Source organism: Acetobacterium paludosum (assembly GCF_008086595.1).
Classification (GTDB): domain Bacteria; phylum Bacillota; class Clostridia; order Eubacteriales; family Eubacteriaceae; genus Acetobacterium; species Acetobacterium paludosum.
On sequence record NZ_RXYA01000008.1, the window covers coordinates 115343 to 173013 of the forward strand.

Annotated in this window: 57 protein-coding genes and 1 riboswitch (2 of these 58 running past the window's edge); of the genes, 11 read left to right on the forward strand and 46 right to left on the reverse strand. The window is 39.6% G+C overall.

Features of this window, described 5'->3' with window-relative positions; all coding sequences use genetic code 11:
• Positions 1–1346, forward strand: the 3' portion of a protein-coding gene (locus FZC41_RS09830; RefSeq protein WP_148567240.1) for an FAD-dependent oxidoreductase. The gene continues 1465 nt to the left of window position 1, outside the view; 1346 of the gene's 2811 nt are visible here — the last part of the coding sequence; the start codon falls outside the window, past its left edge; its stop codon occupies positions 1344–1346.
• 68 nt (positions 1347–1414) lie between these two features.
• Entirely contained in the window at positions 1415–2170 is a 756-nt protein-coding gene (locus tag FZC41_RS09835) for an SDR family NAD(P)-dependent oxidoreductase (protein ID WP_148567241.1), read from the forward strand.
• A gap of 290 nt (positions 2171–2460) precedes the next feature.
• On the opposite strand, the gene FZC41_RS09840 is transcribed toward FZC41_RS09835, so the two are convergent.
• The 16 genes from FZC41_RS09840 to FZC41_RS09920 form a co-directional block, all read right to left on the reverse strand.
• Complete coding sequence (locus tag FZC41_RS09840) at positions 2461–3651, reverse strand: MFS transporter (protein ID WP_243136689.1); 1191 nt, start codon at positions 3649–3651, stop codon at positions 2461–2463.
• Positions 3652–3655: 4 nt separating this feature from the next.
• Positions 3656–4189, reverse strand: a complete 534-nt coding sequence (locus tag FZC41_RS09845) for a GNAT family N-acetyltransferase (protein WP_148567242.1) — start codon at positions 4187–4189, stop codon at positions 3656–3658.
• A gap of 96 nt (positions 4190–4285) precedes the next feature.
• Positions 4286–5122 (reverse strand): prenyltransferase/squalene oxidase repeat-containing protein, encoded by an 837-nt coding sequence (locus tag FZC41_RS09850; protein WP_148567243.1) that lies wholly within the window; start codon positions 5120–5122, stop codon positions 4286–4288.
• 139 nt (positions 5123–5261) lie between these two features.
• A complete protein-coding gene (locus FZC41_RS09855; protein ID WP_148567244.1) occupies positions 5262–5921 on the reverse strand; it encodes an epoxyqueuosine reductase in 660 nt (219 codons plus the stop codon).
• 216 nt (positions 5922–6137) lie between these two features.
• The gene (locus tag FZC41_RS09860) at positions 6138–6764 is read right to left on the reverse strand and encodes a CatB-related O-acetyltransferase (protein WP_148567297.1); all 627 of its coding nucleotides are present in this window, start codon (positions 6762–6764) and stop codon (positions 6138–6140) included.
• A gap of 235 nt (positions 6765–6999) precedes the next feature.
• Positions 7000–7212, reverse strand: coding sequence for a hypothetical protein (locus FZC41_RS09865; protein ID WP_186855171.1), 213 nt, complete (start codon positions 7210–7212; stop codon positions 7000–7002).
• Entirely contained in the window at positions 7191–7787 is a 597-nt protein-coding gene (locus tag FZC41_RS09870) for a GrpB family protein (protein ID WP_148567245.1), read from the reverse strand. The genes FZC41_RS09865 and FZC41_RS09870 overlap by 22 nt, the downstream gene beginning before the upstream one ends.
• The gene (locus tag FZC41_RS09875; RefSeq protein ID WP_148567246.1) at positions 7780–8496 is read right to left on the reverse strand and encodes a nucleotidyltransferase domain-containing protein; all 717 of its coding nucleotides are present in this window, start codon (positions 8494–8496) and stop codon (positions 7780–7782) included. Before FZC41_RS09875 ends, FZC41_RS09870 begins: the two co-directional genes overlap by 8 nt.
• Positions 8497–8869: 373 nt before the next feature.
• Complete coding sequence (locus FZC41_RS09885) at positions 8870–9418, reverse strand: ClbS/DfsB family four-helix bundle protein (RefSeq protein WP_148567247.1); 549 nt, start codon at positions 9416–9418, stop codon at positions 8870–8872.
• Positions 9419–9659: 241 nt separating this feature from the next.
• Positions 9660–10073, reverse strand: a complete 414-nt coding sequence (locus FZC41_RS09890) for a DUF1810 domain-containing protein (protein ID WP_148567248.1) — start codon at positions 10071–10073, stop codon at positions 9660–9662.
• 57 nt (positions 10074–10130) lie between these two features.
• Positions 10131–10892, reverse strand: coding sequence for an REP-associated tyrosine transposase (locus FZC41_RS09895; protein ID WP_148567249.1), 762 nt, complete (start codon positions 10890–10892; stop codon positions 10131–10133).
• Positions 10893–11078: 186 nt separating this feature from the next.
• The gene (gene rlmD, locus FZC41_RS09900) at positions 11079–12455 is read right to left on the reverse strand and encodes a 23S rRNA (uracil(1939)-C(5))-methyltransferase RlmD (protein WP_148567250.1); all 1377 of its coding nucleotides are present in this window, start codon (positions 12453–12455) and stop codon (positions 11079–11081) included.
• Between the two features lie 146 nt (positions 12456–12601).
• Complete coding sequence (locus tag FZC41_RS09905; RefSeq protein ID WP_148567251.1) at positions 12602–12994, reverse strand: metal-dependent transcriptional regulator; 393 nt, start codon at positions 12992–12994, stop codon at positions 12602–12604.
• Complete coding sequence (locus FZC41_RS09910; protein ID WP_148567252.1) at positions 12966–14918, reverse strand: YgiQ family radical SAM protein; 1953 nt, start codon at positions 14916–14918, stop codon at positions 12966–12968. The genes FZC41_RS09905 and FZC41_RS09910 overlap by 29 nt, the downstream gene beginning before the upstream one ends.
• Before the next feature lie 46 nt (positions 14919–14964).
• On the reverse strand, positions 14965–15738 hold the full coding sequence (cobS, locus tag FZC41_RS09915; protein WP_148567253.1) for an adenosylcobinamide-GDP ribazoletransferase: 774 nt from the start codon (positions 15736–15738) through the stop codon (positions 14965–14967).
• A gap of 212 nt (positions 15739–15950) precedes the next feature.
• Positions 15951–16226 (reverse strand): HPr family phosphocarrier protein, encoded by a 276-nt coding sequence (locus FZC41_RS09920; protein ID WP_148567254.1) that lies wholly within the window; start codon positions 16224–16226, stop codon positions 15951–15953.
• Between the two features lie 170 nt (positions 16227–16396).
• Between FZC41_RS09920 and FZC41_RS09925 the strand changes: the two genes are divergently transcribed.
• The 5 genes from FZC41_RS09925 to FZC41_RS09945 all read left to right on the forward strand — a co-directional run bounded on the left by FZC41_RS09925 (position 16397) and on the right by FZC41_RS09945 (position 20962).
• On the forward strand, positions 16397–16615 hold the full coding sequence (locus tag FZC41_RS09925) for a DUF1858 domain-containing protein (RefSeq protein WP_186843850.1): 219 nt from the start codon (positions 16397–16399) through the stop codon (positions 16613–16615).
• Positions 16616–16770: 155 nt separating this feature from the next.
• Positions 16771–16943, forward strand: a riboswitch (Lysine riboswitch).
• A gap of 91 nt (positions 16944–17034) precedes the next feature.
• Positions 17035–18033 (forward strand): aspartate-semialdehyde dehydrogenase, encoded by a 999-nt coding sequence (locus FZC41_RS09930; protein WP_148567255.1) that lies wholly within the window; start codon positions 17035–17037, stop codon positions 18031–18033.
• A gap of 44 nt (positions 18034–18077) precedes the next feature.
• Positions 18078–18956, forward strand: coding sequence for a 4-hydroxy-tetrahydrodipicolinate synthase (gene dapA / locus FZC41_RS09935; RefSeq protein ID WP_148567256.1), 879 nt, complete (start codon positions 18078–18080; stop codon positions 18954–18956).
• Positions 18957–18968: 12 nt separating this feature from the next.
• Positions 18969–19724 (forward strand): 4-hydroxy-tetrahydrodipicolinate reductase, encoded by a 756-nt coding sequence (gene dapB, locus FZC41_RS09940; protein WP_148567257.1) that lies wholly within the window; start codon positions 18969–18971, stop codon positions 19722–19724.
• 32 nt (positions 19725–19756) lie between these two features.
• Positions 19757–20962 carry an aspartate kinase gene (locus FZC41_RS09945; RefSeq protein ID WP_148567258.1) on the forward strand — a complete coding sequence of 402 codons (1206 nt, stop codon included), beginning with the start codon at positions 19757–19759 and terminating at the stop codon, positions 20960–20962.
• Positions 20963–21014: 52 nt separating this feature from the next.
• Here FZC41_RS09945 and phoU (FZC41_RS09950) read toward each other — a convergent pair whose 3' ends face one another.
• The 12 genes from phoU (FZC41_RS09950) to FZC41_RS10005 all read right to left on the reverse strand — a co-directional run bounded on the left by phoU (FZC41_RS09950) (position 21015) and on the right by FZC41_RS10005 (position 32293).
• Positions 21015–21719 (reverse strand): phosphate signaling complex protein PhoU, encoded by a 705-nt coding sequence (gene phoU, locus FZC41_RS09950; protein WP_148567259.1) that lies wholly within the window; start codon positions 21717–21719, stop codon positions 21015–21017.
• Between the two features lie 16 nt (positions 21720–21735).
• On the reverse strand, positions 21736–22491 hold the full coding sequence (gene pstB, locus FZC41_RS09955; protein WP_148567260.1) for a phosphate ABC transporter ATP-binding protein PstB: 756 nt from the start codon (positions 22489–22491) through the stop codon (positions 21736–21738).
• 56 nt (positions 22492–22547) lie between these two features.
• Positions 22548–23426, reverse strand: coding sequence for a phosphate ABC transporter permease PstA (pstA, locus tag FZC41_RS09960; protein ID WP_148567261.1), 879 nt, complete (start codon positions 23424–23426; stop codon positions 22548–22550).
• Positions 23423–24325 (reverse strand): phosphate ABC transporter permease subunit PstC, encoded by a 903-nt coding sequence (pstC, locus tag FZC41_RS09965; RefSeq protein WP_186855172.1) that lies wholly within the window; start codon positions 24323–24325, stop codon positions 23423–23425. The genes pstA (FZC41_RS09960) and pstC (FZC41_RS09965) overlap by 4 nt, the downstream gene beginning before the upstream one ends.
• Positions 24326–24427: 102 nt before the next feature.
• On the reverse strand, positions 24428–25309 hold the full coding sequence (locus FZC41_RS09970) for a phosphate ABC transporter substrate-binding protein (RefSeq protein ID WP_148567263.1): 882 nt from the start codon (positions 25307–25309) through the stop codon (positions 24428–24430).
• A 207-nt stretch (positions 25310–25516) separates the two neighbouring features.
• On the reverse strand, positions 25517–26215 hold the full coding sequence (gene phoU / locus FZC41_RS09975; protein ID WP_148567264.1) for a phosphate signaling complex protein PhoU: 699 nt from the start codon (positions 26213–26215) through the stop codon (positions 25517–25519).
• Between the two features lie 15 nt (positions 26216–26230).
• Complete coding sequence (gene pstB / locus FZC41_RS09980) at positions 26231–26989, reverse strand: phosphate ABC transporter ATP-binding protein PstB (RefSeq protein ID WP_148567265.1); 759 nt, start codon at positions 26987–26989, stop codon at positions 26231–26233.
• 8 nt (positions 26990–26997) lie between these two features.
• Positions 26998–28203 carry a phosphate ABC transporter permease PstA gene (gene pstA, locus FZC41_RS17800; RefSeq protein WP_148567266.1) on the reverse strand — a complete coding sequence of 402 codons (1206 nt, stop codon included), beginning with the start codon at positions 28201–28203 and terminating at the stop codon, positions 26998–27000.
• A gap of 1 nt (position 28204) precedes the next feature.
• Complete coding sequence (gene pstC / locus FZC41_RS09990) at positions 28205–29104, reverse strand: phosphate ABC transporter permease subunit PstC (RefSeq protein WP_170253941.1); 900 nt, start codon at positions 29102–29104, stop codon at positions 28205–28207.
• A 534-nt stretch (positions 29105–29638) separates the two neighbouring features.
• On the reverse strand, positions 29639–30181 hold the full coding sequence (locus FZC41_RS09995; RefSeq protein ID WP_148567268.1) for an HD domain-containing protein: 543 nt from the start codon (positions 30179–30181) through the stop codon (positions 29639–29641).
• On the reverse strand, positions 30159–30767 hold the full coding sequence (locus tag FZC41_RS10000) for an NUDIX hydrolase (RefSeq protein ID WP_148567269.1): 609 nt from the start codon (positions 30765–30767) through the stop codon (positions 30159–30161). Before FZC41_RS10000 ends, FZC41_RS09995 begins: the two co-directional genes overlap by 23 nt.
• A gap of 35 nt (positions 30768–30802) precedes the next feature.
• Complete coding sequence (locus FZC41_RS10005) at positions 30803–32293, reverse strand: DEAD/DEAH box helicase (protein ID WP_148567270.1); 1491 nt, start codon at positions 32291–32293, stop codon at positions 30803–30805.
• Positions 32294–32879: 586 nt separating this feature from the next.
• Here FZC41_RS10005 and FZC41_RS10010 point away from each other — a divergent pair.
• Positions 32880–34118, forward strand: coding sequence for a glycosyltransferase family 2 protein (locus tag FZC41_RS10010; protein WP_148567271.1), 1239 nt, complete (start codon positions 32880–32882; stop codon positions 34116–34118).
• Positions 34119–34238: 120 nt separating this feature from the next.
• Here FZC41_RS10010 and glmS read toward each other — a convergent pair whose 3' ends face one another.
• The 8 genes from glmS to FZC41_RS10050 form a co-directional block, all read right to left on the reverse strand.
• Positions 34239–36062 carry a glutamine--fructose-6-phosphate transaminase (isomerizing) gene (gene glmS / locus FZC41_RS10015; protein WP_148567272.1) on the reverse strand — a complete coding sequence of 608 codons (1824 nt, stop codon included), beginning with the start codon at positions 36060–36062 and terminating at the stop codon, positions 34239–34241.
• Positions 36063–36367: 305 nt separating this feature from the next.
• A complete protein-coding gene (gene glmM, locus FZC41_RS10020) occupies positions 36368–37705 on the reverse strand; it encodes a phosphoglucosamine mutase (RefSeq protein WP_148567273.1) in 1338 nt (445 codons plus the stop codon).
• A gap of 134 nt (positions 37706–37839) precedes the next feature.
• Positions 37840–38922, reverse strand: a complete 1083-nt coding sequence (gene mnmA, locus FZC41_RS10025; protein ID WP_279235176.1) for a tRNA 2-thiouridine(34) synthase MnmA — start codon at positions 38920–38922, stop codon at positions 37840–37842.
• Positions 38912–39676, reverse strand: coding sequence for a type 1 glutamine amidotransferase (locus FZC41_RS10030; RefSeq protein WP_148567275.1), 765 nt, complete (start codon positions 39674–39676; stop codon positions 38912–38914). The genes mnmA and FZC41_RS10030 overlap by 11 nt, the downstream gene beginning before the upstream one ends.
• The gene (locus FZC41_RS10035) at positions 39676–41028 is read right to left on the reverse strand and encodes a MurT ligase domain-containing protein (protein WP_148567276.1); all 1353 of its coding nucleotides are present in this window, start codon (positions 41026–41028) and stop codon (positions 39676–39678) included. The genes FZC41_RS10030 and FZC41_RS10035 overlap by 1 nt, the downstream gene beginning before the upstream one ends.
• An 18-nt stretch (positions 41029–41046) precedes the next feature.
• A complete protein-coding gene (locus tag FZC41_RS10040) occupies positions 41047–42078 on the reverse strand; it encodes a potassium channel family protein (RefSeq protein WP_148567277.1) in 1032 nt (343 codons plus the stop codon).
• Positions 42078–42350 carry a GIY-YIG nuclease family protein gene (locus tag FZC41_RS10045; RefSeq protein ID WP_186855173.1) on the reverse strand — a complete coding sequence of 91 codons (273 nt, stop codon included), beginning with the start codon at positions 42348–42350 and terminating at the stop codon, positions 42078–42080. Before FZC41_RS10045 ends, FZC41_RS10040 begins: the two co-directional genes overlap by 1 nt.
• A 137-nt stretch (positions 42351–42487) precedes the next feature.
• Positions 42488–42655 carry a zinc-ribbon domain-containing protein gene (locus tag FZC41_RS10050; protein ID WP_041668887.1) on the reverse strand — a complete coding sequence of 56 codons (168 nt, stop codon included), beginning with the start codon at positions 42653–42655 and terminating at the stop codon, positions 42488–42490.
• A gap of 232 nt (positions 42656–42887) precedes the next feature.
• Between FZC41_RS10050 and FZC41_RS10055 the strand changes: the two genes are divergently transcribed.
• Positions 42888–43994, forward strand: a complete 1107-nt coding sequence (locus FZC41_RS10055; RefSeq protein WP_148567278.1) for an aminopeptidase — start codon at positions 42888–42890, stop codon at positions 43992–43994.
• Positions 43995–44080: 86 nt separating this feature from the next.
• Positions 44081–45754: a glutamine--tRNA ligase/YqeY domain fusion protein gene (locus FZC41_RS10060; protein ID WP_170253942.1), complete on the forward strand. Its 1674-nt coding sequence runs from the start codon at positions 44081–44083 to the stop codon at positions 45752–45754.
• Positions 45755–45812: 58 nt separating this feature from the next.
• Here FZC41_RS10060 and FZC41_RS10065 read toward each other — a convergent pair whose 3' ends face one another.
• The 9 genes from FZC41_RS10065 to FZC41_RS10105 are packed head-to-tail and all read right to left on the reverse strand — an operon-like array spanning position 45813 to position 54433.
• Positions 45813–46427 (reverse strand): V-type ATP synthase subunit D, encoded by a 615-nt coding sequence (locus FZC41_RS10065; protein WP_148567280.1) that lies wholly within the window; start codon positions 46425–46427, stop codon positions 45813–45815.
• A gap of 11 nt (positions 46428–46438) precedes the next feature.
• The gene (locus FZC41_RS10070; RefSeq protein WP_148567281.1) at positions 46439–47821 is read right to left on the reverse strand and encodes a V-type ATP synthase subunit B; all 1383 of its coding nucleotides are present in this window, start codon (positions 47819–47821) and stop codon (positions 46439–46441) included.
• A gap of 10 nt (positions 47822–47831) precedes the next feature.
• The gene (locus tag FZC41_RS10075; RefSeq protein ID WP_148567282.1) at positions 47832–49619 is read right to left on the reverse strand and encodes a V-type ATP synthase subunit A; all 1788 of its coding nucleotides are present in this window, start codon (positions 49617–49619) and stop codon (positions 47832–47834) included.
• Positions 49620–50237, reverse strand: coding sequence for a V-type ATP synthase subunit E (locus FZC41_RS10080; protein ID WP_148567283.1), 618 nt, complete (start codon positions 50235–50237; stop codon positions 49620–49622).
• A 13-nt stretch (positions 50238–50250) separates the two neighbouring features.
• Positions 50251–50553, reverse strand: coding sequence for a V-type ATP synthase subunit F (locus FZC41_RS10085; RefSeq protein ID WP_148567284.1), 303 nt, complete (start codon positions 50551–50553; stop codon positions 50251–50253).
• A gap of 1 nt (position 50554) precedes the next feature.
• Entirely contained in the window at positions 50555–50995 is a 441-nt protein-coding gene (locus FZC41_RS10090) for an ATP synthase subunit C (protein WP_148567285.1), read from the reverse strand.
• 11 nt (positions 50996–51006) lie between these two features.
• Positions 51007–52977 (reverse strand): V-type ATP synthase subunit I, encoded by a 1971-nt coding sequence (locus tag FZC41_RS10095; protein WP_148567286.1) that lies wholly within the window; start codon positions 52975–52977, stop codon positions 51007–51009.
• Positions 52978–52997: 20 nt separating this feature from the next.
• Positions 52998–54044: a V-type ATPase subunit gene (locus FZC41_RS10100; protein WP_243136690.1), complete on the reverse strand. Its 1047-nt coding sequence runs from the start codon at positions 54042–54044 to the stop codon at positions 52998–53000.
• Positions 54045–54082: 38 nt separating this feature from the next.
• Complete coding sequence (locus FZC41_RS10105; protein WP_148567287.1) at positions 54083–54433, reverse strand: hypothetical protein; 351 nt, start codon at positions 54431–54433, stop codon at positions 54083–54085.
• Positions 54434–54591: 158 nt separating this feature from the next.
• On the opposite strand from FZC41_RS10105, the gene FZC41_RS10110 reads away from it, so the two are divergent.
• The gene (locus FZC41_RS10110; protein WP_148567288.1) at positions 54592–57168 is read left to right on the forward strand and encodes a heavy metal translocating P-type ATPase; all 2577 of its coding nucleotides are present in this window, start codon (positions 54592–54594) and stop codon (positions 57166–57168) included.
• A 142-nt stretch (positions 57169–57310) separates the two neighbouring features.
• Here FZC41_RS10110 and FZC41_RS10115 read toward each other — a convergent pair whose 3' ends face one another.
• A protein-coding gene (locus tag FZC41_RS10115; protein ID WP_170253943.1) for a sensor histidine kinase crosses the window boundary here: on the reverse strand, positions 57311–57671 show its 3' portion. Its footprint extends 1007 nt past the window's final position; only the last 361 of its 1368 coding nucleotides appear in the window; the start codon falls outside the window, past its right edge — the gene reads right to left on this strand; its stop codon occupies positions 57311–57313.

Consider the following 57671-nt stretch of genomic DNA (forward strand, 5'->3'; position numbering starts at 1 on the left):
CCGAACGAGTACCAGGTGTTCACGGCAAAAATGTCGTAGGAATTGACCATGTCCTTTCCGGCGCCGCCGGATTGAAAGATAAAAAGGTCGTATTGATCGGCGCCGGGATGAGTGGTATTGAAACCGCCGAGTATTTGTGTGCTGCCGGAAATTCAGTAACAATTGTCGAAATGCTGGACAAGGTCGCTCCGGACGGAAATGGCACGAATGTTTTGGATGTCACCGGACGGCTGGCAAAATATGGCGTAACTTACATGCTATCCCATGCGTTAAAAGAAATCAAACCGGATGGCGTTGTTCTTGAAAAACTGGAAGATCACTCAGCAGTCTCCATCCCGGCTGATGCGGTTGTTTTATCTCTGGGTTATTGCTCAAATCGTTCTCTTTTAGACGATCTGAAAACAAGATTTGAGCAAGTGATAATTATCGGCGATGCCCTTAAAGTTGGCCGTATTGAACCGGCTGTCCGGGCCGGCTTTGAAGCGGGCCGCAGTCTGTTTGTCGAGAAGCCAAAATCCACCAGTTTTCTGACCTCTCAAGAAGAACTGCCAAACTTTGGGAAGCTTTCGCTGATGGACAATCAGGAAGGCCTGTATCTTTGCTTTCTCACGGATCCTGCTGTCATCGCTCGGCTGTTGCCGCCACCACTTAAACCTTTCTCCATGCCGGTGGTGACCCTGTCCATCGCACATGTTCATAATCCTTCTTTTGCCGATGATTATTATGAAGCCATTCTGGGCGTATACGCGATGAATGGAAAAGACCTGGGACTTTATCCTCTCAGCCTGGTGCTGGGCGGACCCGGAGCCGAAATGGCCGTGCAACTTGGCCGTGACAATGGCAGTATTCCCAAAAAACTGGGCGCCGAATTTGTGATCCGCCAAACTGGAAATACGATTACTGCCAGTGTCAGCCGCCGCGGTGTTCAGCTAATTGAGGCCAAACTGGAACTCGGCGAAACTAACAGTCCTCTGACTGGTGCCTTGTATCAATTCCCGGCACCGGGAAAACAGACCTATGGCGGGGGATTCTATTATCATTTTGACCGTGAACCAGACCAAGAAGGCGTATCCCATTTTATGAATGGAGCCTTGCTGCAGAATCTCTGTGAGTACAATTACAAATCCTGGAAACCGGGCTTTGCCAGCCTGAAGCTTCGTTCCAGCATTGACGACCCATGGGGTGAATTGCCGATAAACACAATGGTCGGCGGAGCTTATTCGGTAAACAGTCTCCTTGTTCATAAGCTGAATCTGGTAAAAAAGATGAACGCGGAAGAAATAGTCCCCTATTTAATGGCTGGCCGCTACGACCGAACCGCATTTATGGAAACCGGACGCAAATAGGACAAAAATACCATAGGTTATCAAAATTTCTAAATAATAATTGAAAAAAATATAGGAGGAGATTTATCATGAAACTTGAAAATAAAGTTGCTATTATTACCGGCTCAACCAAGGGAATCGGAAAAGCGACGGCTATGATTTTTATCGAAGAAGGGGCAAAAGTAGTCGTTGTCGGCACCAATGAAGAAAGAGGCAATGCCACTGTCCATGAAATTCTGGATGCCGGGGGTGAAGCTTTCTTTCAGAAAACAAACGTCACCGATGAGACAAGTCTGGATGCTTTAGTAAAGGCAACGATGGATAAATACGGCCGGATCGATATCCTGGTGAACAATGCCGGAGTCAGCGGAACCACCGCAAATATGAATGATATTACCGGTGATGAGTGGAATACCGTGCTGTCCACCAATTTAACCGCTCCATTCATGCTTTGTAAAAAAATCATCCCGATTATGGAAAAGCAGGGTGCCGGTGCCATTGTCAACGTCGCTTCGATGGCCTCTACCGGGGCTGGCAGAGGTGGCCTTGCCTATACCTCTGCCAAACACGGACTTCTGGGGCTGACCCGGCAAATGTCTTTAGACCACGGCCGTAATGGTGTCCGCATTAATGCCGTCCTTCCGGGACCGATTGCTACCGAGATGATTGCCCGTGTCCTGGCAATACCCCAACATCCGGTTTGCATGAAGATTAAAATGAGCCCGGCTGCCAGAGCTGGCGAGCCGGAGGAAGTTGGAAAGGCGATTCTCTTCCTGGCAAGTGAAGATGCCTCATTTATTCACGGTGCCAGTCTGGCCGTTGATGGCGGCTATACCATTTTTTAAATCAGGCATCTTAAAACATAGGGAAAAAAATGAAGTAACCCTGACTAAAGATCAGTAAAACACACGTCATTTTAAGCATTGATAAAAAATCCGATTAGAAATTATCTTTCTAGTCGGATCTTTTAATATCTGTTATGGCTGATTTTCTTTCAATATTCCGTTAACTATGATTTTTAGTGCCTCATCCATTGCTTATCGGGTATTAAACCGGTTTTCAATTAAAAAATCATAGTCGGTAAACAAATCGCTGAATCAAGCGTGCCGCAGTATCTAATATTTTCTCTTTCATGCTAATTTTTCTCCTCTTGAATAACTTCTTGAGAAGAACTGTTTAATGCAATAATCAAAAATCCTGCAATTCCAATTCCGATTGTAACAAACCACGTTAACTGTTCCGAAATTCCCCATAGCGCACCCGTTACGACAGCCCCCACAAAATTACCAACGTATTGAAACGAATTAAAAATACCATTGGCGGTACCGCGATAACTATCCTTTACTACATTATTTACATTGGTTGCCACGATGGTTCCAATGGAAATATAACCGCACATAAATAAGGTGGTTCCAAACAGTAAAAATAAATAGGATGACTTTTCAAAATATAAAAAAAGACTCAAGGCCGAAATTAAAAAGGATATCATCAAGACCTGTTTATTAAACCCTTTTTGCGTCCAGCGAACAGCCTGTTTCATCGCTAGGATGGCAATGAAAATTGCCGGAACAAATACCTTCCACATTCCCGTTTCACTGGTAACCTTGGTCAAGTAAATTGGGACAGCATAAAAAACAGAAATCATCATGTAATTGTTTATAAAAGCAGACAAATTCATTACTATGAAATTTTTATTTTTTAAAAGAATTTTAATATGCTTACTGTCAGGAATACCCTGTTCCTGCTTATCTCCGCTTTTATGATCTTTTATAAAAAGCAGAATATATAATTCGTTGAGAAAAAGTAAAATCGCACAGAACAGGAACATCAAATTAACTGACATAATTTTTCGAAGTAATGGCCCTACGGCAAATGCAAGAGCTGCCGCCGCAGAAATAAACGCACCCAATATGCTCATGGCGCGAATTCTCTCTTTTTCACCTGCCATACCGGCGGCCCACGAATAGCCAACGCCGATTACGGCACCACTTCCCTGTAAAGCTCTTGCGAAAATCAACAAACCAATATTGTTTGTTAAGTAAGCGAGGACAAGACCTACGACCACTTGAGTGAGTCCAATCAACATCATTCGCTTGTTCCCATACCGGTCGCTGAGCATTCCAAAAGGAATCTGAAAAATCGCCTGGGTAAGTCCAAAAATTCCTACAGCAAGGCCGGCAAACACGGATGTATATCCGATTAACGACTTGCAATAGGTAGAAATAAACGGCATTACAATCGTCATCGACATCTGCCGAAATGCCAGCGCAAGGCTAATCATGATTACTGCTGGGATAACACTTTTAGCTGATTTATTTTCTGTCAAAATACTAACCTCTTGTTTTTTTTAATAAGCAAGTAATATGCTCTGTTCTAATATCGCCCATTAACGGCCAAGCAATATTCTCATTCGTATGATGGTATACAAATCCAGATTTTTCCTGTGCTCGCTTTGACTTTGTATTGCCATCAAAATAACCGCACCATAATTTCTTAAGGTGTAAATCCTCAAAACTGTAACGAATTAGTTCATTCAATGCTTCTGGTATCAGGCCTTGTCCCCAGAAAGGCACGCCGATCCAGTATCCGATTTCGCCTTCCGTCTCGGGCAGACCAATATTACTGGCATCGCCAATCATTAAACCAATGCTTCCGACAGCATAACCTTCGCTTTTAAGTACTACTGCATAGGTTTCCGGTTTTGATAATACCCCTTTTATTGTTTCAAGGCTGTTCTCTACACTGGTATGTACTGGCCAGCCTGCTATCGGTCCAACTTGCGGATTACTTGCATATCTATATAAATCTTCTGCATCCGACTCTTGCCAAGGGCGCAGTATTAAACGTTCTGTTTTTAATATCATAATTGCAGATCTCCTTCCAAGCTGATGCGTTATTTCTTTTTCTTTGCAGTTTCCTTTGACTTATGTTCTTCAAATATACGGAGCAAAGAAAGCCGTTCATTTTTCGCCAAGGTTTTTTAAAATTTCATGATAGCGTATTGTTGCCAATGCACTTGGTTCCCCTTTTTTACAGAAAGAAAACTTGGCCAACTTCGGAACAACACGCTCAACTACAATCTGTCCATCCGCCATCTTGGACTCTAGCGCTTCAAAGGCTTCCAAAAACCGCTTATCCGCCTTTGCCCTGTTATAAAAAGATAAAACATAAACATAAACAAAAAGATTATAGTTTCGAAAGGGATATTCGACCTGCATAAACAGTGTGCCCATTCCATAGTGGCATGGGCCAATCGGTTTCCGGATTATCCAATGCTCAAGCAAGAAATCCACAGCCCTGTCAAGTGCTGGTTCTTTGTTGAGATAGTCACTAAAGCGGAATGCGTTCAGGACAGTAAGTGTTGGGAAGGGGTTCGAATACTCAGTTTCTGGACCTCGTCCAAAACTAAACTTATTGCAACGCCAGCCGCCATCGGTATATTGTGTATTCAAAAGATATGGGTAGGTTTTTTGCACTCTGGCATCAAAGGCATAACCCATATGGCAAAGCACATTAACCGCATTGGCGGTATGGCATGGGTAAATTGAACCTTGTGGGTACAGCTTAAAACTTCCGTTTTCCCTCCATGCACTGAATATTATGTTGGCGCATTCTTTAAGTAAAGGCTCGGTGGGTTCCATACCTAATTCCAACAGATATGATATGCTATCCAGCATGGAGAAAGGTGATCCTTTTATTAGTCGTTTGTCCGGTGTCGTCCAATAGTCGGCGCCATTATCATACCGATGCGACAATATAGCTTCAATATCTGATATATATTTCTTCTCTATAGCCATTCCTTTCACCTCATTATATCTTTATTATTTAGGCCATGTTTAATAACAGTATTGATAATATGATGATTTTTAAGGGAAATCATTTTAAGCTTCCTTAATTCACATTTTAAGAAAATTGCGAATCAAACTTAATATATTTTTATAATCCAATAGGACATGATACCATACATAATCCACATGAATTTTTTCTATTATGTGTTCTTAAATAAAGGCTTCTTTTTTGGTTGCATAATTTACAATTAATTAATTCTTCACGTTTTGAGCATATATTCCAAATATAGCCAGTCAAAGCATTATAAGGACAAGTATTAACACATATATTACACTCTGGTGGACATTTACTTTTTGTAATAGGATTTCCTATTGGCAAATCATAATTGATTAGTATTGTAGATAACCTTACTCTTGGTCCATACTTCTCTGTAATTAAAACACCATTTTTACCTATCCACCCTAAACCTGCATTAACACCTGCAAATTTAAAAGATAATGGTGCAATGAGTGTTTCTTCACTTGATTGTGCAACAGGCGGTATATAATATTGAATTTTATATTTTTTTAATATGGTAGTAATTTCTTCTAATAATAAATTAATATAATCACGTGCCTCACATATTATATTTTCAAATCTATCCTCTTTATAATCATTTATACCCAATAATTCCTTATGTGGAACAGCAATAACTAATGCACATTTGTAATCTACCTTATATTCACTAAAGTCTATATTAGAAATACCAAATAGAATATCAGAATTTTTCTTAAAAATATCTAAAATATCATTATAAAAATCAATCATATATTATTCCTTATTACTTATTACTTATAAAATACTTTTCTTTACTTCGCTATATTTTACTATTGTGACTGTATTTAATTATACAACAGAATAGTGTAATTATTCAAATATTTATCATCGTTATATATAAATTGCAAACAACAAAAACAAGGCACCAAGATTTTTCTATCTCAGTGCCCCTGGGTTTTCTTGTTTTGCGTTTAATAAAATAAATCCTTACAATTTATCAATATTTCCGCCCATAATATCATTTATTTTTTCGCACACTTTTTCTTTATCCCAGTTCCACCAACAAATAGATTGTAATTTTTCAATTGTTTTATCATTGAATCGCTTTTTAATCGGCTTTGCCGGCACCCCACCGACTATTGTATAGGGCTCAACATCTTTTGTTACAACTGCTCTTGTTCCAACAATTGCTCCATTGCCAATATGAATGCCGGACATAATAACCGCTTCATACCCAATCCAGACATCATTTCCAATAATGATATCGCCCTTGTTATCCCAAGCCTGTGTTACATCCTTCTGCGCAAGCTTGTATTCTTCCCAAAAAAGCGGAAACGGATAAGTTGAGAGAGATTTCAAGGTATGGTTGGCACTGGTAAAAATAAACTTAGCGCCGCAAGCAATGGAACAGAACTTACCAATAATCAATTTATCATGATTGATTGGATAATGATATAAAACATTATTTTTTTCAAAATCAATCGGATCATTGACAAAGTCATTATACATTGTATAATCACCAATCTTAATATTGGGATTGGTGATAGCCGCATTTAAATAAATAGTTTGTGAATCACCAGTCCGTGGATATATTTTTTCTTCCGGAATAGACATTACAAATCCTCCTAATATTTTAATTTTTTTTAAATCTATTCCGGCAATTGCAATGCAACGCTTCATTTTTTCACCACCTAAAATATTCTTTTCTGTTTTTAATGGTATGATTATATTTATTAATTTGTCGCCATTAAAATCAACCTATGTCATCTATCTTTTCGTTTATACCACAACGTGACATCAATATTACCGTCTCTATGACTATGACGAGGGGACGTTTCATTTGTCATGTTCATCGTTTTAATGCCTGTTCTACCATCATCTTACCCAGCCCTAGCACCCGGCTCAATTGGCGGATACTGCCGCCGGTTTCTCTGGCTTTATTCAGCTTTTCCATAAAAAATGAGCGATCCGCATCATCCAGAAAAATATTACGCCCATCAAGCCCTTTCAGTATCACATGGTATATGCCGGTTGCGCTTTTTACCCGGGCTTGTCTTGCCATGCCGTTTTTACTTCCTGATATTTTTCCTTTCCGTACTGTTCGATTGCTTTTTGCGTGTGCTTTAGAACAAATTCAGATTTCCTCTCTGTGTATCCGTCGCGGTCATTCTCAAACGGTTTCCAAAGAGACAGCTTTAATTGCTCATATGCCTTGGCAATCGCGAAATTTTCGTTTAGATAATCCCTGAAATAAAGCTCATCATTATCACTGAATTCTCTAAGATGCAGGTGGAATACCCGTTCAGCAAAGCCGTCCTGCGTATATCCTTTATTAAAATCAATACGATTTTTATTCTGCGCCATACATCCATAGCAATTTTGAATAAGCAGATTCTTGATTGTTTTATGCTTCTTGATATCAGCTTCCACTAAAATGTCAACAATTGGTTTTGCCCAGATTCCTTTGATGGCTGTGCTTCCAATGTGATAAATTCGAACGTTCTTCGGCAGAAAGGAAAACAAAAGCTCTTGTTCTTCCTGATACCAGTCCCTCCAGTATTCCTTGTGCTCCGTCAGTTGAATCGGAAATAGTTCCCACAATTCCTCAAGTGTCATTTCCGACAACAGTTTACGCATCAGAACACCCGCTTTCTATCTGAATTCTGATTTCATCCGGCTGATATTCTGTAATCAAATGCGACGCCCACCGAAAAATCTGTCCGGAAAACCGGTCAAAATTAGCCTGCGTTAAATCCGTCTGCTGTTTGAGGATTATCGCAGTTTCCAGTATCTCACGCTCTGGTGGTCGCAGAACTGGAAGTAGTTCCGTTTTTCTCTTTCGGTAGGTCCCTGTCAAGAGATAGGAAATTGCTTGGACAGTAAAAGTTGCCGATTTATACAGAACTCTTAGCAACTCGCCGTCCCTTTCATGTACCATGTTATGCCCGCACATATGGTAGAGATTACAAGCGCCTATTCGGATCGCTCTGCGGACATCCTCCTCACAAATCAACTCTTTTATAAAATCGATATTTCCGTAAATCGGCGTAGTATCGTAATAAAACTGGAACAAATCGGAGCGTTCCCAGTTCTTCAACTCTTGAAGGCCAGAGATAAATCCGCATATTTTTTCCCGATTTGGAAGCGAATCCAGCATAGTGCCATGCGCTTTTAAATCCTCTGGGTCTGCATGGTCGAGTATCACGACGACATCAATATCACTGTCGTCTATCTCTTCTCCGCGTCCGTAACTGCCCTGTAACCCAACGAATACCAGCCTAAAGCCAAACAGGTCTTTAAGCTTGCTTAGGCATTGTTGAATCCATGTATCAATATCAATTCGCATGTTTTCTCCTTGTATAATGAAAACCATAGTAAATACTAAGTTTTCATTTGATTTTTTATTTACTATAATCTATCTAGACGCTGTGGATTAGTGAGTTCTCCTTATGATTTTATAGTAAGTCATCCGCCACTCATCCGTCACCTGGTAGAAAGGTTACCATCTATGAGAATAAATTCACATAAGAATTGAAGTCCGGCAGAAAGTTCTTGTGGGATCGCATAACATGAACTAAATAGTGTTCATTGCACCCCGGTATATATAAATTCCTTTTGTTTCACTCAGGGCACAAAACGACCTGTATGACGAGGAGACGTTTCAGATTGATCGACGTCCAGCCCATATCAATAGGCACAAGCCATCTAAACCTCTCTGCTTAGTTTTTGATACCTTTACAATTTTTAATATGTGCTTTGATTTTTTTCATCGCCCAATCATAATGACTTGCTGTCGCACTCACAAAATATGAACCCAATGTGCTTCCGCCAACCCATTTATAGGTCCCTTTTGTAAACAGTTCTTCATTTGTAAAAGTGTCCGCCAACTTTAGAACATCCTGATGTGATTTTTCAAACATTTCTTTGGATTGATCAAGTGAAGTGTTCTGGTGCTTTTCAAAAAAAGTCACATTCATCGCTCCATATGTTTTCCAGTTGTACGGAGCCGGCAAAAAAGGTCTATCTTCACCTTTCATATTGGAATCCACCCAATTCAAAACAAGCTGATGCCATTCATATAAATGCACCAGAACGTCTCGAAGATTCTTATCTCTTCCCCAATGGGCCTCTTTTTTTCGATCATCATCTGAAAAATCAAATGCTGTCGACAACTCTTTTTCGGTCATTGAATCAATCAGTTGATTCAGTTTTTGATAATTACTATCTGCTTCTGCCATCAAGCTGGGCTTAGTTGTTGGTCTGGCCATCTTCATTTCTCCCTTACCTACAATTTTTAATTAATTCTAACATCTTAAATATGACAGTATAGCGTCATATTATAAATAATATTTTTTAATGAACTTACTCAGGTTTCTAAAACCTCTTTTCATGAAGACCAGTTTATCTAATCCATCTGGTTTGATTATTTAGAAATCGAAATTATCGACGATGGTAAAAAGAAATCATAACTATGTGACGCGGAGACTTTTCATCGTAAGCGTTCATTTCTCACTTGTCTAATTGATCAGCCGTAACATCATCAATCTCGCCACCAAAATACTTATCCAGGACTGCCTTAAAAGTCGGATTACCATCGACCAGATAAAACAAAGTCATTGATGATTTCAGCTTCAAATCATCGGGTCGGCCAAATACCGCATTGGCATCACTCGACTCAAGCTTCAACAGTTCCCCGGAAATCTCCAGTAAGCGCGAACCCAGTACCGGATGCGCCATGTACGCCTTTGCTTCTTGCCGATTCTCTATTCCATAATACCTGGCCGTTTCACTCCTGCCCAACCCTTTCAGCTGGGGAAAAACATACCACATCCAATGGCTGCGCTTGCGGCCATTTTTTATTTCCGTTAGTGCCTGCCCATAGCTTTCTCCCTGAGCTTTGACAAAACGCTCAACTGTGTTCATCTGTTGTTCCTCTCCTTCGTTTTATGACAAGGGTATGACAAGGGGACGTTTTGTTCGTCATGCTCTTCGCTTCAATGCCAGCTCCACCATCATTTTTCCCAGCCCCAACACCCGGCTCAATTGGCGGATACTGCCGCCGGTTTCCTGCTGAATCTGACGGATCAGCTGATTTCGCTTGTCTACCGACAGTTCCCCCAGATTCCGGTATTCGGGATTTTTACTCAGCAGGACAGTAAGCTGTTCATCACTACACCTGGTTTTCAGGTTTATTTCCAGACATTCATCCTGGTTTTCTTCCTCAGAAAATCGAATAAAATCTGCGGCGGTCGGAAAATAGTCTTTGATGATCCCCATATCGATGATCGATGAGTTTCCCTGATAAGCCTGAATAATTTGTTGATAACTACTCCATGAATATTCCTTCAGTCGAGAAACCATACCGGCTTTTAAGGGATTGCGGTGAATATACCGAATCACCGTCATCAGATATTGGTCATCTTCGACTGCTTCACTGTTAAAACGATTCTGAAAAAGATGGCCGGTTCGACCGTATTTGTTGTTGTGCAATTGCACATAGCCAACCGTCATCCGTTTGATGCTGGTGCCCAGTTCTTCCCCTTCTTTGATCAGCAAATGAACGTGGTTATCCATCAGACAATAGGCATACAACTGAAAGCCGCCGGTTTCTCTGGCCTTATTCAGCTTTTCCATAAAAATTGAGCGATCCGTATCATCCAGAAAAATATTACGCCCATCCAGACCTTTCAGCATCACATGGTAAATGCCAGTAGTGCTTTTTTTTCGCGCTTGTCTTGCCATTTCTGATTTCACCTCCCGTTTTTTTAAGTATATCACAGATTAAAAGGCATGACAAACGAAACGTCCCCTCGTCATACCCTCGTCATATGCTTTTTCCTAAAAATCAGGGCAAAAATCGGGCCTTTTTTAGCCTGATTTTTGCCCGTTTTTCATTTCAAGACAAAAACATCTTATGTTTGTAGCGTCTTATTTGTCGTTTTTATCTTTACGTGACATCAATACTACCGTCTCAACGTGCCCAGTTCCGGGGAAAAGATCGACCGGCTGTACTTTTTTAACCTCATAACCAAATTCACTCAGGATTTTTATATCTCTGGCTAAGGTTGAGGGATTACAGGAGACATAAATAACCCGCGGTGTTTTTAAATCACCAATCGCATTTAAGAGGGTTTCTTCACAGCCTTTTCGAGGGGGATCGAGAATGATCAAATCGGGTTTGATCTTTTCAACTTTGGTAATGCGCAGCATTTCCTCTTCGGCTCGGCCCTGATAGAAAGTTACATTTTCAAAGTGGTTCAATCCGGCATTTTCTCGGGCATCGAGAATCGCATCTCCGACACTTTCGATACCGATGACTTGTTTGGCTTCTTTGGCTAAATAAAGGCCGATGGTTCCCGTTCCGCAATAGAGATCAAAAACCGTTTCGGTTCCTTTTAATGAAGCCATTTCTTTTATTTGATCATAGAGCTTCACGGTTTGTTTAGAATTCACCTGGAAGAAAGAATTCGGTGATATGGAAAAACTCAGATCTCCGATTTCTTCAACAATTCTAGCCACGCCATGAACACAGAGGCTTTTCTTGCCTAGAATTACATTGCTTTTTTCCCGGTTAATATTAACATAAACACTCTTCACATTTGGAACTCCGGCGAGAATGGCATTTACAATCGCTTCTCTTTGGCTCAAATCTTTGCCGTTGACAATGATTGTGATCATGTTTTCACCCTTGAGATTCGTTCGCTGCAGAACACCTCGAACATATCCCTTGCGGGTTTTTTCGTCATAAATACTAAGATTTAAATCTTTGATAACGGCATTCATGGTCTTGATAACGTCGGCTGCACTTTCCGGCTGATTCAAACAATCATCGATATGAACAAGGTTATGGGTTCTTTTGGCGTAAAAGCCCATTCCCTTTTGATCCACTTTAAATTGCGCCTTATTTCGATAGCGGCTGGGTTCTGCCATGCCAATGATGGGTTCGATAGCGAGATCTTTCAGTCCGCCGATCCGTTCGAGCGCATCCTTAACCAGTTTCGATTTTATTCGCAACTGACCTTCATAGCTCATATGCAATAGCTGACAACCGCCGCATTCATTAAAGTATTGACATTCCGGTACAACGCGTTCTGGTGAATTTTCTTTAATTGTTAGAAGTTTCCCTTGCGCATAGGTTTTCTTCACCGTTTTGATTTCAACTTCCACCACATCACCAGGAAGCGCACCTTCAACAAAGACAATCATATTTTCCAATCGTCCCAGGCCTTCGCCACTATGGGTGATATCCACTATCTCCATGGTATATTTTTCTCCAACTGCTATCGATTTGATATTTTCGTTCATTATTTCATCCTTTTTATTTCTTTATTTTTTATATTTCATAAGGTCTTTATACCCCGAACAACCAATCATTCTCATGTTTAAAAAAGGGGCTATGGCAAAAAAATGAAATTAAATCAGAGTTTTGCAACAACCTCTTTACGTCTTTTTCAGTCTTCATTGTTTTTTGTGTTTTTTAAAAATAGTTTTATTTTTTGAAAGGTTTCATCGCTGATAATATGCTCAATACCGCAGGCATCTTTTTGAGCATTTTCTATCGATACATCAAGCGCTTTAACCAGAAACTCGGCAATAAAACGATGTTTTTCATAAACCTTAATCGCTAATTTTTCACCTGATTCGGTCAGAAATATTTGCCCATAGCGTTCCTGTTCAACATGTCCCAACGTTTTAAGTTTCCGAACAGCATCGTTCGCACTGGCCTTGCTGACATTTAATTTCGATGCAACATCGGTAATCCGCACACCTTTGCCATTTTTTTTATCTTCCAGGTAGATGGTTTCAATATAATCCTCAATGGATTCTGTTAGTTTTTTTTCCATATTTACCTCTAGTTTTTTCACCATTATTCTGGCTTTTCGTATTTTTTTCTTTTATTTTAGCACCCGTTTTCGTCTTTTTTGGTGTCTGACTGACTGTCTTTTCGGGTATCAAAGTCATTTTCCCCGGTCCAATTAAATCTTCCCGCTGAGCCTTTGTCAGTGCTTCATAAACAAGCAGGTAATTTTCACGCTTATTGTATTGCACCAGCGCTCTTTGCATGTGTTTCTCTCGCCCCTTCGGCACATAAACCGCTTCCATCGTCAATGGATTCAACCCGGTATAATACATCGTGGTTGCGATGCTGCCGGGAGTTGGATAAAAATCCTGGACCTGCTCCGGAACAAATTCCATCTCTCTGATGTACTCTGCCAACTCAATCGCATCATCCAAGGTACATCCGGGATGTCCGGTAATGAAATAAGGCAAAACATACTGCTTTTTCCCGGTGCGTTCGTTATATTTTTTGAAATTCTTCACAAAAGCTTCATAAGTTTTAAAAGAGGGTTTTCCCATGTAACGCAGCACTTTTTCTGATACATGTTCCGGGGCTACCCGCAATTGTCCGCTGACATGATGTTCGACCAATTCCTGGAAAAAGGCTTTGTCTTTTTCCAAAGCTAAATAGTCGTAGCGTATTCCGGAACGGATGAACACCTTTTTAACTCCCGGCAATTTGCGAACTGCTCGCAAGGTCTCCAGATAAGGTTGATGGCTGCTGTCAATCTTTTTACAGGGTTCCGGAAATAAGCATTCCCGATTGGTACAATACCCATGGGTCTCCTGTTTTTTACAGGCTTTATGGCTGAAATTGGCAGTCGGTCCGCCAATATCATGAATATATCCTTTGAAATCAGGATCCTTAATCATCCGTTTAGCTTCTCTGACAATGGAGTCTTTGCTTCGCATTTGCACATATTTTCCCTGATGAATGGCTAACGCACAAAAGCTGCAATTGCCGTAACAACCGCGATTCGCCGTAATACTGAATTTCACCTCTGCTAATCCGGGTATCCCGCCTTTTTCAGTATAGGAAGGATGCCAGGTATACGTAAATGGAAGATCATATAGCGAGTCGAATTCGCTTTGGCTTAATGGCATTTGTGGCGGGTTCTGACATAAGTACCGATTTCCGCTTTTTTGCAGATAACTGTGATCATCATAGGCATTATTACAATTATAAATGAGCCGCGCCGTTTTTGCATATAGGGCCTTATCGGTGATCACTTCTTCCACTGATGGCAACTCCACCGTCTCTTCAAAGGTTGGTTCTTTAACGATCAATGCCGTTCCTTTTATATAGGTGAGTGCCGCCACGGGAATACCCGCATCCAAACCCTCAGCAATCTCAATCATTGCCCTTTCCCCCATGCCATATACCAAAAGATCGGCTCTGGAATCAAATAAGATGGGCCGTCTTACCTTGTCCTGCCAATAATCATAATGCGCAAATCGCCGCAGACTGGCTTCTATTCCGCCGATAATTATAGGAACGTCACCAAAAAGTTCTCTGATTTTACCACAATAGACGATGGTTGCCCGATCCGGTCTCAGACCGGCCTCGCCTCCTGGTGAATAGACATCTTCATGCCGCCGTTTATTGTTCACAGTAAAATGACTGACCATGGAATCAAGGTTTCCGGCAGTGACTAAAAAGCCCAGCCGGGGCTCTCCCAATTTTTTAAAATCCTCATCTGCGCGCCAATTTGGTTGGGCAATGATTCCCACCTGATAGCCCTTCGATTGAAGGACTCTTCCAATAATGGCCGTCCCAAAAGAAGGATGATCGACATAAGCATCACCGCTTACGAGAATAAAATCACATTGTTTGATGCCTAATTTTTTCATTTCACTTTTTGACATCGGGAGAAAATCTTTACTGGTGTAATGATCTTGTTTTGAAAATGGAGCGATTGTGTTCTTCATTCAATTCCTTTCTAAAAAAATATCCAACAATCTTTTTTGCCTTTATTTAAACTAGGCCTTTGAAAAGAGAAAAATACAGTGGAAAATTTATAATCATAATACTATAGATAACCATAAAAAACGTCTGATTCATTTCGATCGTCATTCCGATTGTATCTCCAGTCATTCCGCCTATTCGAAATTGGAGGTTTTTCATCAGCACATAAGCCGGAATAAAGCTAATGACTGATGCCACTAAGCCCGGGATCCCTAATATAAACGTTGCCAGAATCAATAAACCCGCCAGATATGCTAGAAAATGATGCGGCTCGGTCATCTCAACAACCCGTCTTCCCAATCCACCGCCCCCTTGAGCGTAATTTGAAAAGCAGTTTGACATAACGGAAGCGACCCGGCCAAATACCGGTATGATCAATAGTGCCGCACTATACTCCGGCAGAATGATGGTATAACACATCCAGTTTGTTAAGAGCAGTAAAATTAAACCAATGGCTCCGAAAGCGCCTAAACGACTATCTTTCATAATTACCATCATCTTCTCTCGATCTCTGGCACTAAATAATGCATCCGTCGTATCGGCAAACCCATCAAGGTGAAGCCCGCCAGTTAACCAGATATAGGTAATTACCATTAGCAGTGCCTGAAGATTCACAAAATGAATCAGCGAAAACAACAGTGAAACGCCATATAATACTAAACCAATAAATACGCCGACAAAAGGGATTAAAATCATACTGTCGTAGAACTCATCATCGGTTACATTTTTTAATTTAATTGGAATTCGGGTAAAAAATGAAATTGCTATTAAAATTTTTCGCATTCTAGTCTCCAGTTTGTAAGATATCAACAATGTTCAATTAATTTTTATCATAAAAACCACAAGAAACGCGCCGAGCGCGTTTCTCTATGGTTTACGGGCAGTCGCTTAGTGAGTGCTAGCACACATTTGACCACTGCCGACCGCAAATAAAAGCATGAATTTGCATCCATACTTTATTTCCGAAACTATTCTCATTTTTGATTCTTTATTTATTATACTTCATCAACAAAATCAAATTTGTTTTCAATTAATAATCTTAATTGTTCAACAGCTTTTTTCTCATCGTCACCAGTTGCCTCAATTTGTATCTCGTCGCCTTTTTGTACCGCCAGAATCATAACGCCCATAATGCTTTTTGCATTAACACGTGTTGCTTCTTTTTTGATATAGATTTCACTTTTAAAATCATTGGCTCTTTGAACAAATAGAGAGGCCGGTTTTGCATGAAGTCCCGCCTTATTCGTAACAATTACTTTATCAACTATCACAATAATCCACCCCTTTACTATAAAATTCCCCTATGATAACATTATAGCGCGACTAAACAAATTTAGCAAGTATACTGACTTTTATTTCTTTTTTGTTGAAAAATATTTTTTTAAGTTTTATAATGTACAATAAGTATGTAGAAATCAGACACTTTGCGGAGGTGGAAAAAATGAAAGTAACAAAAGATATGGGCATATTAGATGCTGTTAATGCATATCCGGATTCAGTTAACGTATTTCAGGCTTATGGAATGCATTGTTTTGGCTGTATGGCTGCTCGGTTTGAAAACATTGAAGCTGGCGCCATTGCACACGGTATTGATCCTGATGCATTAATTAAATCAATTAATGATGCAATTGAAGCGATTGATCTGACTAAAGAACAATAACCAATACCTAAAAAAATTTTAAGGATAACATTATCAGGTAGGTTGAAACCAGATAAATGCTATCCTTAAATTTAATTCTGTCTTTTATTTATTTAAAATAAAAGTAATACTTGAAATCATTACTGATAATTGTTACAATGGTCAGAACTTAATATAAAACTGATAGAGGTGCGGTCTTTATGACTAATTACGTCAACCATGGCAAATGGGATGAAGCGTAATGAAAGGAAAGCTCGCCGAAGGATTTTGAATAGCCGTCAAATTCCTGGGCTTACTGTTAAAAGCAGTAAGACTGTCATCATTCAACTGATGGAGTGCTATCTAAAAAACAATTGAATCTCGTTAGAGAGTCTTTCTTTGAATTTTAGCTAGTATAAAAATACTGGCTTTTTTTTAATTTTCGAAACTATGGAGGAATTATGAAATCTTATAATGTTGCTGTTGTTGGTGCCACCGGAATGGTTGGTCAAAAAATGCTTGAAGTTTTAGAGGAATTAAAATTTCCGGTTAAAAATCTTTTTCCGATGGCATCAATCCGTTCTGCTGGCAAAGAAATCAACTTTAATGGAAAACCATACGTGGTTCAGGAACTTTGTGACGAATCCTTTGACCAGGATATTGATATTGCCCTTTTCTCTGCCGGCGGAGATACCAGCGCCCGTTTTTCACCGATAGCCGCATCAAAAGGTGTAATTGTCATTGATAATAGCAGTGCTTTCCGAATGGATCCCACGGTCCCCTTGGTGGTCCCTGAGGTTAATCCGGAAGATTTGGACTGGCATAAAAACATCATTGCTAACCCAAATTGTTCGACCATTCAGGCAATGGTGGCCCTGAAGCCGCTGCAGGATGCTTTCGGAATCGAACGCATCGTCTATTCAACCTATCAGGCTGTTTCCGGATCCGGTGTTAAAGGCTATGCCGATCTTGAAAATGGTCTTAAAGGTGAAAAAAATAAATTTTATCCGCACCAAATTGCCGGCAACTGTTTACCTCATATCGATTCATTTTTGGAAAATGGGTATACCAAAGAAGAGATGAAAATGGTTAATGAAACGCGTAAAATTCTTCATGATGATCATATCCGCATCACGGCCACCACCGTTCGTGTTCCCGTTTTTTACAGCCATAGCGAAAGCGTTAATGTGGAACTCAAAAAGCCCTATCAGTTGGATAAAGTGAGAGCCTTATATGCCCATGCCCCGGGGATTGTTCTGATGGATGACCCGGAAAATAATATTTACCCTCTGGCAAGAATTGCCGAAAACCGAAATGAAGTATTTGTCGGACGTATTCGCCGTGATTTTAGTGTTGACAACGGCTTAAATCTTTGGGTTGTTGCCGATAACATTCGTAAAGGCGCCGCTACCAATGCCGTTCAAATTGCCTTTGAACTTGTTAAACGTGAATTAATCTAGTTGTTTTTAGCCCCATTCTATCTTAAACAAAAAAGGAGAACCAAATGAGTATTTTTACAGGAAGTTGTGTTGCCCTGGTAACACCATTTAAGAATAACAAAATTGATTTTGAAAAATTTCACCAACTGATTGATTGGCAAATTGAAAACAAGACCGATGCCCTTCTCATTGCCGGAACCACCGGTGAAACCTCAACCCTCACTGATGATGAACATCTGAATTTGCTTCAGGATGCAGGAAAATACATCAATGGGCGGGTTCCCTTTATTGCCGGTACCGGAAGTAACGATACGGCCTATTCGATCTGGCTTTCAATCGAAGCCGAAAAGGCCGGCGCTGATGCGGCTCTGATTATTAATCCCTACTACAATAAATCGACTCAGCGTGGCATCATCGCTCATATTTCAGCGATTGCCAAGGCGATTACCATTCCGGTAATCATCTACAATGTCCCCAGCCGTACCGGGATGAACATCACCGTCAATACCATGAAAGAACTCAGCAAAATCAAAAATGTCGCAGCGGTTAAAGAAGCCAGCGGCGATATCAGTCAGATTACCGAAATTGCCCGTGTTTGTGGCAAGGATCTTGACATTTACAGTGGCAATGACGATCAGACACTGCCAATCTTGGCTATCGGCGGCAAAGGTATTATTTCCGTTTCTGCCAATATTATCCCCCGAGATATGCACGATTTAGTGGCCAGCTTTATGGCCGGCGATCTAGAAAAGTCCCGGGAACTTCAATTTAAGACAAATCTGGTCAATCTCGCCATGTTTTATGAAACAAACCCGATCCCGATTAAAACCGCTATGGGTCTGATGGGACTGGATACCGGGGAAATGCGCCTGCCACTCGTCGAGATGGAAGAAGCCAACAAAGACAAACTGATTGCTGATCTAAAAACTTACGGACTGCTGTAGGAGGCAACTGATATGATAAATATTCTACTCACCGGAGTTTCCGGTGCTATGGGCAGCATGCTTCAACAGATTATTGCTGCCACAACCGATTGTGAAGTTGTCGCCGGGTTCGATCATCTCGAAAACACATCCCTGCCCTTTCCCGTTTATACCAATTTAGAAAACTGTCAAGAAAAGGTTGATGTCATTATTGATTTTTCCCATTTCAAAGCTTTTCCAAATATATTCGCTTATGCCAAAGCCCATAAAATTCCCATCGTTGTTGCTACAACCGGCTTATCTGACGAAGATTTACAGGCCATTGACCAGGGCGCCAAAGAATTTCCGATATTTAAAACCGCAAACATGTCCATTGGTATCAACCTTCTGGCTAAGGCACTTGAAGATATCGCCGGGAAACTGGAAGATGGATTTGATATCGAAATTATCGAAAAGCACCATAATAAAAAAATCGATGCTCCCAGTGGTACCGCATTGCTTCTTGCCGATGCTGTCAATGACGGACTGGCTCAGAAAAAAGACTATACATTCGGCCGACATGGCCGAGACTGCCGACGCACCGAAAATGAGATCGGTATTCATGCCATTCGCGGCGGTACCATTCCCGGTGAACACACCGTTATTTTTGCCGGGAATGATGAACTCATTGAAATCAAACATACGGCACTTTCAAAAAAAGTCTTTGCTGAAGGGGCTGTCAAGGCAGCTCGATACCTTATTAACAAGAAACCCGGACTATACGATATGTCCATGGTGGTAAGCGACTAGACACATCATTTTGATTTAAGAAAGGATCTCCAATGAATATTGTTGTTCAAAAATACGGCGGAACATCTGTCGGTTCCGTTGAACGTATTAAGAACGTTGCAAAGCGAATTATTGAAAAGAAAAAAAGCGGCCATCAAATTGTGGTCGTGGTCTCCGCCATGGGAAAAACAACCGATGATCTGGTAAAGCTCGCCTATGACATCAGCAAAGCCCCGCCTAAACGCGAGCTGGATCGGCTCTTGTCTACCGGTGAGCAAATCTCCATTTCCTTATTATCCATGGCCTTACAGGCAATGGGTCACGATGCCATTTCCTTTACCGGCCCACAGGTCGGAATTCGAACCAGTGGCCGACACACCAAATCGAGAATCGAAGGGATTGACACCACCAAAATCCTTGATGCTTTGAATGAAGATAAAATAGTGATTGTTGCGGGTTTTCAAGGTGTCAACGAAAATGATGATGTGACGACACTTGGACGTGGCGGGTCGGATACCAGTGCCGTAGCGCTTGCTTGTGTTTTGGATGCGCCTTGTGAAATATATACTGACGTTGAGGGAATCTATGGGGTCGATCCCCGACTATACCCCCAGGCTAAGAAGCTCGATACCGTCAATTATGAAGAAATGCTGGAAATGGCAAGCCTGGGTGCCGGAGTCATGCACCCTCGGGCCATTGAACTCGGCAGTAAATACAATACTAAAATTTTGGTTGCTTCCAGCATGCTTGACTTACCTGGAACAATCATCAAAAAAGGAGAACATAACATGGAAGGACAATCCATAACTGGGCTGGCAATCGATAATGATGAAACGATGATTACCATCCGTAATATTCCTTTTGATCTGAATATTACCTCTCATTTCTTTAGCCAACTGGCTAATAAAAGCATTAATATTGATATGATTAGTCAAAGTGCTCCGATTGACGGTTTCATCAATATTTCATTTACCGCTCCGACTTCAGATTTAGAGGATGCGAAAATTATTCTGTCGGCCTTTGAAGAAAAGCATCCCGGTATCCGTATTTTGATAAATGAAAATGTCTCCAAACTATCCGTTGTTGGCGTTGGCATGCGGAGTCAATCCGGAGTTGCGGCTAAATTTTTTCAGCTTCTTTCCGACAATGATATCCAGATGCTGATGATTACAACTTCGGAAATCCGCATTAGCTGTATCATCAAATCAAAAGATCGAGAACTCGCAGTCACGGAGACAGCCAAAGCATTTGATCTTTAAAATAATTCAACAAAAAAAGCCAGGAATTTATTAATCCTGGCTTTTTTTATATTTATTTTTGGGTTTGTTCCAACCCTAATATTTCACTAATCGTCTGCTCATCAAGATCGTTAAAATCAATGTAGTCACCAGTTACAATATAAAAGACTGTTTCAAAAATATTAGTGGCATGATCCCCAATTCGTTCCAGATAACCGCCAATAAGACAAAATACTGTTCCCTGATGAATATTTTTCGTATCTTTCATCATATAGGCCATACATTCACTATTAATTGCTTCATTTGTGTCATCTATTTCATTTTCCAAATCAACAACTTCTCTTAATCGGCTGATATCTTCACTAATAAATGCCTGAATTGAAAGTTTCAGCAATTTCTCAGCTAATTCACATTCCAACGGAATATCAATCAAAGGTTTCATATAAACTTCTTCTGCAAGCTCGATCACCCGTTTAGAAATGTTAACCGCTAAATCCGCAATTCGTTCCAGATTGGTAATGATTTTATAGGTTGAAGCCAATCGTCTGAGGTCAGTCGCTACCGGGCCTTGTGTCGCAATAATCTTACTGACCACTAACTGCAGTTCTATTTCCTTTGCATCGACCAAATCATCCCGGTCAATCACCGTTTTTGCCAATTCAACATCTTTTGAATTAAGGGCAAATACTGAATCTGACAACATTTTTTCTGTAATAGTTGACATCAACAATATTTCTTCTTTTATCTTCAGTAATTCTTCATTATATTCTGATCGCATTTTTATATCTCCTTTATCAACCGAAACGGCCCGTAATATAGTCTTCAGTTCGTTTATCGTTTGGATTTGTGAAAATTTTTGGTGTCTCATCAAACTCAACGATTTCTCCCATCAGGAAGAATGCCGTTTTATCGGATATCCGTCCCGCTTGCTGCATCGAGTGGGTGACAATAATAATGGTATAATCTTTTTTTAGACTTGACATCAAATCTTCAATTTTTGCTGTGGCGATGGGGTCCAGGGCGGATGTTGGCTCATCCATTAAAATAACTTCGGGATTCATGGCAATTGTTCTCGCAATACAAAGTCGCTGCTGTTGCCCGCCTGAAAGTCCCAGGGCGGATTTGTTGAGTCGATCCTTCACTTCTTCCCATAAAGCTGCCTTTGTCAGACTTTCTTTTACCAGTGTGTCTAATTTTCTTTTATCTTTCAATCCCTGACATTTTGGACCATAGGCAATGTTATCGTAAATACTCATGGGAAAAGGATTTGGTTTTTGAAAAACCATTCCAACCCGGGTTCGAAGATTGATCACATCAATATCGCCATTAATATCCTTATCATCAAAAATAATCTCGCCTTTCATTTTAACCGAATCGATGAGATCATTCATCCGGTTCAAACAACGTAAAAAGGTTGACTTGCCACATCCTGAAGGCCCAATAAAAGCGGTGACTTCATTTTCGCATATTTTTATATTGATCGATTTGAGAGCTTGAAAATCGCCATAAAACAAATCTAAGCTTTTTGTATCAAACTTTATTTTGTCCATATTACTCCTTATCTTTAATACTAATTAAAAAATCTAACTTATCTGCAACGATCCGACTACTTCCCTGACATTTTCCGATCTAATCTGGCCCCAAGGATACGAGATCCCAAACTGAATGCAAATATCAAAACCAGCAATACAGCTGCTGAGAAATCGGCAATTTGATCAGCGTTCGGCGTCATCGATTCCGTTTTTAGAGCCCATATGTGCAGCGCCAGAGTATCCCCTGGCCTGAAAGGACAGAGAAGCGACATTGGGTCAAAGGGATTCCAGATATTCGGGTTCACATTGGAACTCATGCCTGCCGTATAAAGCAGTGCAGCCGCTTCACCAAAGCCTCTGCCGGCAGCCAGGATAATGCCGGTGATTATTCGAGGCATGGCAACCGGCAAGCAAATTTGTACGATGGTTTGCCAATGTGTGGCTCCAACAGCTAAACTACCTTCTTTGTAAATACTTGGTACTGCTCTAATCGCATCCTCAGTAACGGTTGTGAGCAACGGAAGACTGAGGATCGACACCGCCAGCGCCCCAGCAAAGAGATTATATTTTGACCCTGTCATATAGATAAAAACAAGATATCCAAATAAACCAATAACAATCGACGGCAACGATGAGAGTGTTTCAATACAAATACGTAAATAATTCGTCACTTTGCCGGCTTTTGCGTATTCAGCCATGTAAATCCCCGCTCCCACGCCAATCGGTACACTTATAATAAGCGAAATCAGTACCAGATAAACGGTATTAAAAAGCTCGACACCGATACCAGTCCGTTCAAAACTAAAAATCCCCGGCTGATAAGCCATTATCCCCTTCACAATAATATAGGCTGTAAATCCTGCTAGTAATAGGAGAAAGAATCCGGCAATACAATAAAGGATGACCGTAGCAATTTTATCTGCTACAATAGCATTTTTATGTTCACTCTTCATTTAACTTCTTCCCCCTTTTTGGCGATTATCCGCATAATCAATATGAATATGAATGAGATGATCAGAAGCAAGAGTGCCATGGACCACAGGGCATCATTGAACTCTCCTCCCTGTGCCGAGTTACCCATGTCAGACGCAATCTCAGCTGTCATATTGTTTGTTGCCGAAAGGATATTGTCTGGAAATGTCAGCATTTTCCCGATAACCATCGCTACCGCAAGTGCTTCGCCAAAAGCCCTTGCCAGCCCGAGGATAACACCGGTGAGAATACCGGACGTCGCGCTTGGCAGCATGACCTTATAAATGTATTGCCACCTTGTCGTTCCCAATGCATAAGAGGCTTCTTTATACCCATTATCAACATTTTCAATCGCATCAACCGAAACACTTGTAATTGTCGGAAAGATCATCAGTGCCAGGACAATTCCACCTGCCAGCACGCTAAAACCGTAAGGCAGATTAAAAACGTGGGCAATCGCCGGTACCAGAACTGTCAAGCCAACCCAACCATAAACTACTGATGGAATCCCGACAAATATTCCGATTGCCGGCTGCAATAATTTCTTTCCAAGTTTCGGTGAAATCTCAGTCATGAAAACTGCTGATGCAATACTAAATGGCGTTGCAATCAGCAAAGCCAGGAAACTTATCAGTAATGAGCCAACAATAAAAATAGCAGCCCCCACTTTACCACCACCATCAAAGTTATCGGCCGGTTTCCACTCTGATGAAAAAAGAAATTCCCAGACACTATGATTATAAGTAACAAAAGTGCCAAGTCCCTTATAAAACAAAAATCCTGTGATCGAAAGCGTCACTAATATAATAACAATACCTAACACTGTCACGATCGAACGACCAAGGTACTCTTTTTTAAATTTTTCTATCAAATAAATCACCAACTTTCTTTCAAAACTAAAGGTCGGCGGTAATTTAACCGCTGACCTTTGGTTTTACAATACAATCTTCATTTGAATTTAAAAAGCAAATTTTGCAGTTAATTAATGCTTTCCTGCTGCGGTCGTCATTTTACTGATGACATTGTATCCAAGATTTTCCATCTGGGTCTGGAAAGTGTCGGTTCCCATATAATCCAGGAATGCTTTAGTTACGCCCGTCGCTTCTCCATTAGTGTACATATGTTCAGTACCCCACACTGGATATGAGCCATTATAAACATTTTCCAACGTCGGGGCTACGCCATCGATACTCATTTTTTTGACATCGTATTTGCCGACAAGGTATGAGAAGGCAAGATAACCGATAGATCCCTTGGTGCTGGCGATATTCGTTTCAAGCGTACCGGAATCATCACTGCTCAAAGCGGTGTTGCTTGATTCAATAGCATTATCCAACGCATATTGTTTAAAGAGGGCCCGTGTACCAGAAGACTCCGGCCTGCTGATAAGCGTAATCGCTTCATCCGCTCCCCCAACCTGGTTCCAGTTAGTGATTTTTCCGGTAAAAATATCGCTTAGTTGTTGTTTCGAAAGGTTAGTGACTGTTACATCAGAATTAACAACTGCAGCAACACCGATCGCACAAATCTGATGATCTTTAAGCGTTGCGGCCTGATCTGCGGTAAGTTTTGACTCGGCTGTTACATCAGAATTTCCGATATCAATGGACTTGTTAGCAACCTGGGTAAGGCCTGTGCCTGATCCCCCAGCACTAACATTGACTGAAGCTTTAGGATTAAGCTGTTGAAAATTATCTGCGGCAACCTGAACAAGGGGCGCAAGGGCTGAAGAACCAGCAGCCGTTAAGCTACCTGTAACCTCTGATGTTGTTGAACTGGTACTGCTTTTGGTATTTGTGGAACATGCAGTCATAGTAATACCAACAAGTACTACTGCCATAAAAAGTGCGAAAATCTTTTTCATTTTTTAGTTTCTCCTTTTTTTCTTTTTTTCTTAACTTCATGACTAAATATATATTTTTTTCGTTCCAGTAAATAGCATTACTCTGTAAACTTTATGTAAAGCGTTTGTTAAATTGGATTTATTAATAATGGGCACACCTAAAAAAAAGCTGACTCCTGTATATTACAGAAATCAGCTTTTAGATATTTCAGCTTTTTATGCTCATTTTTACGTTTGTTCCAACCCTAACGTTTCATTAATGGTCTGATCATCAAGATCGTTAAAATCAATGTAGTTGCCCGTTACAATATAAAAGACAGTTTCAAAAATATTAGTGGCATGATCCCCGATTCGTTCGAGGTAACTTCCAATGAGACAAAATACTGTTCCCTGATGAATATTTTTCGCATCTTTCATCATATAGGCCATGCATTCACTATTAATTGCTTCATTTGTGTCATCTATTTCATTTTCTAAATCAACAACCTCTCTTAATCGGCTGATATCTTCATGAATAAATGCCTGAATTGAAAGCTTCAGCAATTTCTCCGCTAATTCACATTCCAAGGGAATATCAATCAAAGACTTCATATAAACTTCGTTTGAGAGCTCGATCACACGTTTAGATATGTTTACCGCTAAATCTGCAATTCGTTCCAGATTGGTAATGATTTTATAGGTTGAAGCCAATCGTCTGAGGTCAGTCGCTACCGGGCTTTGTGTCGCGATAATCTTACTGACCACTAACTGCAGTTCAATTTCCTTTGCGTCTACCAAATCATCTCGGTCAATCACAGTTTTAGCCAATTCAATATCTTTTGAATTAAGGGCAAATACTGAATCTGACAACATTTTTTCTGTCATCGTGGACATTAACAAAATTTCATCTTTAATCATTTGCAATTCTTTATTGTATTCTGTTCGCATTATATGCCTCCTTTATCATCCAAAACGTCCTGTAATATAGTCCTCTGTTCGTTTATCAGCAGGATTTGTGAAAATCACCGGTGTTTCGTTAAATTCTACCACTTCTCCCATTAGAAAGAAAGCAGTTTTATCAGAAATTCGACCAGCCTGTTGCATCGAATGAGTCACAATAATAATCGTATAGTCTTTCTTTAATTTCGACATCAGATCTTCAATTTTTGCAGTGGCAATAGGATCCAGGGCGGATGTCGGTTCATCCATTAAGATAACCTCTGGTTGCATGGCAATGGCTCGCGCGATGCAAAGACGCTGTTGCTGTCCGCCTGAAAGGCCCAGCGCGGACTTGTTCAGTCGATCCTTCACTTCTTCCCACAGTGCCGCTTTGACAAGACTTTCTTTTACCAGGGTATCCAATTGCGTTTTGTCTTTTACACCCTGGCATTTTGGACCATAGGCGATGTTTTCATAAATGCTCATCGGAAAAGGATTTGGTTTTTGAAAAACCATTCCCACCCGGGTTCGAAGATTGATGACATCGATATCGCCATTAATATCCTGTCCTTCAAAGATAATCTCACCTTCTATTTTTACCGAATCGATCAGATCATTCATCCGATTCAGGCAACGTAAAAAAGTCGACTTCCCGCAGCCGGATGGTCCGATAAACGCGGTAACTTCCTTTTCACATATTTCCAGATTGATTGACTTAAGGGCTTGAAAATCCCCATAATACAAATCAAGATTCTTAGCGTTAAACTTTATTTTTTTGTTCATCTTACTCCTCATTTTTTATTAAAGACATTCAATTTGTCGGAAGTGATCCGCGACAAGATATTCAGTACTATAACAATCACAATAATAACGATCCCTATCGCACAGGCCAATTCAATATTCCCTTCCTCTTTCGCCACATAATAGGCTTGAACCGTTAAGGTACTGCCCGGAGAAAAAAGTGTTCCCGGTATTTGGGCAACCGTTCCGGCCGTCAATAACAGGGCTGCTGATTCGCCAACTACCCGACCAATACTAAGGAGCACCGCAGTAGCAATACCGGGTACCGCACAGGGAAGAACCACTTTGAAAATAGTTTGAAGTTTTGTGGCCCCGAGAGCTAAGGACCCTTCTCTAAAAGCTGTCGGCACTGTTTTCAAAGCTTCCTCGGTACTTCGAATAATAACGGGCAACAAGATAATTGCCACCGTCAGACTCCCCGATAATAAAGATATTTGGAACTTTAAAGCAACAACAAAAAACGCCATTCCAAATAGTCCAAATATGATGGAAGGAATTCCCGCCAGGCATTCAGCCGCAAAACGGATGATATTCACAAGTCTCCCCGGTTTTGCATATTCAGTTAAATAAATGGCACCAAAAATACCTAACGGCAATGCAATCAGTAGCGATACTAAAACCATATATAAGGTTGTAATAATATTAGATCTTACTCCTCCGCCTGGCTGAACCACTTTGATCTTCAGCTCACCTGTTTCATGATTAATCTGGGCGGCAACATCTTCTAAAGAGAGACCTTCAAAATCTGTTCCATTGATACTTTCCAATATGTAGTCCGTTCCGATACTCAGTTTTTTACCGGTTGAATCTATTGCACTTAGAAGCGGTGAATCTTTTTCAATATAGGAAAAGACAAACTGCTCTTTCTCCGTGGCATTGTTTTTATAAGCCACTTTAGCAATAGCAGCCCCAATATTTTCGATATAGATCGGTCCTTCTAAAGAAGACTCATAGCGTTTATCATATGGATCTTTTTGACTCAACGACGCTGCGTCGATGGTCATTGGCACCACTTCTTCCTGAACAAAAGCATAAAATACTTTTTCATTGTAATCACGTGTCAAGAAGTCCCAATTCACTAAACTGATCCCTTTAACAAAAATAAAACCAACGATAAAAAGCAGAACACATAGTGTGATGCCCGTCGCCAGATAGATAATACTTTTGGCCAGAACATCTTTCATTTTTCGACCCATACTAACTACCCACCTTTGCTTTTACCAATTTATTAACTGTAAAATTAATAATCATAATAAAGATAAACAAAACCACTCCGGTGGAATACAACAGTTCTTGATGAACTCCGGCTGCATATCCCATTTCTAGAGCGATGTTGGTTGTCAAAGGCCGTATCTGACTAAAGATACTGGTCGGAATCCCGGCAATCGGATTTCCACAAACCAGCATAACCGCCATAGTTTCTCCAATGGCACGTCCAATCCCCAGAATAACTCCGGTCATAATTCCGGATCGTGCCGCTGGTATAACGACTCTGAAGATTGTCTGAATTTTGGATGCGCCTAAAGCATAGGAACCTTCTCGATATTCCATCGGTACTGTACTTAATGACGTTTCCGAAATGCTGATCACTGTCGGCAAGATCATAATGGCCAACACTAAAATAGTTGCCAACAATGATTCCCCTTGAGCCATCGGCGAAATTTTTAAAACATATGGAACGATAATTCCCAATCCGAAAACGCCATATAAAACAGAAGGAATTCCAGCCAGTAGTTCGACGGCAAAACGAATCAGTTTCCCAACCTTTGATCCCGCCAACTCGGCAATAAAAACGGCCGTCAGAATGGCAACCGGCACGCCGATTAAAATGGCCCCTAAGGTTGCAAAAATCGACCCCACAAACATGTATAAAATTCCATACAAGTTTGATCCGGGCCGCCATTCTACCCCGGTTAAAAAGCTCCACAGTGAATAGCTATTGGAAACGAATGGTTTTAATCCATTGTAAAACACAAAAAATGTTATCGCCAAAAGGCTGATAACAGCTACACACGCACAAATGAGGAAAATGTTCTCAACTATTTTTTCTTTTAATTTTTTACGTTTGATCGCTTCCAAAAAAACGCTCCTTTTCATACCCTCAGGTTTATTATTACCATCGGGTAAATTTCCAAAACGCAGGCTCCTGAGATGAGCCTGAGAATGATTTCATAAAATTCTATTTTGATATTATTCCGCCTTTTTCTGTCACAAGCTTCTGTCCATCGGCACTCATAAGGAAATCAATGAAAGCAAGTGTTGCCGGATCCGTTTTCTTTTCGTCATAGAATATTAAGTATGGTCAGGATAAAGTATAAGTTTTATTAAGAACATTGTCAACTGATGCTTTTACGCCGTCAACATTCACTTTGTACCGACGTTCAACTGCATCCTGCAAAAATCAATACCGTTGCTCCAATCAGGAGTGACACTAAAAATTTTTTAAACTTTTCAACATTCTTTCGCCTTTAAAAGCCCTTATTTTTTCCCTTGAAAGTATATTTTATCAAAAACTGATCAACAATATGTTTTGAGGAAGTAAAGAGAATGTTAAGAACAGGTTAAATAAAAAGCAGAGCCGACTTAAATATAACAATCTCTCTGCTTTTTATTTACCCGATATTTATTTTGTTAATCAAAAAGCTCTTGAACCAGTTGATTGAATTCCCGATACATTGAAAACGTATCCAATGACTTTAGAGAATTAAGAACGCCTTTATAATACCAGGCTTGTTTTTCTTTGCCGCGAACAAAAATATTCCAAACCTCATCTCCCATAATTGCATAGTCCTTCTTGATGCTTCTCAGATTTGCTAATTTATCTGCACAGGCAAGCAACTGCATGTCACGGGTGGCTTCGTTTTCAAGAAAGTCAATGGTATTTTTTTTGCGTTTTTCCCATGAAAGAGTTTTGTCTTCAGAATCTGAGGCCACCAAAGCAGCCACTTCCGTGCCAAATTCTTGCTGGATGATTTCCATGGTTGTTTCCGTGTCTTCCACCGTGTCATGGAGCAAACCGGCGCAGATTAAAGCTTCGTTGGTTTCAGAATCAACAGCCGCTGCTAATATTTTTGCCACCTCAAACGGGTGGGTAATATAAGGAACTCTAGACCCTTTTCTAAAATATCCCAAATGAGCATTCGCTGAAAATTCAATGGCTTTTAATACTGACATGGCAATCTCCTTCTTCCTCTAAAAATAATTGATTAAAGACCTTATCGAATATTTTATCATAAACAACCTGGACATGGGGTTCGCTTACGTATTCGGTCAGCTTTTTAATCGGAATCCACAAAACGCCGCTATTTTCATCAGGTTTCGATTTCACTGGTTCATCTTCTTGAGCCTGCAAGACATAGGCAACCGATAAATGCAAATGGGCGGAAACCGGTTTGTTTTTTTTGATGTGACCGAAAACCGGCAATATATCCAATGAAACTATTTTATCGGAACAAACTTTAATTTGCGTTAATCCGGTCTCTTCTTTCGCTTCCTTTACCGCTACATCAAGCAAATCTTCATCGCCGTCAGCATGTCCTCCGGTCCAGGACCAGGACCGGTAAATATTATGATAGACCATCAGGACTTTATCCATTGCTTCGTTGAAAATCATGGCTGAGCTGGTGAGATGAGCAATTTTATTTTCACGCAATAACACATCCTGATCGTTTTTTTCAATATACATCAAAATTGTTTTTTTATCAGCTTCTTCCTGAGCGGAACTGGTTTTAAAATTTGAAATGGCTGTTTGATAATGCATCCTGGACCTCTTTTAAATCATGTTTTTTTCGCGAATTAATAGAAACGCCGAATTGGTCTTTTTCGTTGCACCGTTACCGGTTTATCTTCAGCGATAGTAACCTTTCGAGGTCGTCCCTTGATATTTTTTATTTGCAGTTCTTTTAAAACATGGCTGCCTTTATTGTTTAATATTTCCACAAAAGTCGAAACATCCAAAATCGTAATGACCCCAATATCCGCTGCCGTCATTCCTTCTATATTACATAAAGTTCCGACGATATCGACGGGGCGCATCTTCGTTTTTTTACCGGCATTGATATGAAGCTTCATAATTTCTTTCGTTAAATCATTCGCTTTATCCACTTTCTCTTCTGGTTTTTCGTGAAGTTTTTCAAGGAAAGCAGGCTTTAATGACTCAATTGTACTGCTTGTCGGACATTCCTTTTCAATGATTTCTTTTTCGCTGTATTTTTCGATCTCAGAAAAATAACGTCCTTCTTTATAGGAAACAAGCGTAATAGCTTTTCCGGTCATTCCCTGACGTCCGGTTCGTCCAATCCGATGGACATAGGTTTCTTTTTCCCAAGGCACATCAAAATTGATAACCAGAGAGATATCATGGACATCAATCCCACGAGCTGCAACATCTGTGGCAATCAGGTATCGAAACGCACCTTTTTTAAAGCGGTACATTACCTGCGTCCGTTCATCCTGCTCCATGCCACCATGTATTTTCTCACAGGCTTTGCTGTTTTTTTCAAAAATATTATAAATGGCATTCACCCGCTCTTGCGTATTGCAAAATATAATGCAGCTGTCGGGGTTTTCAACCACTAATACGTCCATCAGCATATCCAGTTTGTCTTCATTGCCAATCTTGTAGACAAATTGTTCAATCGCATCAGTTCTTGCAGCTTCCGCTTCAATTTCAATGACTTGAGGATCATTCATGTATTTTTTCGAAAGACGCTGTATTTCTGAATCCAGAGTTGCCGAAAACAACATGGTGACACGATTTTCTGGCATTTCATTGATTATTTCTTCAACCTGATCAATAAAGCCCATATTTAGCATTTCATCAGCTTCATCAATCACCAAATATTTAATTTCATCGGTGATAAATGTTCCTCTGACAATATGATCCATCACCCGGCCGGGAGTTCCTACCACCACATGGGTTTTCTGCTTCAGTTCTTTTTCCTGACGTCTGATCGGTGATTTTCCATAAAGAGCCGACACCTTCACCCGCTTAAATCGGCCAATGTTAAAAATATCTTCTCGCACCTGTATTGCCAACTCACGAGTTGGCGTAAGGACAAGCACCTGGGGTTTGTTTTCATCCCAATCCAATAGCTCGCAAATAGGAATCCCATAAGCCGCCGTTTTTCCACTTCCAGTTTGCGCCTTGCACAAAAGATCCTTTTTTTCCAGGGCCAGAGGGATTACTGCTTTTTGAACTTTTGTCGGATTTTTGAAATTTAATTTTTCAATTGCTTTTAAAATCTCGTCACTAATTGGGTAATCATTAAAATTGTTTGTTGTCATTCTTTATTCTCATTCTTTCCTGTTCTCATTTTTTACTACTTAAAAAGCTGTATCCACTGGAAAAACTCAGAAGATACAGCTAACAATACATCGTGTTCTATAAACTGATTTTTGTAATTTTAAAATGCGTCACCATTTTTTCTCTATCTGCATGAAGCAACTCATTTATCGTGTCATACTAGTTATATTTTATAACATATAGCATAGAATAACCTTAAATGATGTATTTGTCAATAATATGCACCATTTCTGATGAAATCTGTAGCAATTAGATTCCTTCGAATAATTTTTAAAATGAACAAAAAACATTTTTAATGACTTGTTAGCATTTTAATCATACTTTTAATACCTTTAGAAGGTGTTTACCCGATATTATTCTTTGATGTAACTTAAATTATAAGTGACAACGATTCCAGAAGCTCTTTCATTTTTGATCTATTTCCTTTTTCGTGATACAATAAATCAGGTTTCAGACGCAAATGCTAAGTAACATATTTAAAGTCAACCACTTGGCACCTTCAGATTCGTCATGGACCAACTATTTCTAATTGATTATTTAAGAATAATAAGAATGGAGAGGATATTAATGGTTTCACAAATCTTTACCCTATTATTTGTTTTAGGAATACCTTTTTTTATTTATGGAATCTACAATTTGGTTATTGGATTGTTTGGTTATACTCATTATAATAACTATCCGCCATCACAACCAAAGCACCGCATGGCTGCCATCATAGCTGCCCGAAATGAGGAATTTGTTATCGGTAATCTTATTGATAGTTTACACCAGCAGGATTATCCCCAAGAACTGATGGATGTGTTTGTTATCCCCAATAATTGTACCGATAACACCGAAGGCGTAGCCCAGGCCCACGGCGCAAAAACTTACCGGTGTTTACAAGAAGTAAAATGCAAAGGCGATGCCCTTTCCCAATTTTTTGATTATACTTTCAGCGAAAATGACATTTATGACGCTTTCTGTATCTTTGATGCCGATAATGTTGTTGATAAGCATTTTTTCTCTGCAATGAATAATGCCCTCGCCTCCGGTGAAAAAATTGCCCAGGGTTATCGCGATAGTAAAAATCCCAGCGACTCCTGGATTTCTGGTTGTCAATCGATTTTTTATTGGACTCTGAATCGTTTTTTAAATCTGGCCCGTCATAAACTGGGTTTGTCAGCGGCTTTAAACGGTACTGGCTTCATGTTGTCTGCTGATATTATTAGAAAAGATGGCTTTAAAACTTATAGCCTCACTGAGGATATTGAATTTACGACCCAATGTGTGATTAATGGCTACCGGGTAGCCTGGGCGCCAGAGGCTATTACCTTTGATGAGCATCCGCTTACCTTTGAACAATCCTGGTCACAACGCAAGCGCTGGTCAACCGGCATTGTTCAATGTTATGATCGGTATTCAGGGCAGTTACTCGATTGTTTTATCAAAGATAAAAACCGTTCTGCCATTGACATGCTGATATTTTTACTTGCACCTTATATCCAGGTTCTTACCTTTATTTATACCGTATGCTCCTTTATCATTTTAGGTATGCTCTTCATTACCACCAGTGTTTGGTCGAGTGCCATGACTTTTGCCATTCTTTTTTCTGTAGTTGGGGTAATTTTCAGTGTGGCTTTTACGATTATGGTACTTTGGTTAGAGGGTAAGAAGATTCGCCAACTAAATAATATCTCGATGTTTTCCTTTTGGCTTTACCTTGTCTCATGGATCCCCATTAATGTTGTCTGTTTCTTAAAACCGATTGAAAACTGGGAACCGATTGAACATACCAAAATTGTTAAAATTTCTCAATTGCTAAAATAAATTAAACAAAGCGGATGATCCTGATAATATCGGGATCATCCGCTTTGTTTTGATAACCTGTAAATTTATTCCAGCTAACCAAGCTCTTACAAAACCCCATTTGCAGCTTGTCTTTTTAAACTATTCAACCGTCACGCTTTTTGCTAAATTTTTTGGTTTATCGACATCGCAATCTCTGGCAACTGCCAAATAATAAGCCAACAGTTGAAGGTAAACAACGGTCGGAATCGGTGTGATATCATCATCCATATTAGGAATAGTCCAGACTTCATCAACCTCAGATGCTATTTCTTCGTGAGCTTGCTGAACAATCGCTAAAACATAAGCACCTCTGGCCTTGACTTCTTTTATATTGCTGAGCATTTTCTCAAAAACATGTTCCTGAGTACAGACTGCCACCACAATGGTTCCCTCATCGATGAGCGCAATGGGACCATGTTTGAGTTCTCCGGCTGCATAAGCTTCAGAATGAATATAGGAAATTTCTTTAAGTTTTAATGATCCTTCAAGGCAGGTACAATAATCAAGGCCACGACCCAGATAAAACAAATCGTAAATTTCATGGTTTGCGTCTGCGAATTTTTTTATTTTATCCTGGTTGTCTAATACCGTTTCAATTAGTCCTGAAGTGATGGATAAACCATGACATAAACGAGCAGCATCATTTTTTCCCAATTTTCCATTTAGCTGTCCCAGATAGGAAGCCAGTAAAAGCATACACCCCACCTGTGTGACATAAGCTTTAGTGGAAGCAACAGCAATCTCTGGACCGGCATTAGTATAAATGACATCCTGGGCTTCTCTGGCAATAGAACTCCCCACAACATTTGTAACGGCTAAAACCCAGGCTCCCTTGTCTTTTGCTAAACGAATGGCGGCAAGCGTATCCGCTGTTTCCCCAGATTGACTGATAACAATCAACAGGGTATTTTTATCCACAATGGGATTTTTATAGCGATATTCCGAGGCCGCTTCAATTTCCACACTGACTCTTGCAAATTTTTCAAAGTAGTATTTACCGACCATCCCGGCGTGGTAAGCTGTTCCGCAAGCCACAATTTGAATTCGATTGATGTGTTTCATCATTTCAGAATCCAAGTGAAGTCCGCTGAATGAAACGCTGTTTCCGCTGCAACGCCCTGTTATGGCATCATTCATCGCTTTGGGCTGTTCCATCATTTCTTTCATCATAAAATGATCGTAACCGCCTTTTTCAGCATCTCCCGGATCCCAATCAACTACAAAGACTTCCTTATTGACGGTTTCACCTTTAGCATTTAGAATTTTAATGTCATTTTTGGTCAGAATTGCCATCTCGCCGTTGTCTAGCAGATAAACATTTTTTGTATATTTCAGGATGGCTGGTATATCTGAGGCAATGAAGTTTTCCCCTTGTCCCAATCCAACAATCAATGGACTATCTTTTCTTACCGCGATAATTTTATCCGGTTCATTTGCACAAAGAACTCCCAATGCATAAGAACCTCTTAATCGTTTCAGAGCCATTTGAATTGTTTCGACAATATCCCCGGTGTAAAGCTCATTGAGTAGATGCGCGATGACTTCAGTGTCCGTATCTGAAATAAACTGATGACCCAAACCGATCAATTCTTCTTTAAGCGCCATGTAGTTTTCAATAATCCCATTATGGACCACCGCAATCTCATTATTCAAACTACAATGAGGATGAGCATTCACATCAGAAGGCACGCCATGCGTTGCCCAGCGAGTGTGACCAATTCCAACGTTTCCCGCAAGTGGTTCTTTTGCTAAAAAATCTTCTAGATTTTTTAGCCGCCCTTTTTTCTTTTCTACCCGAATCACGCCATTTTCAATGGTCGCAATCCCGGCTGAATCATACCCGCGGTATTCCAATCGTGAAAGTCCTTCTAATAAAACTTCCTGTGCCTGCTTGTCACCAATATAACCTACAATTCCACACATTTTTTTCACCTATTCTATCTTTAATTGAAGCTGTTTTTGTTTTGAAAATCACTTTTCGGATTTGTACAGCTATCTTTCAGGGCATCCGCCGAATTTTCGATACTCCCTGTCCTCGTCAACTCAAATCATGTGTGGACCTTCACTTGAGTTCTGGCGCTTTTTGAATGCTTCATGATCAGCGGTCCAATTAAAATTATAAACCATGAAAAACATACGTTATGATTTTAACATAAAAACTTTCCCAATACAAAGAAATGAGCGCCAAAGCCCCCACTTCTTAAAAGATTTAAACTGTTATAAAGTTATTACACGCCTAAACGCTGTTCAATCAATGATGCCAGGTCATTGGCGATAACGGTCAATTCTTCCTGATTTTTTCCTTCAATCATCACCCGAACCAACGGTTCAGTACCGGATGGCCGGATTAATACCCTGCCCCGCCCTTGAAAATGTGTCTCAACTTCATGAATTCGTTTTTGAATGAGATCGTCATTTATATAATCCTGTTTTCTTCTATTTTCAACCTTGGCATTCACCAATATTTGGGGATATACCGTCATTAAATCCGCCAACGTTTTGGCATCCCGGGATTCATCCCGCAATAATTCTAAAAGCATCAGCGCTGTCAGCATACCATCACCGGTTGTGTTATGATCCAAAAGGATTAAATGCCCGGATTGTTCGCCGCCAAGGTTATAATCACCTTCAACCATCGCTTCTAGAACGTAACGATCACCAACGTCTGTTTTTATACTTTTACAACCCACTTCATTCAACGCCATATCCAGTCCAATATTGCTCATCACTGTCACAACCACAGTATCTCTTTTTAAGACATTTTTTATTTTCATTTTACGGCAAATCAAGTTCATGATTTTATCGCCATCAATCACATTTCCGAAATTATCGACAGCCAGACAGCGATCAGCATCGCCATCAAAAGCAATTCCAATATCCGCTTTTTCTTGAATCACTCGGTTTTGCAATGGTCCCAAATGGGTCGAGCCGCAGCAATCGTTAATGTTTTTGCCATTAGGTTTATTTCCCATGACAATCACTTCTGCGCCTAAGCTTTGAAAGAATTCTGGTGCAATGATGTAAGACGCCCCATTGGCACAATCCAGAACTACCCTCAATCCTGTTAAATTGCCACTCATTGCCTTTTTAATATGATTTGTATAATAAATCTCAGGTCTTTCCAGCCGCCTGCTGATGCCTCCCTTTTTGAGGATAACCTCTTTGTTTTCCAAAATAATATTTTCAATTTCATTTTCTATCGCATCTGGTAATTTAAAACCCTGGTTATTGAAGAATTTAATTCCATTGAATTCAAAAGGATTGTGGGAAGCCGAAATAACAATTCCAGCATCTGCTTTTACTTCTCTGGTAATCACCGCTATTGCTGGTGTTGGCAATACGCCAACGAGAATGGCTTCTCCCCCGACAGACATAATGCCATCTGCTAAAGATTTCTCTAAAGCACCCCCAGAAATACGAGTATCCATACCGATCACAATCTTTGCCTGATGCCTCCCGGCTCCTAAAACAGCGGCGCCAGCCTGCCCCAATTGATACGCTAAATCCAAAGTCAGTTCCTTTTCAAAAACGCCACGAACCCCATCTGTTCCAAATAATTTTCCCATCTATGTTATCTCCTAATTTGCTTTGTTTTATCTCAGATTTTAAGACAATTCGACCTTGCTTTATAAACATCTATACTAATAAAATATTTATCTGTAATTTTAAACAGTCAAAATTATTATAACCTAAGTTTGAATTATATCAAATTCTTTTTTATAATTCCGCCACCGAGAACCTGACGTCCTTGATAAAAAACCAGGGCTTGTCCCGGTGTCGGTGCTCTAACCGGCTCCCTACAATGGATAATGGCTTGACCATTGTTAAGACATTCAACATTTCCGTGATAGTGATTACCCCAACGACACGTTTTAAAAGTCAATTCACTTCCAGTTAAATCTGCTCCTAAATGCAAGTATAAATGATTGATCCATATTTCATTCTTAAAAAGAGCCGCTTCTTCATCCAGGACAACCGTGTTTGTCTCTGGAATAATGTCAATCACCACCAAACGTTTTGACTGTTTGATTCCCAACCCGCGGGTCTGACCCAGTGTGAATCCATGAATGCCCCGATGGATTCCCAGTATTTTTCCAGCAGTATCCACAAAATTCCCGGGAAGCGTCGGGTTTAAACCGAAAACAGCTTCCTTCAGAAACAGCGTATGATTCTTTTTCGGAATAAAGCAAATCCCCTGGCTTTCATTTCCCGCAGATAGCTCCGGTAATAATTCCTTAATGGTTTGTCTTACCGCATCTTTCGAACGAAAGCAATCAAGCGGGAATAACAATCGGCTTAATACATTCTGATCCAAATGATATAAAAAATAGGACTGATCCTTGTCCTGATTCAGGCTTGCCAAAAGTTTAAATTCATCTCCTACTTTTACAACCTCAGCGTAATGGCCGGTTGCGATTAAGGCATAATCGTTTCTGTCTGCAAATTCGGTCAGCAATTTAAATTTCATTTCCCGATTACACAACAGACAGGGGTTGGGTGTCTGCCCTTTTTTGTAGCCCTCAATGAATGGCTCAATGACTTTTTCCTGAAACTGCCTTTGGGCATGTACAATATGGTGCTTTATTCCCAGCCTCTCGGCCGCTAATCCAGCAGCTGTCAAGGTATTTTCCGAACCAAAAAAATCGAAGGTTACGCCAATAACCTCGTAACCTTCTTTTATTAATTGATAGGCAGAAGCCGTACTATCAATTCCACCGCTTAGTCCGACAATAACTTTTTTTGTACTCATTAGCTCAACATTCTTCTCTTTTTTAACGCTCACTTATTTTAATAAGCCGAGTTTCTTTCTTCTCGATCAAGGCTACTTTGGTTTTTAAAGAATTTAATTCCAGTGTATTGTCTCGTTTTTCTTCCCAAACCGGCAAGCCTTTATTGACTTCAATCAGATTTATAATTTCTTCCGTTAACCAGGGATTACAAACAAGCAACGGACCCAGCGTATTGGTGAAAATTCCTTTTCCGCTCCGGGCACCCTCGAATTTTGTATTGCCGGTATTTCCATAACCGTATATCAGTCCTCCAAATGGTGATTCTTCTTGAATCTCGACGTGCATCATTTGGATTTGATTCCCAATAATTTCCATTTTATTACCATTGTATTGGCAATGATAATAGAGATCGTCACCATAAACAACATGACTCTCATAGACTTCAAGATTGACGATCCCCAGTCCTTTTATACTGCTGTTATCGTTGCGGTGTATCTCTTCTCCAAAAATTCCTATCGATGTGCCGGTAACAAGCATCGGACGGTTTTCAATAAACGTCATAAGAGCCTCATTATGAGGCTTCAAAAATTCAATCACCGCTTTAAAATGGACGATTTCCCCAGGCGGGCAGAAAATAAAATCATAATCCATGGGATCAAAATCTTTTGTTTCCAGGTTAATCTGAAACACCTCCACTTTATAGCCGCGCCGCAATCCTTCAGCTTTTATCGCTAAAATATTTCCCCGATCACCATGAAGGTTAAAAGTATTAGGAAAGAGCCACCCTATTTTTAATGTCGTAGCCATTAATTCTGCCCTCCTTCGATAAATTTCTTCATCTTTTCGAAAGTAGAAATCCAAGTGATTAAATAAATATTATTGGTTTCTGCCTTATCAATTTCTGCAAATATTTCTTTTATATTATCGCTGTCCATAATGGTTATGTCTTCTTTGTCGACCCCTTCGTAAATGAGTCGGTTTGCCGTATCATAGGAAACATGTTCCGAAAAGCAAAGGTAACGTTCCACTTTTGAGTCAATCAGGGGTTTAAAATCACAATCGAAGGCATAAAAAGTGTTGGCATAGTGCGGAATAAAATCAACCAACGTATATAGTCCCAATGCCACCATTTTTTCTTGTTTATCAAACGCCATGATATTCAATGCACTTTGAAGCGTATCCGGATTTTCCTGTTTGATCCGCATGTATTTGATCGTTTTGTCTTTATATTTCAGAACTTCAAACCGTCCTCCAATATTCTTAAAATTATTGAAGGCTTTGGCCGCTTTTTGAGGGGAAATATCACAGATCTCCTGGCAAATTGCCAGCGCCCCAGCATAATTATAAAACATAAATGGCAAATCATATGGCATGTTATAGTCAACGCCTTTGAGTTTAAATGTTTTTTCTTTAAAATTAATATCATTAACTTGATATTCCGGGATTGTCTCACTGGCATAACCGCAAAAATCGCAATGGAAGGCTCCGATACTGTCCACGTTGTAATAATCAAACACCATGTCATGATGACATTTTAGACAGGCTTGAGTTGGATAGTCGATCCCTTTGTTAAAGGACTCATCATGACGCTCAACCCCGTAGTATACCGAGCGAAGTGAACTTTCTTCAAAGGAACGGGAACGCGGTTCTTCATTGTTTAAAATCAATGTCATTTGGGGATTAATCACTTCTTTTAACTTACGATAAATAAAATCAGGATCTCCATTTCTTTGGACCTGATCTTTTTGCAGATTAGTAATCAACATATTTTCTGCCGGCAATTGAGCATAAACGAGTGGCAGATATCGCTCATCGGTTTCAAAAACAAAATAATCTGCCTTTAGTTTTCCGGTCAGTGTTGATTCTTTTGCTAATATCGTTGCAATTCCACTTAAAAGGTTGGCTCCTTCAATATTTGAAATGATTTTTTTTCCATTTTCTTTTAGGATATGATCGACTAAATTGGTTGTCGACGATTTCCCATTCGTTCCGGTAATAAATATTACTTTCGAATAGTCAATGTTTTTAAAATGCTTCACAAAGCTAGGATCAATTGCCAAAGCTTTTTCGCCTGGAAGATTTGTTCCCCGATCCCTGCTGACAAGATTAATGGCAACGCCAAGTATTTTTGCCAACCAAAGTGCAAAATAAAATTTCATTATGAATAGCCTCTCTTTTTAAATATCTTTGTTTTTTAATTTTTTTCTAATTACCGCAAATATGCCTTCATTCCCAGAATTGACTTCCGGATCTGGCTTTTCTGCTTTATCTGCATCTTCTGTTTGACTCCAACTCATTTGTGCCGCACCGGCAACAACTGCTCCAACAAAACAGGCCGTACTAAACATACTGACCAATCCAATAATCATGGCAACGAGTTCGCTAAAAATCATACCATCTACCCGAACAGGAATAATATCCCCATATCCAACGGTAGCAAATGTCATGATCAGATAATACATCATATCAAATGCATCCAAACTTCGATTTAAACTTGAAGCATAAAAATCCGGATTTATTTTAAAGCAATTATATACCATCAGATACAGTATTCCCAGTTCACTGGTAACCAATGCCAACATCCCTTTTAGAATGCTGGCAGTCACTTGATACTTTCGATGTTTCGACACCGAACTTCGCAGCAAATTTGGATTAGCGATGGCGCTTATCATTACCGCGAAGCACAAAATCAAAGCAAATCCTAAACCAATAAGTCCAATGTATAAACTCGGAGGCGAAATGAAATCCGCAAACAATACAAAAGCGTGACCCAATATTAAATAATAAATCAGCTGGACGAAGCAGGACACCACATTATTTTGAAATTCGTCCAATTTCATAAAAAGATGCTGTACAAAAAAAACGACAACAATAAAAGCTGCAAAGCTTCCCAAAACAGCGATTAACTCCAGGGGTAAAATAGTATGATGACTTGAAACCACCGCAAGCGAAATGACCAATAAAATACCGGTCACGGTTAAGATTCCCTGATATTGATTGCTAAACGTTAATTTTACAAAAAAACGTCTGAATGGTTTGATTTTTTGCTTTTCATGCCGTTTTAGTTCACTGATATAATGATCTTTATTATAAAAAAGAAAAAGCTCAAAAATAAGAAGGGAAACGATAAATAAATCATAAATAATAATAATGACATTTCCATCTGCCAGGTTATTATTAACCGACAACTCATTCATTATCTGATTCATTAACGTCCCCTTTCCTGTTTATCTAAACCATTAATTAGAATCAACTTTTGCTTTCTTGTCATTTTCTTTATTGCCGCTTCTCGTATCAGCGCTTCTGATTTTGTCTCAAGTTCTTCCCAAAAAACTAAATTCACCGGAAGACGAGAACGCGTATATTTTGCACCATTTCCTGAATTATGAACCTTTACTCGCGCTTCTATGTTTTTGGTCCAGCCAGTATATAGTGTCCCATCTTTACATTCTACGATATAAACGTAAGCTTTGTCTATCATTTGTTTGTCTTTCTTTCATTTTTGGTTCTCATCTTTTTTTTATCTTAATTAATACGATTCTTTATATAATAACAACAATTTCATCAAAAGAAAAAAAGATCCCTAAAAGGGATCTTATTTGTTTTTGTGAATTGTTCCTAGAAATTGCTGTTTCTTGGTCTTCTAGTTTGTTTTCTTTTTGTGCGACATTCACGACATCTTTTTGGTTCATTGTCAAAACCTTTTTCCTGGTAGAATTCTTGTTCACCAACTGTAAACACAAATTCTTCACCACAATCTTGACAAATTAAAGTTCTGTCTTCCATGAGTTACCTCCACTTAATTTTACTGTACAGGATCTGATTATTCTTTTTAAATGGAGCATGGACGTATTGTCTTAACGTGGTTACCATTTATGAACTTTTAATCATTATCTATACTGGTGACATTATACAATATTCTTGTCATTTTGTCACCTTTTTTTTTATTTTTTTATTGAGTTAAATTCTTTTTTCGTATATATTTAATACTATCATTTCAATTATAAGGAGATAAATCATGAGAGATCATCGTTTAATAAATTATGCCCACAGCCTTGTCAACTATTCCCTTTATGTAAAAAAGAATGAATGGGTCGTCATCCGCGGTTCAGATTTGGCCATGCCGCTCATTAAAGAATGCTATCGCGAAATATTGAAAGTCGATGCCCATCCCAGTGTTTTACTCATCCCGGATGGTATTTCTGAAATCATGTTGAAGGAAGCCAGCGATGACCAGCTGCAATTTAATTCACCCTTGATGATGGAAGCTTATTCAAAGGCCGATAAAGTCCTCACTATTTTAGGAAACAATAATTTAAAAGCGCTCACATCCATACCAAGTGAACGAATTGCACTTCAACGTCGTGCCGGCGCTCCCCTAACCAAGATCTTTAATGACCGTATTTCCCTTGGGTTGATGGATTGGACCCTGTGCCTCTATCCCACTGAAAGCGGTGCTCAAGAAGCCAATATGTCATTGGAAGAGTATGAAAATTTTGTTTTTGAAGCCTGTCTCATTAATACCCCAAATCCGATTGCTTCCTGGAAAAAAATCCATGATGATCAGCAAGCAATGGTTAACTATTTAAACACCAAAAAAAATTATCATGTGATTGCCAAAGACACCGACTTAACCTTAAGCACTGACAACCGAACCTGGATAAACTCAGACGGTCACCATAATTTTCCCAGTGGCGAAGTTTTTACCGCCCCGGTCAGAGAAAGTGTTAATGGCACCATTCGTTTTACGTTCCCCGGCATTTACAGTGGCCAGGAAATTGAAGACATCCGACTTACCTTTAAAAATGGAAAAGTTACTGATGCCACCGCCAAACGTGGCGAAGATTTGCTTTTGTCTCTGATTGATACAGATGAAGGTTCGCATTTTGCCGGCGAATTTGCAATTGGTACCAATTATGGTATCACAAAATTTACGAAAAACATGCTTTTCGACGAAAAAATAGGTGGGACGATTCATCTCGCCCTTGGCAGCTCCTACCCCGAGTGTGGTCCTGTCAATGATTCTCTGCTTCATTGGGATATGTTATGCGACATGAAAGATGGCGGAGAAATCTATGCCGATGACGAGCTATGTTATAAAAACGGAAAATTTTTAAAGCGATAAATCGGGTTCAGCTTTCCCGTACCTTGTATTGTAAAAAAAGGCACTTTATGATATTATTGGCTGATATGAAAAACAGGAGGATTTTAATGGAGCCCACAGAAAAAAAGACAAATTTTATTACCAATGCAATTGATCATGATATCGACAACAAGGTCTACACCAATGATCGTGTTCACACCCGCTTTCCACCGGAACCAAACGGTTATTTACATATAGGTCATGCTAAAGCTTCGCTTCTCAATTACCGTATTTCGCAAGAATATCAAGGAAAATTCAATCTGCGTTTTGATGACACCAATCCCAGTAAAGAGGATATGGAATACGTTGATTCCATTAAAGAAGACCTTGCCTGGTTAGGCATTAAATGGGATGACCGTCTCTTTTTTGCTTCCAGTTATTTCGATAAAATGGCAGACTATGCTGTTGAACTGATAAAAAAGGGATTGGCCTTTGTGGATGACCTCACCTCTGAGGAAATGCGGGAGTACCGAGGAAATCTTACCGAACCGGGCAAAGAAAGTCCCTGCCGTTCACGAAGTGTGGAAGAAAATCTGGAACTTTTCGAGCAAATGAAATGTGGCAAACTACCTGAGGGATCACGGGTTCTCCGGGCAAAAATCGATATGGCCAGCCCTAACATGAATATGCGGGACCCGGCAATCTACCGGATTCTTCACATCAAACATCATACCGCCGATAAGGACTGGTTTATATTCCCGATGTACGACTATGCTCATCCCATCGAAGATGCGATTGAGGGCATCACTCACTCATTGTGCACCTTGGAATTTGAAGACCATCGTCCTTTTTATGAATGGGTTTTATCAAATCTTGATGATTTTCAAAATGAGCCGCCACGACAGATCGAGTTTGCAAAACTCAATTTGACCAAAACAATTATCGGAAAACGTTATTTAAAACAGCTAGTTGACGAAAAAATCGTTGATGGCTGGGACGATCCCCGTCTAGCAACGATTTCAGGTTTGCGACGAAGAGGCTATACACCTGAATCCATTCAGGCCTTTTGTGAAGCTATTGGGGTTGCCAAAACCAATAGTACCGTGGATATTGCCATGCTTGAACATTTTATCAGAGATGACTTGAAGCTAAAGGCGCCCCGGTTAATGACAATAATGGATCCCTTGAAAGTGACCATTACCAATTATCCGGAAGATCAAGTGGAATGGGTTGAACTGCCGCTCAATCAGGAAGATCCGGATATGGGAAACTATACTACCCCATTTAGCCGTGAAATATTTGTTGAAAAAGCTGATTTTATGGAAGCGCCTCCCAAAAAATACTATCGTTTATTTCCTGGCAATGAAGTTCGTTTAAGAGGCGCTTATTTTATCACCTGCAACGAAGTTGTCAAAGACGAAGACGGCAATGTTATTGAGTTAAAATGCACCTATGATCCGGCCACCCGTTCTGGCAGCGGTTTTTCTGAACGAAAAGTTAAAGGTACCATCCATTGGGTCGATATTAATCACGCCAAAGAAATCGAAGTTCATCTTTATGATTATCTTATTGATGATGAGGCGGGAATAAACAAAGACAACTTCATTGAACACATCAATCCCAATTCTCTTGAAATTGTTAACGCCTACGCTGAACCTGAAGTTATGAAGGCAACTCCTTATGAAAAATTTCAGTTTATTCGAAACGGATTTTTCTCAGTTGATCCAAAATATTCAACGCCCGCGAAGTTGGTCTTTAACGAAATTGTTTCCCTGAAAAGTTCCTGGAAGCCCTCTAAATAATAAGCATTCCCATTGTATCCATCTGGATGCAATGGGAATTTTTATGCGAGAAAATAATTTACCGTTTATTCTTCACTCTTTTTAATCTGAAAAATTCTTCCCTTTCTTTCTCTTCTATCGTATCCTGAATATACTTGATCTCCTCCTTTAACCGGGGAATCTGAATTTTATCCAATGCATTGGCACTTTTTTGGGTCTTTTTAATTTCCAGGGATAGTTTGAAAGCAGTTGTTTCAACTTGTGCTAATTGATAACATAAATACTTCACATCTGAAAACTTCTTTAGCGCAATATCCAAGGCCGGATTATTCTCATAAAAGCCGTAGGGTAAAACTTTTTCTTCTTCATTTGCATAAATCACTTCAGGTATATCAACCCCCATTACCCCTCTGGCGCGAATATCAAAAGGCAACTCCGGATTCACCGATAATGCAAACTCCTCTAAATGATTAAGACCCATGCTGATACAAGCCTGTTGCAAAGCCTCATAAGCTTCACCAAATAATTGTCCAATTTCTTTTTCAATAAGCTCAGCTTCCTTGACCAACTGCATGATTTCCTGAATTAATATGGTCCTTTTTTTATCTAAAAGGTCATATCCTTTTTCGGAAAAATTCAACCGACCTTTTGTTTTTATCAGGTTCGCCTTGGTTGGGGTGATTTTTATGGCCATAATACCACCACCTATGATTCCTGAGAAAAATATTTTTCAATGTTCTCTGGACTTAACCGGTCAAGCTCAGTCAATGGCAGTAACGAAAGAAGCTGCCATCCCAAGTCAAGACTTTCAATCATATTCCGACTTTCATCAAACCCCTGATTTAAAAATTCCGCCTCAAAAGCCCGACCAAAAGCCATGTATTTTTTATCTGTCTGACTTAAATCTTCTTCACCAATAATCTGTGACAAAGCTCTTACTTCCTGAACCTTTGAATATGATGCAAAAAGTTGATTGGTAACATCAGCATGATCTTCACGGGTAAAACCTTCACCAATGCCATCTTTCATCAATCGCGATAGCGATGGTAAAACGGCTACCGGCGGATAAATACTTCTTTGAAACAGATCTCTTCCCAACACAATTTGTCCTTCGGTAATATACCCGGTCAGGTCTGGAATTGGATGGGTAATATCATCATTCGGCATGGTTAAAATTGGTAAAAAGGTTATGGATCCCTTGCGATCCTTAAGCATTCCCGCACGTTCATAAAGAGATGCTAAATCAGAATACATGTACCCGGGATAACCTTTTCGACTAGGTACCTCTTCTCTTGCGGATGAAATTTCTCTTAAAGCCTCACAGTAGCTTGTCATATCTGTCATAACAACTAAAATATGCATATTTTTTTCAAAAGCAAGGTACTCGGCTGCGGTTAACGCACAACGCGGGGTTGTGATTCGCTCTGCTATGGGATCATCCGCATAGTTGACAAACATAACCACATGATCCATGATGTTAGCCTCGCTGAAACTCTTTCTAAAAAACTTTTCATCATCATGTTTGACGCCAATCGCAGCAAAAACGACACCAAAAACTTCGCCGGTATTCTCGCCCAATTGAGCCTGTTTGACAATCTGAGCTGCCAGTTCATTATGAGGCAGCCCATTTCCCGAAAAAATCGGCAGCTTTTGACCGCGAATTAACGTTGCCAGTGTGTCTATTGATGAAATGCCTGTTTGGATAAAATTCCGCGGATATTCCCTTGACATCGGATTAATTGGCCGCCCATTAATATTCGCTTCAATGGCACTGAAAATAGCACTGCCATTATCAATTGGTTCGCCAACACCATTGAAAATACGGCCCTGCAAATCCAAAGACATCGGTAAATTGAAGGCCTCTCCAGTAAATTTAATGATGCTGTTCCCGGCCGCCAGACCGGCGGTATTTTGAAAAACTTGAATGATTACATTTTTTTCTTCAATTTTGATAACTTTTCCTTTTTTTATACTTCCCGTATCAATATCAACAATATCGACAACTTCACCATAAAAAACATCATCCACCTCAGATATTTCAATAAGGGGACCAATTACCTTGTCAATTTTTAAATATTCCTTTTTCATTGTTCCCCTCCTAATCGACATATTTTTTTAAAAGTTTATCGTAGAACCTGTCAATATCGTCCTTTAGCCGGTCAATACCGCCGAGATCATCGTTTGGAATTGTATATTTCATTTTTATAAATTGATTAAAAATATCTATATCCTTAAGCTGAGATGTTGGTATTCCCAGTTTTAATCCCTCCCGACCCTTTTCGTAGAGATATTCAATCGATTTTAACATGGCATATTGTTTTTCCAGCGGCACATAGGTATCTTCCTTATTGTAGGCATTCTGTTGAAGATAACCGACCTTGATTATTTTTGCGATTTCCAGAATCCAGCGCTGATCATCTGGCAGAACATCCTCACCCACAAGCATAACCATTTCCAAAAGTTTATTCTCTTCATACAAAAGTTCAAGCATTTTATTTCGTAACTCAATACAGTCTTCAGCGACATTGTCTTCATACCAATCGGACAGGATTTTAATATATCCGCTATAGCTTTCCAGCCAGTTAATGGCAGGATAATGCCGAGCGTAAGCAAGATTTTTATCAAGCGCCAAAAAAACATTTACAAAACGTTTAGTATTCTCCGTAACCGGTTCTGAAAAATCTCCTCCAGCCGGTGAAACCGCGCCGATAATCGTAATGGATCCCTCACCGCCACCCAGGGTTTCAACACTTCCGGCCCGTTCATAAAATTCTGCAATCCGTGAAGGCAAATAGGCCGGATATCCTTCTTCCGCCGGCATCTCTTCTAATCGGCCGGATATTTCTCGCAAGGCTTCTGCCCACCGAGAAGTTGAATCAGCCATCAACGCCACTGCATAACCCATATCACGATAATATTCGGCAATGGTAACGCCAGTATAAATACTCGCTTCGCGAGCGGCAACCGGCATATTGGAGGTGTTGGCAATCAGTACCGTGCGTTCCATAATTGATTTTCCTGACTGCGGATCCAGCAGTTTTGGAAACTCTTCAATGACCTCCGTCATTTCATTGCCCCGTTCGCCACAGCCGATATAAACAATAATATCGGCGTCTGACCATTTTGCCAACTGATGCTGGGTCATCGTTTTACCGGTCCCAAAGCCGCCGGGAATTGCGGCCGTGCCGCCTTTGGCGATCGGAAAAAAAATGTCGATCACCCGCTGTCCGGTTATTAGCGGCACCAACGTTTCACGTCGATATGCATTCGGACGGGGGGTTCGCACCGGCCATTCCTGAGCCATTTTCAATTCCTTTATTTCTTTTTTTTCATCCTGTATTTTTACCAGCACGGCTTCAATCGTGTACAAGCCATTTTTCACAACCTCGACGACGGTTCCGGAAACATTAGGCGGAACCATCAGTCGATTTTGAATCACTTCGGTTTCCTGCACCAAGCCAAAAATATTCCCTTCTGCTAAAACATCCCCCAGTTTGGCAGTGATCGTTGTATCCCAAAGTTTTTTTTCATCAATGGACATCAATCCAATTCCTTCAGGAATATAAACCGGAGATATTTCCTGTATTTTCTTGAGCGGTCGCTGAATGCCATCAAACATATTTTTTAATAATCCGGGTCCTAATTTCAAACTGAGTGGCCGACCGGTTGGGATAATGACTTCACCGGTTTTGAGGCCCTCGGTTTCTTCATACACCTGAACGGTTCCGATATCGCCTTCTAAGACAATTACTTCACCGATAAGTTGTTTTTCACCAACCGTAACCATTTCCCGCATTTTAAAAGAAGACATATTTTTTCCTTTAATGACCGGACCATTGATTGCAGAAATAATTCCGATTTCCTTGTTAATTTTACTCGCAACCATTTACTTCACCTGTTTTTCCATAAACTCATTTAGGGTCATTCCGATGAATTTATATTTGGTGTTGATTAAATTTTCAACAGAGAAATCACAGTGTATTCGACTTTCGGCATCTTCGACAACGATCCCACCAATACTGTCTTTTATTTCCTGCCGATATTCAACAGTATAATCAATCAGCTGATCGTTAATCAATGCTTTAAAATAATCTAAATCATTTTTGTTCACAAAAACTACCAGCTCTCTTTTTTCTCCAAATATTTCAGGAATTCCGGTCACGCAATTTCTGAGATAATCACGGTATACATCCTTTACTACAAATTCTTTCGCTTTTACCATAATTAATTGATTAAAGCCAATCAGAATATGATTTTTTTCTTCAAGTTCCAGTGTTTTAGCCCTGTTTTTACCCTCTGAGATAATTTTATTCTTGTCTCGGAAAATGATTTTTTTATTGCGCTCCTCAATATCTTTTTTTTCTTTCTCGATTTTTTGTTTTGATGCTTCCAGCAATTCTTGCTGTTTACTCTTCGCCTCTTCAATAATACCCTTTCCCCGTGTTCTTTCCTTATTTAAAAGATACTGGGAAAATACGCGAAGTTTTTCTTCAACTGAAATCATTTTGATCACTTCCTTACAATCCCACAGATTCTTTAATATACCGCATAATCAGGCCCTCATCTCTTTGATATCCATATCGGTCAGGAATGATTGTTATTAACGGTACAAACTGTTTTTTCTTTGCTTCTAAAACCTCAGCTTCAATCATCAGCGAAGCTTTTTCGCTAAGAAAAATAATCCCGATTTCTTTGTTTTTCAGTGTTTCTTTAAACGCTATCTCGATTTCATTTTTTTTTCTTAAATAAACGCCTTCGATGCCAGCCAATTTCATTCCCAAATAGGAATCCCGATTCTCACTGATAACATATGATTTCATTTTATAATTTTCCAATAATCAGGATTGCAATAATCAAACCATAGATCGCAACCCCTTCTGCAAGTCCAACATAGATCAGGGTTTTTCCAAGTATTTTAGGATCTTCCGATACTGCACCCAGAGCTGCCGAGCCAACAACGCCCACCGCATAGCCGGCTCCTGCACAGGCAAAACCAGTCGAAAGAGCAGCGGCAATATAACCTAAACCCGCGTCAGTAAAGCCATTGGATGCACCGGTCGTGGCTGCTGCCACAATATTGGGTGCCATAAAAATTAAAGCTGCCGCAACCATCGGAATAAATGTCGTAAGATTAATGCGCAAAAATCGTTTCATCTTACCACGATTCTCACTGCAGTCGTTGTAAAGAAAATAAACACCAAAAGCGATGGTTCCTAATACTAACAAATTTGCTCCAATCGTAATGAGCGTAAGTACATTCATTATTTTTCTCCTTAAACTATATTTATTTCCAGATCAATGGGTTTGAACTCGATTCCGTCACCGGTGTAATATTTGCTGAACAATTCATAGAACTGCAATCTTAGTGCCTGAATCGAAACGATTAAGCCTTCTAATGCAATGATAAAAATGTTCGCAAAAATAAGTATTCCCACACTCATCACGCCGTTTTGAACCATCACGGCAAGTGTTTGAAAAGCCATAAACAAGCCAACATGGGTTAGGGCAAAGGCTCCGATTCTAATGAATGAGAGCGTATTGCTTAACATTCCCAGAAGCATTTCGAAAATTTCAAATCCACTTTCAACATAATATTCTGATACCTCCTCCTGATAAAGCTGTTTACTTTTAAATAGATAATTTGATAGCGGCTCCCGGATAAGAACAATCACCACCATTAGAATCGCAATTCCTATTAATATCAGATTAAATAGCCCTGACTGTTTGAAAATACCCGTATTGAGTCCTAAAAGGCCTAAAAGTGACGAGTATAAAATTAATCCACAAATACCATCTTTTCCAAAAACACCTTCTTTTATTTCTTTTTTCTTCAATTTATTGATAATACTGTAAATATACGCAACTAAAAGCATCATCATACCAATGATAACCGCCGTCATTAACATGGTATTGATCTCATCAAAGGGCCGGATCCAAACTGGTTTAATGATCTCTTCAAATCCGAAAACGCTGCCGTACATAAATCCGAAAAAAACGGAGCAAAGGCCTAATCGCAACAGCACTTTTCCAAGTTCCACGCCTTTTTTCCCCATAATGAATCCAACGACTGATAAAATAAAGCCCTGTCCGATGTCACCAAACATAAATCCGAAACAAAACATATAAGTGATACTTAGAAAAGGAGTCGGATCGAGCTCATCAAATGAAGGAATCCCATACATCTTCACCAGTGCTTCAAAAGGACTAAAAAACCAGTTATTCTTTAATTTTGTCGGCGGCTTTCCACTGCCACTATTTATTTCAAAAAACATCATAATCAAATCCGGATATTTTTTTCCGATATTTTCCATTTTTTCTTTGTCTCGTTTTGAAATCCACCCAGAAAAATAGAAGCTTTTCTCGCTGAAAGCCATGTATTTTTCAATGATGTTCAAATTTCCATATAAACCAAGAGTATTGAAACTAGCTGCTGCATCGTTTCGACTTTCTTCTAAATGGATATTTAAATTTTTAAACAGAATCGCACATTTCACTTGTAATTCACTGATCTTTTCCTCAATCAATTGAAGAATTTCTCTGGGCGTTTCAGTATAATCCGAGCTAAAGCCTTCAATCAATTTATAATTAAGAGCCTTTAGTATGCGATGGGATTCTATTTCAAAATCCTTCGGAGAGATAATCATAAATACTTCTTCATTATCTTGCTGGTTTCCAACATGAAATACAATTGAAGTTACGCTATTATAAATGCTTTTCAAACGAGCGGCATTGTCCTTTGTAACCGAGCCGATACTATAGGAAAAATTTTCTAAGCTGTCAAGCTCAGACATTCGAGCATTCACTTCATTGATGTATGAATAAGCGGTTCTGCTTTTCTTCAGCTCTTCAATTTGAGTATTGATGTGCGTGATTTCATCATACTCAACAACGATATTGCGTTCAAATTCAGCGACTTTTTCTAACGCCTTGTCAAGATCAGTTTCTCCCTTTGCCAAAGAATTCATATTCAACTTTAAGGATCCTTTATAAAGATCATTTAACTTATTTACCATTTTTATATAGTTTTTTTCTCCCATTTTCGCTTCCCCGGAGATAAGCTGCGAAAGCCCCAAAAGTCCGTTAATGTTTTCTTCCTGTATGGGAAGAATAAACCTACCGGAATCTATTTCACGCATGGCATCAACGATTTGGATGTCATTGAAAAGAAAAATATCTTTAGTAAATTTGTCAACATCTTCAATCTTTCCCACGACATCCATCATAATTACATTCTCTATTGCCATTTGGATCCTCCTTTCACATCCTAGTCAAAGGATCTGATTAAATAATATTTTATTTCTGCCGGCTCCATTCGATATCGCTTGCTCTCAATAATTGAAGTTATATCCGCAATTTCGAAATCTAATAATTGAATATATGCAAACGCCCTGCCTAAGTTATCGCTTCCTATACTAAATAGTTTTAAATATAGATAGTATAGATACCTTTTCATCCGCCGCTCCATATACAGATCAATGGTTTTCGTATGATTAAATAAAAACGCATAATCTGAATTAATCAATTGTTCCTTCATTTCTTCGGTGTTCTTGGCATCAACAAGCTGTGACAAGCGCCTCTCATTAATTTCTAATCCGCCTCTTAATGAATAGGCAATCAACGCTTCCCGAGAAAGGTTATAAAACTTTAAGCCACGATAAATCCACACCAGATTCAGCAAATCAAAATGACGCCGCTGGGCCTTAATCAAATCCCGATTAATTTTTTTATCCAGTTCAATCAGTCTTTTTTTTAGCAAATCATAATAATATCGATCCAGACTTTTTTCAATCATCACCAAATCCTGCTCAATTGATGCATCTTTAAAAATTTCCAATACCCGATAATAATCGGTATCAATAAGCAGCTTTTTAAATTGCTCCCAATCTTTTACACGAAATAAACGTTCAAAAGGCACATTTGTATATTTCTTCGAGTATACAATCAGACCTCGTAAGGATTCCAAATCGTCGTTTCTGGCAATACCACGAATTAAAACTATAAGAGATTCCACCTCCAGCTGAACTAAGAGCATTTTAAAAAATGATTTATCCTTACCATATAAATAGTGCATGAGTTTTTCAGTTTCCTGCACCTTTAAATCACTTAAGCGTACCTCAATCTGTGTGCGATGGAGATTGAGAGGATCCAGATTTTTTAAAAACTCGCCGTAATAGGTATGATCTCTTAAATATTGAAATACTGCCGTCAAATTTTGCGCCTTGATCAGCTCAATATAATCTGCCGCTTTGATCTTTTGAGCCCTCATGGCAAGTGTTTTTACACTTATGCATGCATATTTACTTTTAGACATTTGATTTCCCACTTTTCTTTATAATTCAAACTTTATATTTAAATATGATCAGTTGGCGTTTTGAATAATATCTTCAGGACTTCGATTGCTTTTTCTTCTTTTTTCTCATCATACCGGTACCGCACTTTCAGTAAGTCTTTCTCCATTGAATTAATAATGGCAAGACGGTCTTCTTTTGCTTTTGCTATTTCTATTTCATAATTTTTTTTCGCCAGCTTCTGAGCATTTTCTAATTCAACTTTTTCTCTTTCTTTGATATTATTTTTTGTTTGTTCCAATATTTCGACTGCCCTTGCTTCAACATTTTTTTTGATGTCGATTGCCTTTTTATCCAGATTTATAATTTCCCTGATAACGATATTAATATCCGCATCTTCACTGTGTAACATAACCGTACTCCTTTCCTACTGCAATTAACATGCTCTTGTAAAATCATATTATAATTTTATGTCTGCTTATAATGCTTGACATTCATTCCTGGGAATAATAGTATGATACTATCTTTAGTCTGCTCCAATTGATGATTATAGAAAGGATGTGAATTTTAATGGAAAAAACTTTTTTTAATATTAATGGAATGACCTGCACCGCCTGTGCCGGCACCATTGAACGAAAACTTAACCAGATTAATGGTGTTGAATCTGCCGTAATTAATTTCACAACTGAAAAGTTATTGGTCGTCTATGACGCTAGCCTGGTCACCCCCAAATTAATCATCGAAACGATAACGGCCCTTGGCTATGAAGCCCTTCCTGTTGATAACGGAATGGGAAGCAATATCACAAAACCTGCCAGTGAATCAAAGTATCAAAAACAGATTAATGAAGTTCGAAACCGGTTAGTCTTTTCTTTGATTTTCACGCTGCCGCTGCTTTATCTGGCCATGGGATCGATGATTGGTTTGCCTATCCCAACTTTTCTAGCTGGAATGCCGAATATTCTAATCAATGCCTTAACGCAGATGTTCTTAACCCTGCCTGTTATCTACCTCTGTCGGAATTTCTATATTAACGGTTATAAAGCACTTGTAAAGCGGATTCCGAATATGGATTCATTGGTAGCGGTGGGTACCAGTGCTTCATTTTTATATGGTGTCGTTGTCCTTTTCATCCTCGCTTATGGCTTTTCTTATGATGATATGGAATTAGTCCATCAATATGCACACGAGTTGTATTTCGAATCAACCACTGTTATCTTAGTATTAATTACCCTCGGAAAATATTTTGAAACAAAAGCTAAAGGGAGAACTTCTCAAGCGATCGAAAAATTAATCGCTCTTGTTCCTGAAAATGCCCATGTTCTGCGAGACGGACATGAAATCGAAATTGGCATTGATGAAGTTAAAGTCAACGATATTGTGATTATTCGTCCTGGCGAACGCATACCAGTGGATGGCGAAATACGCACTGGCCGCTCCAGCATTGACGAATCGCTGCTTACTGGTGAAAGTATACCGGTTGAAAAAAAAGAAGGTGATTTTGTCATTTCCGGAAGCATCAACAAAACCGGTTCATTTGAATTTATAGCCACAAAAATCGGACAAGATACCACCCTTAATAAAATCATTCAATTGGTTGAAGAAGCACAATCATCCAAGGCTCCCATTGCCCGAATTGCAGATCAAATCAGTCAATACTTTGTCCCGATTGTTATGGGTATTTCCTTACTCACTTTCTTAATCTGGATTCTCTTGGGCTATGGTTTGTCGTTTGCTCTGTCAGTCGGTATATCGGTGTTAGTCATTTCCTGTCCCTGTGCCTTGGGTCTTGCAACCCCTACAGCCATTATGGTCGGAACTGGAAAAGGCGCAGAACAAGGCATATTGTTTAAGAATGGACCGGCTCTGGAAATTCTTGGAAAATCGAATACCATTGTGTTCGACAAAACCGGTACACTTACAGTTGGTGCTCCGTCGGTAACGGATATCATTTTATATGATGTCCAAATCACCAGACAGGATTTGTTGAAAATCACCGCTTCACTCGAACAAAAATCCGAACATCCCCTCAGTGATGCCATTGTCAAAGCCGCCTTAGCAGAGAATTTGGACCTGGCTGACCCAGAAGAATTTGATTCACTTCCCGGTTTGGGAATAAAAGGGCGAGTTGGCACAATCCAGCTAGTCGCCGGAAATCAAAAGCTGATGGAAAAAGAAAATATTTCCTGTGATATGATACATACGGATTATTTGAATTTGTCAGATATGGGTAAAACCCCGTTGTTGATTGGATGGAACGGCACTTTAAAGGGCATTATTGCTGTCGCCGATACAATTAAAGCCGACAGTTATCAGGCTGTTACCCAACTCAAAGCCATGGGAATAGAAGTATATATGCTGACTGGTGATAATGAGCTCACCGCAAAAGCAATTGGCAAAATGGTCAATATCGATCACGTGGTTGCCAACGTCCTCCCTCATGAAAAATCGCAAATGATCAAGAAGCTTCAGGAAAATGGCAATCAAGTTATTATGGTGGGAGACGGCATCAATGATGCCCCGGCCCTGGCTCAAAGCGATGTCGGGATTGCGATTGGTAACGGCACCGATGTTGCTATCGAATCCGCTGATGTTATACTGATGCAGAATAATTTAATAAATATTTTGTCAGCGGTACAATTAAGCAAGGCGACACTGAGAAACATCAAACAGAATTTATTTTGGGCATTCATTTACAATACCATTGGAATTCCCCTGGCCGCCGGCATTCTGTATATTCCTTTCGGTTTAAAACTCAATCCGATGTTTGCCGCCGGTGCGATGAGCTTAAGCTCAGTTTCAGTCGTCCTGAATGCTTTATCACTAAAAACATTTAAGACAAAATTAATGGATATCGCTAATAATAAAGACATCCCGTCTGTTCCTATTGCAGAAATGCCTTTAATTATAGAGAATGATAAGAAAGAAGGAAAAAGAATGAAAAAATTAATGAAGGTTGATGACATGAGTTGTCAACATTGTGTAAAACGGGTAGAAACAACACTCAATGCAATTGATGGCATTGAAGATGTTGTTGTCTCTTTGGAAGAAGGTCAAGTAAGTTTTAGCGCTACCGATGCAGTAGACGATGCTGTTGTCATCGCTGCGCTGACTGAAGCGGGTTACCCGGCTTCACTGCTTTCGTAGAAGCTTTAGAAAAATATTCAATATAAACTTGATGTTGCGTTTATATTGAATATATCGTGTTCCACTTAACTAAAAAAGCACCTTTCAACGATTATATGTAGTATAACCGTTGAAGGGTGCTTTTTTAATGCCGAAATGAAAGTTAATGATTTATCGGTATTTTAATCTCAACTTTAGCACCACCTATTTTTTCCGATTTTAATAACTTTACACTGCCGCCATGATTTTTTACAAGATTATCCACAATATACAAACCTAATCCATAATGCTCCCTTGAATTTCGGCTTTTCTCTCCCTGATAAAACTGTTCCAATGCTGACTTCATTTCTTCACCGGAAAATCCCGGCCCTGAATCTTCTACCATAAAATAGAGAAACTTTCCTTTTTCAGATGCATTTAAAAAGATCTCTCCACCAGTCGGTGTATGTTCCACTGCATTAGAAATCACATTCAACAGACAACGCTTTATTGCTGTTTCATCCACGGTGATAATAGCTGGAACC

What these genes read in the sequence shown, in the direction of transcription:
- FZC41_RS09835 (WP_148567241.1), top strand. Translation starts at nt 1,415, where the DNA reads ATGAAACTTGAAAATAAAGTTGCTATTATTACCGGCTCAACCAAGGGA.
- FZC41_RS09845 (WP_148567242.1), bottom strand. Translation starts at nt 4,189, where the DNA reads ATGATATTAAAAACAGAACGTTTAATACTGCGCCCTTGGCAAGAGTCG.
- FZC41_RS09850 (WP_148567243.1), bottom strand. Translation starts at nt 5,122, where the DNA reads ATGGCTATAGAGAAGAAATATATATCAGATATTGAAGCTATATTGTCG.
- FZC41_RS09855 (WP_148567244.1), bottom strand. Translation starts at nt 5,921, where the DNA reads ATGATTGATTTTTATAATGATATTTTAGATATTTTTAAGAAAAATTCT.
- FZC41_RS09860 (WP_148567297.1), bottom strand. Translation starts at nt 6,764, where the DNA reads ATGTCTATTCCGGAAGAAAAAATATATCCACGGACTGGTGATTCACAA.
- FZC41_RS09865 (WP_186855171.1), bottom strand. Translation starts at nt 7,212, where the DNA reads ATGGCAAGACAAGCCCGGGTAAAAAGCGCAACCGGCATATACCATGTG.
- FZC41_RS09870 (WP_148567245.1), bottom strand. Translation starts at nt 7,787, where the DNA reads ATGCGTAAACTGTTGTCGGAAATGACACTTGAGGAATTGTGGGAACTA.
- FZC41_RS09875 (WP_148567246.1), bottom strand. Translation starts at nt 8,496, where the DNA reads ATGCGAATTGATATTGATACATGGATTCAACAATGCCTAAGCAAGCTT.
- FZC41_RS09885 (WP_148567247.1), bottom strand. Translation starts at nt 9,418, where the DNA reads ATGGCCAGACCAACAACTAAGCCCAGCTTGATGGCAGAAGCAGATAGT.
- FZC41_RS09890 (WP_148567248.1), bottom strand. Translation starts at nt 10,073, where the DNA reads ATGAACACAGTTGAGCGTTTTGTCAAAGCTCAGGGAGAAAGCTATGGG.
- FZC41_RS09895 (WP_148567249.1), bottom strand. Translation starts at nt 10,892, where the DNA reads ATGGCAAGACAAGCGCGAAAAAAAAGCACTACTGGCATTTACCATGTG.
- rlmD (WP_148567250.1), bottom strand. Translation starts at nt 12,455, where the DNA reads ATGAACGAAAATATCAAATCGATAGCAGTTGGAGAAAAATATACCATG.
- FZC41_RS09905 (WP_148567251.1), bottom strand. Translation starts at nt 12,994, where the DNA reads ATGGAAAAAAAACTAACAGAATCCATTGAGGATTATATTGAAACCATC.
- FZC41_RS09910 (WP_148567252.1), bottom strand. Translation starts at nt 14,918, where the DNA reads ATGAAGAACACAATCGCTCCATTTTCAAAACAAGATCATTACACCAGT.
- cobS (WP_148567253.1), bottom strand. Translation starts at nt 15,738, where the DNA reads ATGCGAAAAATTTTAATAGCAATTTCATTTTTTACCCGAATTCCAATT.
- FZC41_RS09925 (WP_186843850.1), top strand. Translation starts at nt 16,397, where the DNA reads ATGAAAGTAACAAAAGATATGGGCATATTAGATGCTGTTAATGCATAT.
- FZC41_RS09930 (WP_148567255.1), top strand. Translation starts at nt 17,035, where the DNA reads ATGAAATCTTATAATGTTGCTGTTGTTGGTGCCACCGGAATGGTTGGT.
- dapA (WP_148567256.1), top strand. Translation starts at nt 18,078, where the DNA reads ATGAGTATTTTTACAGGAAGTTGTGTTGCCCTGGTAACACCATTTAAG.
- dapB (WP_148567257.1), top strand. Translation starts at nt 18,969, where the DNA reads ATGATAAATATTCTACTCACCGGAGTTTCCGGTGCTATGGGCAGCATG.
- FZC41_RS09945 (WP_148567258.1), top strand. Translation starts at nt 19,757, where the DNA reads ATGAATATTGTTGTTCAAAAATACGGCGGAACATCTGTCGGTTCCGTT.
- phoU (WP_148567259.1), bottom strand. Translation starts at nt 21,719, where the DNA reads ATGCGATCAGAATATAATGAAGAATTACTGAAGATAAAAGAAGAAATA.
- pstB (WP_148567260.1), bottom strand. Translation starts at nt 22,491, where the DNA reads ATGGACAAAATAAAGTTTGATACAAAAAGCTTAGATTTGTTTTATGGC.
- pstA (WP_148567261.1), bottom strand. Translation starts at nt 23,426, where the DNA reads ATGAAGAGTGAACATAAAAATGCTATTGTAGCAGATAAAATTGCTACG.
- FZC41_RS09970 (WP_148567263.1), bottom strand. Translation starts at nt 25,309, where the DNA reads ATGAAAAAGATTTTCGCACTTTTTATGGCAGTAGTACTTGTTGGTATT.
- phoU (WP_148567264.1), bottom strand. Translation starts at nt 26,215, where the DNA reads ATGCGAACAGAATACAATAAAGAATTGCAAATGATTAAAGATGAAATT.
- pstB (WP_148567265.1), bottom strand. Translation starts at nt 26,989, where the DNA reads ATGAACAAAAAAATAAAGTTTAACGCTAAGAATCTTGATTTGTATTAT.
- pstA (WP_148567266.1), bottom strand. Translation starts at nt 28,203, where the DNA reads ATGGGTCGAAAAATGAAAGATGTTCTGGCCAAAAGTATTATCTATCTG.
- pstC (WP_170253941.1), bottom strand. Translation starts at nt 29,104, where the DNA reads ATGAAAAGGAGCGTTTTTTTGGAAGCGATCAAACGTAAAAAATTAAAA.
- FZC41_RS09995 (WP_148567268.1), bottom strand. Translation starts at nt 30,181, where the DNA reads ATGTCAGTATTAAAAGCCATTGAATTTTCAGCGAATGCTCATTTGGGA.
- FZC41_RS10000 (WP_148567269.1), bottom strand. Translation starts at nt 30,767, where the DNA reads ATGCATTATCAAACAGCCATTTCAAATTTTAAAACCAGTTCCGCTCAG.
- FZC41_RS10005 (WP_148567270.1), bottom strand. Translation starts at nt 32,293, where the DNA reads ATGACAACAAACAATTTTAATGATTACCCAATTAGTGACGAGATTTTA.
- FZC41_RS10010 (WP_148567271.1), top strand. Translation starts at nt 32,880, where the DNA reads ATGGTTTCACAAATCTTTACCCTATTATTTGTTTTAGGAATACCTTTT.
- glmS (WP_148567272.1), bottom strand. Translation starts at nt 36,062, where the DNA reads ATGTGTGGAATTGTAGGTTATATTGGTGACAAGCAGGCACAGGAAGTT.
- glmM (WP_148567273.1), bottom strand. Translation starts at nt 37,705, where the DNA reads ATGGGAAAATTATTTGGAACAGATGGGGTTCGTGGCGTTTTTGAAAAG.
- FZC41_RS10030 (WP_148567275.1), bottom strand. Translation starts at nt 39,676, where the DNA reads ATGGCTACGACATTAAAAATAGGGTGGCTCTTTCCTAATACTTTTAAC.
- FZC41_RS10035 (WP_148567276.1), bottom strand. Translation starts at nt 41,028, where the DNA reads ATGAAATTTTATTTTGCACTTTGGTTGGCAAAAATACTTGGCGTTGCC.
- FZC41_RS10040 (WP_148567277.1), bottom strand. Translation starts at nt 42,078, where the DNA reads ATGAATCAGATAATGAATGAGTTGTCGGTTAATAATAACCTGGCAGAT.
- FZC41_RS10045 (WP_186855173.1), bottom strand. Translation starts at nt 42,350, where the DNA reads ATGATAGACAAAGCTTACGTTTATATCGTAGAATGTAAAGATGGGACA.
- FZC41_RS10050 (WP_041668887.1), bottom strand. Translation starts at nt 42,655, where the DNA reads ATGGAAGACAGAACTTTAATTTGTCAAGATTGTGGTGAAGAATTTGTG.
- FZC41_RS10055 (WP_148567278.1), top strand. Translation starts at nt 42,888, where the DNA reads ATGAGAGATCATCGTTTAATAAATTATGCCCACAGCCTTGTCAACTAT.
- FZC41_RS10060 (WP_170253942.1), top strand. Translation starts at nt 44,081, where the DNA reads ATGGAGCCCACAGAAAAAAAGACAAATTTTATTACCAATGCAATTGAT.
- FZC41_RS10065 (WP_148567280.1), bottom strand. Translation starts at nt 46,427, where the DNA reads ATGGCCATAAAAATCACCCCAACCAAGGCGAACCTGATAAAAACAAAA.
- FZC41_RS10070 (WP_148567281.1), bottom strand. Translation starts at nt 47,821, where the DNA reads ATGAAAAAGGAATATTTAAAAATTGACAAGGTAATTGGTCCCCTTATT.
- FZC41_RS10075 (WP_148567282.1), bottom strand. Translation starts at nt 49,619, where the DNA reads ATGGTTGCGAGTAAAATTAACAAGGAAATCGGAATTATTTCTGCAATC.
- FZC41_RS10080 (WP_148567283.1), bottom strand. Translation starts at nt 50,237, where the DNA reads ATGATTTCAGTTGAAGAAAAACTTCGCGTATTTTCCCAGTATCTTTTA.
- FZC41_RS10085 (WP_148567284.1), bottom strand. Translation starts at nt 50,553, where the DNA reads ATGAAATCATATGTTATCAGTGAGAATCGGGATTCCTATTTGGGAATG.
- FZC41_RS10090 (WP_148567285.1), bottom strand. Translation starts at nt 50,995, where the DNA reads ATGAATGTACTTACGCTCATTACGATTGGAGCAAATTTGTTAGTATTA.
- FZC41_RS10095 (WP_148567286.1), bottom strand. Translation starts at nt 52,977, where the DNA reads ATGGCAATAGAGAATGTAATTATGATGGATGTCGTGGGAAAGATTGAA.
- FZC41_RS10100 (WP_243136690.1), bottom strand. Translation starts at nt 54,044, where the DNA reads ATGTCTAAAAGTAAATATGCATGCATAAGTGTAAAAACACTTGCCATG.
- FZC41_RS10105 (WP_148567287.1), bottom strand. Translation starts at nt 54,433, where the DNA reads ATGTTACACAGTGAAGATGCGGATATTAATATCGTTATCAGGGAAATT.
- FZC41_RS10110 (WP_148567288.1), top strand. Translation starts at nt 54,592, where the DNA reads ATGGAAAAAACTTTTTTTAATATTAATGGAATGACCTGCACCGCCTGT.